This is a genomic window from Actinosynnema sp. NPDC053489 (assembly GCF_044544865.1).
GTDB lineage: Bacteria > Actinomycetota > Actinomycetes > Mycobacteriales > Pseudonocardiaceae > Actinosynnema.
Window position 1 is genome coordinate 57,525 of record NZ_JBITXT010000008.1, and the last position, 56,401, is coordinate 113,925.

Genomic DNA, 56,401 nt, shown 5'->3' on the forward strand with positions numbered 1-56,401 from the left:
GAGCTGGACTACGTGCAGCCGAGGGCGGCGCTGATCGTCGGGAAGTCGTCCGAGCAGGTGGACGGGGTGCCGACGACGCGGTTCGACCTGGTGGTCGACGCGCTGAAGATGGCCAAGGTCGTCGAGGACCAGGACATCCAGTTGCAGCACACGCAGCTCGCGCAGTACGGGGTGCGCATCGCCGCGACGGTGTGGGTGGACGGCACGAGCGCGCCCGTGCGGGCCGAGTACCGGTTCGAGCTGGACGGCAAGGTCGTGAAGCAGTCCACGACCCGGTTCCGCGGGTGGGGCGAGCCGGTCACCGTCACGGTGCCGCAGCCCGCGGAGGTCGTGCCGGCCGACCAGCTGCCCCGGTAACTACTTCGCCTGCCTGCCCTTGGGGACCGGCAGCTGCGTGGTCGGCTGCTCGGAGGGGTCGACGTCCGTCGCCTTGGCGGCCTGCTTGGCGGTGGCCTGCTTGGCGGCGGGCTTGCTGTCGGGCTTGCTGTCGGCGGGCTTGGCGGCGGCGGTTTCGCGGTCGGCAGGCTCGACGTCGGCAGGCCCGGCGTCGGTGGTGTTCTGGGCGGTGGGGGCCTGGGTGGCGGTGTTCTGGGCGGCGGGCTGGTGCTCGGGGGTGGTGCCGGCCGGCTTGGCGGTCGCGGGCTTGGTGGGGGCGTCGGAGGTGGTGTCGGTGGTGGCCGTCGCCGCGGTGGGGGTGGTGTCGGGGCGTGCGGTGTCCGACCCTGCGGTGTCCGGGCCTGCGGTGTGGGGGCCGGCGGTGTCGGCTGCCTCGTCGTCCAGCGGCGTGAGGCTGGCGACCGCCCGGGACACCGCCTCCTGGGCCGCGGCGAACTGCTCGCTCAACGCCCGCTGCACGCGGTGCAGCTCGGAGAGCTTCGCGTCGGCCGCCGTGGTGCGGCGGTCGGCGTGCGCGTCGGCCTCGGTGACGGTCCGCTCGGCCCGCGCGTTCGCCTCGGTAATCGTCTGCTCGGCCTTGGCCAGCGCCTCGGACTCCAGCTCGGCGACCTGCTTCTCGGTCTCCGCGCGCAGTTCGGCCGCCTCGGCGCGGGCCGCTTCGAGGAGCTTCGCGGCCTCGGCCTTGGCCTCCACGACGTGCACCTCGTGCTCCTTGCGGAGCGTGGTGCGCAGCTCGTCGTACTCCTTGTCCAGGTCGTCGTGGTAGCCCTGGTACTTCTGCTCCAGCTCGACCCGCTTGGCCTCCAGCTCCGCGGTCCTGGCCTCGAAGTCCGCGGTCAGCCTCTCCCGGTCGGCACGGGCCTCGGCCACCAGGGCCTCGTGCTCGGCCGTCAGCTTCGCCCGCAGCTCCTCGTGCTGCCGCTCCAGTTCGGCGCGCCGCTCCTCGTGCTGCCGCTCCAGCTCGGTGGTCCGCTGCTGGTGGGCCGCCTCGAGCTGCCGCCGCCGCTCCTCCAGCTCACCCATCGCGCGCTGGTGGGCGGCCTGGCCCTCGGCCGCCGCCCGCTCGGCCTCGGCGCGGGTCGCGGCGGCCTGGTCCAGCGCCGCCTTGCGGATGTCGGCGATCTCCTCCTCGGCCAGCGTCATCATCACGCGCACGCGCTCGGTGACGTTGGACGCGCTGGCCGGGCTGGTGGCCAGCTTGCTGAGCTGGGACTTCACCTTGTCCAGCTCGGTGCGGGTCGAGTCGAGCAGCTTGGTCAGCTCCGACACCTGGGCCGACGCGGCGTCGCGGGCGCGGTTGGAGTTCTTGAGGTCGAACTCCAGCCGTGTGACCCGCTCGTTCACCTGACGCTGGTTGTACCCGCGCAGTACGACGTCGAAATGGGTGCGGGCAGCAGGCTGCCCAGTCCCTTCAGCCCCGGCCATGACGGCAACCCTACCGAGACGGCCCGGACCGCGGTCACCCGATGCGGCGAACGCACCGTAACGAGTCGGTGATCCACCGTGTGTGGTCACGGCCCGTGGCCGGTTCGTCGGGTATGCGCCGCGCCGTGCCGCCGTCAAGCCGCCGCCCGCGTTCCGGGCCGGTCGGGGGCTGCGCGGAGCGACCGCGCAAGGGAGAATCCCGGGGCGTGGTCCCAGGTCGCGCCCGCCTTGACCGGATGAGTGAACGATCACGATGACGTCCGTCACGTGAGATGGAACTCCCGAGGGGCGGGAAGCGCACGGTAACGTGCCTTGATTCATCGAGTCCCGCCCTGCTCGGCGGGGCCCGCCGAGTAACCGGGAGGGAACGCCGCATGTTCCGCAAGGTTCTTGTCGCCAACCGCGGCGAGATCGCGATCCGGGCCTTTCGCGCCGCCTACGAGCTGGGCGCGGGCACGGTTGCCGTCTTCCCCCACGAGGACCGCAACTCCCTGCACCGCCTGAAGGCCGACGAGGCGTACGAGATCGGCGAGCCCGGCCACCCCGTCCGGGCCTACCTGTCCGTCGAGGAGATCATCAAGGCGGCCCGCAAGGCGGGTGCCGACGCGGTCTACCCCGGCTACGGCTTCCTGTCGGAGAACCCCGAGCTGGCCAAGGCGTGCGCCGACGCCGGCATCACGTTCGTCGGGCCGCCCTCGGACGTGCTGGAGCTGACCGGAAACAAGGCGCGCGCCATCGCCGCGGCCCGCGAGGCCGGCCTGCCCGTGCTCAAGTCCAGTGAGCCGTCCAGCGACATCGACGCCCTGGTGCGCGCCGCCGAGGACATCGCGTTCCCGGTGTTCGTGAAGGCCGTCGCGGGCGGTGGCGGGCGCGGCATGCGGCGCGTCGAGGAGCCGGGCGCGCTGCGGGAGTCGCTGGAGGCCGCGTCCCGCGAGGCGGAGTCGGCGTTCGGCGACCCGACCGTGTTCCTGGAGCAGGCCGTGGTCGAGCCGCGGCACATCGAGGTGCAGATCCTCGCCGACGGCGAGGGCAACGTGATGCACCTGTTCGAGCGCGACTGCTCGGTGCAGCGCCGCCACCAGAAGGTCATCGAGATCGCGCCCGCGCCCAACCTCGACCCGGAGCTGCGCGACCGGATCTGCACCGACGCGGTCAAGTTCGCCCGGCACATCGGCTACCGCAACGCCGGCACCGTCGAGTTCCTGCTCGACCCGCACGGCAACTACGTCTTCATCGAGATGAACCCCCGCATCCAGGTCGAGCACACGGTCACCGAGGAGGTCACCGACGTCGACCTGGTGCAGTCGCAGATGCGGATCGCCAGCGGCGAGAACCTGGACGACCTGGGCCTGAGCCAGGAGACGGTGCAGCTGCGCGGCGCGGCCCTGCAGTGCCGCATCACCACGGAGGACCCGGCCAACGGCTTCCGCCCCGACACCGGCATGATCAGCGCCTACCGCTCGCCGGGCGGCTCCGGCATCCGGCTGGACGGCGGCACGACCGGCGCGGGCACCGTCATCGGCGCGCACTTCGACTCCATGCTGGTCAAGCTGACCTGCCGCGGCCGGACGTTCGCCGCCGCCGTGGCCCGCGCCCGGCGCGCCGTGGCCGAGTTCCGCATCCGGGGCGTGTCGACCAACATCCCGTTCATCCAGGCGGTGCTGGACGACCCGGACTTCTACGAGGGCCGCGTCACGACGTCGTTCATCGAGAAGCGCCCGCACCTGCTGACCGCGCGGCACTCGGCCGACCGCGGCACGCGGCTGCTGACCTACCTGGCGGACGTGACGGTCAACAAGCCCAACGGCCCGCGTCCGTCCGCTGTGGACCCGCGGGTGAAGCTGCCGGTGGTGGACCTCAACGCCGAGCCGCCCGCCGGGTCGAAGCAGCGGCTGGACGAGCTGGGCCCCGAGGGCTTCGCCCGCTGGCTGCGCGACGCCAAGGCGCTCGCGGTGACCGACACCACGTTCCGCGACGCGCACCAGTCGCTGCTGGCCACCCGCGTGCGGACGAAGGACATGCTGGCCGTCGCACCCCACGTGGCGCGGATGACGCCCGAGCTGCTGTCGCTGGAGGCGTGGGGCGGCGCGACCTACGACGTGGCGCTGAGGTTCCTCGCCGAGGACCCGTGGGAGCGGCTCGCCGCGCTGCGCGAGGCCGTGCCGAACATCACCCTCCAGATGCTGCTGCGCGGTCGGAACACGGTGGGCTACACGCCGTACCCGGAGGCCGTGACCAGCGCGTTCGTCGAGGAGGCGACGAAGACCGGCATCGACATCTTCCGGATCTTCGACGCGCTGAACGACGTCGAGCAGATGCGGCCGGCGATCGAGGCCGTGCGCGGGACCGGCAGCGCCGTGGCCGAGGTGTGCCTGTGCTACACCGCCGACCTGTCGAACCCCGACGAGCGGCTCTACACGCTCGACTACTACCTCAAGCTCGCCGAGCAGATCGTCGGCGCGGGCGCGCACGTGCTGGCGATCAAGGACATGGCGGGCCTGCTGCGCCCGCCGGCGGCGTCGCGGCTGGTCACGGCGTTGCGCAAGGAGTTCGACCTGCCCGTCCACCTGCACACGCACGACACGGCGGGTGGCCAGCTGGCGACCTACCTGGCCGCCATCCAGGCCGGTGTGGACGCCGTCGACGGCGCGGTGGCGTCCATGGCGGGCACGACGTCCCAGCCGCCCCTGTCGGCGATCGTGGCCGCCACCGACTACACGGACCGGGCGACCGGGCTGGACCTGCGGGCGGTGTGCGACCTGGAGCCGTACTGGGAGTCGGTGCGCAAGGTCTACGCGCCGTTCGAGTCGGGCATCCCCGGGCCGACCGGGCGGGTCTACTCGCACGAGATCCCCGGCGGGCAGCTGTCCAACCTGCGCACGCAGGCCGTCGCGCTCGGGCTCGGGGAGAAGTTCGAGGAGATCGAGGCCATGTACGCGGCGGCCGACCGGATGCTCGGGCGCCTGGTGAAGGTCACGCCGTCGTCCAAGGTCGTCGGCGACCTGGCGCTGCACCTCGTCGGCGCGGGGGTGTCGCCGGCGGAGTTCGAGGCCGACCCCGGGCGGTACGACATCCCGGCCTCGGTGATCGGGTTCCTGCACGGCGAGCTGGGCGACCCGCCCGGCGGCTGGCCGGAGCCGTTCCGGACCAAGGCGCTGCAGGGGCGTGCCGCGCCCAAGGGCGTGGCGGAGCTGACCGACGAGGACGTGAAGGGGCTCGAGGACGACCGGCGCACCACGCTGAACCGGCTGCTGTTCCCCGCTCCGACCAAGGAGTTCCTGGCGCACCGCGAGGCGTACGGGGACACCAGCGTGCTCGGCAGCAAGGACTTCTTCTACGGGTTGAAGCCGGGGGAGGAGTACTCGGTCGACCTGGAGCCCGGCGTGCGGCTGCTGATCGGGCTGGAGGCCATCGGCGAGGCCGACGAGCGCGGCATCCGCACGGTGATGGCCACGCTGAACGGGCAGTTGCGGCCGATCCAGGTGCGCGACCGGTCGATCGCGGCGGAGGTGCCCGCGGCGGAGAAGGCGGACCGGAGCAACCCCGGTCACGTCGCCGCGCCGTTCGCCGGTGTCGTCACGCCGAACGTGGGCGAGGACGACGAGGTCGAGGCCGGGCAGACGATCGCGACCATCGAGGCGATGAAGATGGAGGCGGCGATCACCGCGCCCAGGGGCGGTCGGGTGAAGCGGTTGGCCGTGCGCGGGGTGCAGCAGGTCGAGGGCGGGGACCTGTTGATCGTGATCGGCTAGGGGTTCGCGGGTCGGTGGTGCTGTCCGGCTCGATGTGACATGGGGCACCCCGGGCAGGCCGAAGCCGGGCAGGCATGGCGGGAAGGGCGTCCGCCACGCCTGCCCGGCTTCGTGCGGTCCACGGCACCCGAACCCATGTCACATCGAGCCCCGGTGGGGTGGCGGCGGGTCCGATGTGGGTGGGTCGGCGGGCGCGGTGGGGGAGGAGCGGGGTGGTGGGTGCCACATCCGGCGTTCGGGGGAACCGGCGGTGCGGTGGTGGCGTTGGGGTGGCATGAAGAAGGTGACCGGGGCGTTGTTCGCCCTTGCGGCCGGGGCTGTCGCCTGGGCGGCGCGGGACGTGCCGTTGGCGTTGGGTGGTCGGCCGGGTGGGGAGCGGGTGCTGCGGTCGCCCCGGTACCGGGACGGGAAGTTCCACAACGAGCAGGCGACGCGGACCATGCCCGACGGCGCCGCGGGGACGTTGCGGGAGATGTTCTTCGGCGGGCAGCAGCGGCGGCCCGTGGGCGAGGTGCCGTTGGTGCCGCCGGCCGGTGACGCCGGTGACGGGTTGCACATCACCTGGTACGGGCACGCTTCGACGTTGGTGGAGATCGACGGCGCCCGGGTGTTGATCGACCCCGTGTGGAGCGACCGGTGCTCGCCGTCGCCCGCGGTCGGGCCCCGGCGGTTGCACCCGGTCCCCCACGCGTTGCACGAGGTCGGGGCGGTGGACGCGGTGGTGATCTCGCACGACCACTACGACCACCTCGACCTGCCCACGGTGCGGGCGCTGGAACGGGACACCGACGCGGTGTTCGTGGTGCCGCTGGGGGTCGGGGCGCACCTGCGGCGGTGGCACGTGCCCGAGCGCCGGATCGTGGAGCTGGACTGGGACGAGTCGCACGAGGTGGCCGGGGTCGCGCTGGTGGCGACGGCGGCGCAGCACTTCTCCGGCCGCGGCTTCCGGCGCGACACGACGCTGTGGGCGTCGTGGGTGATCAAGGGCCCCCGGCACCGGGTCTACTACAGCGGTGACACCGGGTACTTCGACGGGTACAAGAGGATCGGCGAGGAGCACGGGCCGTTCGACGCCTCGCTGATCCAGATCGGCGCCTACGGTCCCGGCTGGCCGGACATCCACATGACGCCCGAGGAGGGCGTGGCGGCGCACCGGGACGTGCGCGGCGGGCTGCTGATCCCCGTGCACTGGGCGACCTTCAACCTGGCGTTCCACGACTGGTCCGAGCCCGTGGACCGGGTGTGGCGGGAGGCGGGGGCGCACGAGGTGCCGCTGGCCGTGCCGCGGCCCGGCGAGCGGGTCGACGTGGCCGCGCCGCCGGCGGTGGACGGGTGGTGGCGCTCGCTGGTGGCACGATGACCCGGTGACCAGGATTGTCGCGGGTGTCGCCGGTGGCCGTCGCTTGCAGGTGCCGCCGCGCGTCACCCGCCCCACCTCCGACCGGGTCCGCGAGGCGTTGTTCAGCTCGCTGGAGGCGTTGGTCGACCTCGACGGCTGCGTGGTGCTGGACCTGTACGCGGGGTCCGGGGCGCTGGGGTTCGAGGCGTTGTCGCGGGGCGCGGCGCGGGCGACGTTCGTGGAGGCGGACAAGCGGGCTGCCGAAGTCTTGAAGAGCAACGCCAAGGTGGTCGCCCTGCCCGGCGCGACCGTGCTCAACCGCACGGCGGAGGCCGTGGCGGGCACCGCGGCGGACGCGCCGTGCGACGTGGTGTTCGCCGATCCGCCCTACGCGGTGACCGACGAGCAGCTCAACCGGCTCCTCGCGGCCCTGGTCACCAACGGTTGGACGCGGCCGGGGTCGCTGATCATCGTGGAGCGCGGCGCGCGCAGCCCGGAGCCGGTGTGGCCGGGTGCCGTGGAATCCTTGCGCAGCAAGCGATACGGCGACACGGCGCTGCACTGGGGCGAACAGGTTGGCGCCTCCGGGTGATGCCGACCACGCACCTGAGTGGATGCGTCCGATCGGGTGCTACCGTCCGAAACCATGACGCGTGCCGTGTGCCCCGGCTCCTACGACCCGGCCACCAACGGACACCTGGACATCATCGGCAGAGCGGCGAAGCTCTTCGACGAGGTCGTCGTCGCCGTGCTCATCAACAAGAACAAGAAGACCCTGTTCTCGGTCGAGGAGCGGACGGAGATGCTGCGCGAGGTCACCGCGCAGTGGCCCAACGTCCGCGTGGACGCCTGGCACGGCCTGCTGGTCGACTACTGCCGGGAGAACGACATCAAGGCCATCGTCAAGGGCCTGCGCGCGGTCAGCGACTACGACTACGAGCTGCAGATGGCGCAGATGAACCACCAGCTCTCCGGGGTGGACACGCTGTTCATGCCCACCAACCCGATCTACAGCTTCCTGGCCAGCTCCCTGGTCAAGGACGTGGCCACCTACGGCGGCGACGTGTCGAGCCTGCTGCCGCCGAGCATCAAGGACCGGCTGGCCGCCCGGCTCGCCGAGGGTCGCTGACCGGTCACGCCGGGTCAACTTCGCGACCGCTTCCCCGTCGTCCGGTGTGATTACCGTTCACCGGCATGAGCGAGATCACATCGCGCACCGCGAAGGTGCCTTCCCTCGCTGCTGCTGGTCCTCGCGGGCTCGGTCACGACGTCGCCCCGGGCGGTCGCGGCCGGGACCGTCCCGGCGGCGCGGGCCGCCTGCGGCGCCACGTCCGGCTTCCGGACCGTCGCCCTCTCCGCCCGCCGGGCCGGGCCACCGACACCGTCCGCCTGGTCCGGCGCGGCGGGCCCTGCCCGTACTCGCAGGACAACCGGGTGTTCGCCAACCGGGAGGCCGTCCTGCCCGAGCGGGTGCTACCGCGAGTGCACCGTCAGGACGCCGGGCGTTCCCACCCGCGGCGCGCGGCGCACCGTGACCGGCGACGCGACCCCGAAGTCGTACTCCTGCACGGCCGACCGCTGCGCGACCTCCGCCCTGGTGGACATCACCCGGTAGCCGGACACGCCCTGCCGATCTCCCGGCGGCGGCGAGATCGGCAGGGCACACTAGGACGGGTACTGCTGTGGGCGCGAGGAGTGTGACGTGTACCGGGTGTTCGAGGCCCTCGACGAGCTGGTCACGATCGTCGAGGAAGCGCGTGGCGTGCCGATGACCTCCGGGTGCGTCGTGCCGCGCGGCGACGTGCTCGAACTGCTCGACGACGTGCGCGACGCCATCCCCGCGGAGCTGGACGACGCCCAGGACGTGCTCGACCACCGCGACGAGCTGGTCGGCAAGGCGCAGCACGACGCGGACCAGGCGCTGAGCAAGGCCAGGTCCGACGCCGAGCGGATGGTCGCCGAGGCGCAGCACGAGGCGGAGCGGATGCTGTCCGAGGCGCGGGCCCGCGCCGAGCGGGTGGTGGCCGAGGCCGAGGACCAGGCGCAGCGGACCGTCGCCGCGGGCCGGCAGGAGTACGAGGAGCTGGTGGGCCGGGCGCACGCCGAGGCCGACCGCATGGTCCAGGCGGGCCGGGCGAACTACGAGCGGGCGATCGAGGAGGGCCGGGCGGAGCAGGCGCGCCTGGTCGACGGCACCGAGGTCGTGCAGGCCGCGCACGTCGAGGCCGCGCGCGTGCTCGACGCCGCCCAGACCGAGGCGATCCGGCTGCGCAACGAGTGCGACGCGTACGTGGACGGCAAGCTGGCCGACTTCGAGGACCTGCTCGCGCACACGCTGCGCAGCGTCGGCAAGGGCCGCTCGCACCTGCGCGGCCCGGCCGTGGCGAGCGCCGCCGCGCCGTTCGACTACCACGAATGACCCGACCGGGCGACGTCCCGACCAGCCGATTTCACGTCGACGCCCGTTGTCCCGTACCCTTGTACGGCTGGTCGTGGTAAGTCCCCGGCAGCACACCAAACATCATGTCTGAGCACCGTCACGCCTCCGCGCGTCCCACAGCGACCGGGCCCTGGGTCATCGACACCAGGGACCTCGGGCGTCGTGCGGGCTCCAGCCGCGGGGTGCGCAGGACGGTGCCCGCGGCGGGCCTCGGCCTGGCGGGCGTGATCGAGGTGCCTGCGGGGGGCAACGTCGAACTCGACCTCCTGCTGGAGTCGGTGGTCGAAGGCGTGCTCGTGACGGGCACGGCCGCGACGGTGGTCGAGGGCGAGTGCTCGCGCTGCCTCGAACCGCTGTCCGCGGAGGTCGAGGTGGAGCTGACGGAGCTGTACGCGTACCCGGACAGCACCACCGACGAGACCACCGAAGAGGACGAGGTCAGCCGTCTGCACGACGACCTGATCGACCTCGAACCCGTGGTGCGCGACGCCATCGTGCTCGCGCTGCCACAGGTGCCGCTGTGCTCGCCGGACTGCCTCGGGCTGTGCGTCGACTGCGGCGGCAAGCTGGCTGATCTCGGCCCCGACCACGGGCATGAGACGATTGACCCCCGGTGGGCTGCTCTCCAGGAGCGGTTCGACGGGAATCGTGACAATCCAGAGGAGAACTAGTCGTGGCCGTCCCGAAGCGGAAGATGTCGCGCTCGAACACGCGCTCGCGCCGCGCTCAGTGGAAGACCGCTGCCGTGCACCTGGTGGCCTGCCAGAACAAGGCCTGCCGCCAGCCGAAGCCGCAGCACGTCGCCTGCCCGGCCTGCGGTCAGTACGACGGCCGCCAGGTCGTCCAGCCGGCCTGATCACCCCTCTGGCGAAGGTAGCGACGAATCGTGGGGGGTAGGTCGTCGCGCGGTCGGTCCGCCGACCGCGCCCCGTTGCTCGAAGCGCTCGGCGTCCCCTTGGACGCCGAGCTGCTGACGCTCGCGCTGACACACCGGTCGTACGCGTACGAGAACGGCGGCCTGCCGCCGAACGAGCGGCTGGAGTTCCTCGGTGACGCGGTGCTCGGCCTCGTCGTCACCGACCACCTGTACCGCACCCACCCCGACCTGCCCGAGGGGCAGCTCGCGAAGCTCCGCGCGAGCGTGGTCAACATGCACGCCCTGGCGGGCGTGGCCCGTGGTCTCGGCGACGACGGGTTGGGCGGGCACCTGCTGCTCGGTCGCGGCGAGGAGCTGACCGGCGGCAGGGACAAGGCGAGCATCCTCGCGGACGGCCTGGAGGCCGTCATCGGCGCGGTGTACCTGCAGTTCGGCATCGACACCGCGCGGCAACTCGTTCACCACCTGTTCGACCCGTTGTTGGCCGAAGCGCCACTGCGAGGTGCTGGACTGGACTGGAAGACCAGTCTGCAGGAACTGACCGCGTCAGCGGGCCTGGGCGTGCCCGAGTACCGGGTGGACGACCAGGGCCCGGACCACCGCAAGGAGTTCACCGCCACGGTGCTCGTCGGTGGTCAGGCGCACGGTACCGGCGACGGGCGCACGAAGAAGGAAGCCGAGCAGAAGGCGGCCGAGGCCGCCTACCGCGTGCTGCACGAACGGGTCCGCGCCGAGCAGGAGACCGGCGCGTCCGGCAACGGCCACGCACCCGGCTCGGCGACGCAAGCCCCATCCCAGGCTTCACCTCAGGCTGCACCTACCCAGGAAGACTGACGCCGAAATGTATGCCACGAACGTCCGGACGAACCGGCGCGCGCGCCACGCGCGTCCTTCCCGCCCGCTGAACGCCGGCCGCAACGGCGGCATCCAGGGCCTGGTCCTCGTGCGCGACACCGCCCAGGCCGGTGGCTGGATGCTCAAGCCGACCAAGCCGCAGGCCGCCGCCTACGAGCTGCTCGAAGAGCTCGAGCAGGCCGAGGCCGCCGCACGCGAGTCCCAGGACTGATCACCCGACCGTGCCCGAGCTGCCCGAGGTAGAGGTCGTCCGCCGGGGCCTGCACGAGCACGTCGCCGGGAGGACCGTCGCCGCGGTCGAGGTCCTCCACCCACGCGCGATCCGCCGCCACCTGCCCGGTGCGGCGGATTTCGCCGTGCGCCTGACCGGTCAGCGCCTGGAGGCCGCGCGCCGCCGCGGCAAGTACCTGTGGGTCGACCTGTCGGGTGGCGACGCCGTGCTCGCGCACCTCGGGATGAGCGGCCAGATGCTGGTGCAGCCGGTCGGCGCGCCCGACGAGAAGCACCTGCGGGTGCGGGTCCGGTTCGACGACGACGGCCCGGAGCTGCGCTTCGTCGACCAGCGCACGTTCGGCGGCCTGGCGCTCGCGGACCTCGTGGAGGTCGACGGGACCCTGCTGCCGCGGCCGGTGGCGCACATCGCCCGCGACCCGATGGACCCGGCGTTCGACCCGGACGCGGCCGTCGCGGCGCTGCGGGGGCGGCGGACCGGGGTCAAGCGCGCCCTGCTCGACCAGACGCTGGTCTCCGGCGTGGGCAACATCTACGCCGACGAGGCGCTGTGGCGGGCCCGGCTGCACGGGCTGCGGCCGGCGGACAAGCTGACCAGGGCCAAGGCCGCCGAGCTGCTCGCGCACGCCACGCAGGTGATGTACCAGGCGCTGGGCGAGGGCGGCACGTCGTTCGACGCGCTGTACGTCAACGTGAACGGCCAGTCGGGTTACTTCGACCGGTCCCTGGCCGCGTACGGGCGGGAGAACGAGCCGTGCCGCCGGTGCGGGACGCCGATCAGGCGCGAGCCGTTCATGAACCGCTCGTCGTTCTCCTGCCCCCGCTGCCAACCCCGCCCGCGGGGCTGACGGCTCACCTCGGCGGGTCGGCGAGCCGGCGCAGCAGCGGCGTGACCGACCTCAGCGCGTCGCGCTCCTCCGGGTCCAACCGGGAAATGCGTTCCGAGAGCAGTTCCGCCTCGCCGTGCGCCAGGGACAGGATGGTGTCCCGCCCGAGGCCGGTCAGCTCCACGATGGTGGCCCGCCCGTCGGCCGGGTCGGATTCCCGGCGCACCAGGCCGGCCGATTCCAGACCCGTCACGACCGTGGTCGCCGTGGGTTGCGAGCACAACGCCCGAACCGCGATCTCGCCGATCCTCATCGGGCCCTGCGACGCGAGTTCCGCGAGCACCAGCAACTGCGTGGGCTGGAGTCGGCGTACCGACGCGGACTGGCGCAGGCTGCGGATCAGCCGGTGCACGGCGACCACGAGTTGTAAGGCGTCCTGATTGGTCACGCTGGTGGTCATCAGACCTCCTCGTGGCTCACCGTGAGTGAGCAAGTGTCCGAATTCGGACAGGACATTCGCACTTTCGCAGTACGGCTGTCCAGCGAACTGTTTCATTCGCACCCGGATGTACTCACGCTTTCCGCACCGATGCGGAGAAGCTGCCGTCGAAACGGCACAAAGGCGCTCCCGGCCGCGTCAAGGAGGCATCAGGAACTTCGCCGAACGTAGTCGGTCGCCGTGGCGCGCGGCCGGACCCGGCGTAGGGTCCGGGCGTGACGAAGGTGCTGGTGGTCGATGACGAGCCGCAGATCGTGCGGGCGTTGCGGATCAACCTGTCGGCGCGCGGCTACTCGGTGCTGACCGCCCACGACGGCACGGCGGCGCTCAAGGCGGCGGCCGAGGGCAAGCCGGACGTGGTGGTGCTCGACCTCGGGCTGCCCGACGTCGACGGCACGGAGGTGATCGCCGGCCTGCGCGGCTGGACGACCGTGCCGATCATCGTGCTGTCCGCGCGGGTCGACTCGGCCGACAAGGTGCAGGCGCTCGACGCGGGCGCGGACGACTACGTCACCAAGCCGTTCGGGATGGACGAGCTGCTGGCCCGGCTGCGGGCGGCGGTGCGGCGCTCGGCGGTGGCCGAGGGCGAGGACGCGGTGGTGGAGACGGCGTCGTTCACCGTGGACCTGGCGGCGAAGAAGGTGCGCCGCGACGGCGTCGAGGTGCACCTGACGCCCACCGAGTGGGGCCTGCTGGAGATCCTGGCCCGCAACCGGGGCCGGCTGGTGGCGCAGAAGCAGCTGCTGCAGGAGGTGTGGGGTCCGGCGTACGCGAAGGAGACCCACTACCTGCGCGTGTACCTGGCCCAGCTGCGGCGCAAGCTGGAGCCCGAGCCGTCCCGTCCCCGGCACCTGGTGACGGAGCCGGGGATGGGGTACCGGTTCGAGCTCTAGCCGGCCGGCATCGTCGGGTGGCGCTGGAACAGGAACGCGATGCGGACGATCAGCTCCTTGTAGCGCGCCGCCGACCGACCGGTGAGCACGCGCTCCTTGGGGCGGTCGTCGGCGTCGACGAACTGGATCAGCCCGTCCCGCCGCCCGAGGCTGATGCACTGCTGGACGTACTTGAACCGGAGCCCGTCGGCCGGTTCCCCGCCGCCCAGCCGCTTCGCCAGCGCCCGCACGGCCTGCTGGGTGGTGGGCAGGCCGGTCGCGCACGCCATGCGCAGTTCGAGGCCGTCCTGCCGCTTGATCGCGGCGGCGTCGCCCACGGCCAGCACGTCCGGGTGCGACACCGACCGCAGCTCCTGGTCCACCACCACGCGCCCGCGGTCGTCCACCGCGAGGCCCGCCCGCGCGGCCAGGTCCGGCACGGTGAAACCGGCCGTCCAGACCACCACGTCGGCGGGCACGAGCTCGCCGGTGTCGAGCACCAGCCCGTCGGCGCGGACCTCGGCGACCCGCGCGTGGTCGCGCACCCGCGCGCCGAGCCGGTCGAACGCCCGGACCAGGTGCCGCCTGCCCTTCTCCGACAGCGCCTCGCCGAACCCGCCGCCGGTGACCAGCAGCACGTCCAGGTCCGGGCGCGACTCGGCCAGCTCGGCGGCGGCCTCGATGCCGGTCAGCCCGCCGCCCACCACGGCCACCGTGCGCGCGCTCCGGAGCGCGACCGCGAGCTCCTCGGCGTCCTCGCGGGTCGCGACGGTGTGCGCGTGCTCGGCCGCGCCGGGGACGCCGCTCACGTCCGCGCGGCTGCCGAGGGCGTAGATCAACCGGTCGTAGGCCAGCGCCCCGGTCGTGAGCCGGACCTTGCGGGCCTCCGGGTCGAGGTCGGTGACCCGGTCGACCACCAGCTCGACCCCGGTGCCCTTGAGGAGGTCGGCGAGCGGGACGTCGCCGCGCATCGGCTGCCCGACCGCGAGCTGGTGCAGCCGCACCCGCTCGACGAACCGGTCCCGCTCGTTGACGAGGGTGACGCGGGAGCCGGTCCACTTCGCCGCCAGCTTGGCCGCGGCCAGACCCGCGTAGCCCGCACCCACCACCACGATGTGCTCTGCCATGTCCGTGTCCTTTCGTCATGGGAGGAGCGAGGCAGGGGCCCGGGGTGTGACGGCCTAGGGTGTGAGGTGTGCCACCCGTGTCCGTGCTGCACACCTGGCAGGCCCCCGAAGCGGTGCTCGCCGCCGTCCGAGACCTGCTCGTCGGGGCGTTCGACGGCGATTTCGGCGACGAGGACTGGGAGCACGCGCTGGGCGGCGTGCACGCGCTCGCGCACGACGGCGACGAGCTGGTCGGCCACGGTGCGGTCGTGCAGCGGCGGCTGCTGCACGGCGGGCGGGCGCTGCGGGCCGGGTACGTGGAGGGCGTCGCGGTGCGGGCCGACCACCGCCGCCGGGGCGTCGGCAGCGCCGTCATGGCGGCTCTGGAGGACGTGGTGCGGCGCGCGTACCCCCTGGGCGCGCTGAGCGCCTCGGAGGACGCCCTGGCGTTCTACGCGGGGCGGGGGTGGCGGCGGTGGCGTGGCCGGACGTTCGCCCTGACGCCCGCCGGCGTCGTGCGCACCGAGGAGGAGGACGACGGGGTGTTCGTCCTGCCGGTCGCGCCGCTCGACCTGACCGGCGACCTCACCTGCGACTGGCGCGACGGCGACGTCTGGTAGCTACGGCGCCCCGTCCTCGGTCGGCGGAGGCGGAGGTGTCGTCGTCGTGGTGGTGGTCGACGACGACGTGGAGGAGGGCGACGGCGTCGGGTGGTAGGACGACGGCGGGTTGCTCGGCGACTGGGTGGTCGACCCCTGGTCGGACACCGGCTCCGCGGTGGACCCCTGGTCCGGGCCCGCCGGGTCGGCCGGCTTCGCACCCGGTGACGGGCCCGGCTGCGTGGTCACCGGCTTCGACACCGTGACCACGACCGTCGCCGTGCCGGCGCCCGGCACGCCGGTCAACGGCACGCCCGCCGTCGTGCCCACCTCGACCAGCGGCTCGGGCCGTGCCACCGGCGCGGACCCGTCGCCGGTCAGCACGGACGCCAGGGTGGCGATCACGGTGGCGACGACCGCGCCGCCCGCGGTCAGCAGCACCACCGAGGTGACCTTCTTCCTCGCCTTCTTCGGCTTCTTCTGCGACGCGGGCCGTTGTTCCTCGAACACACCATCTCCCTGCTGGGAACCCGGATTGATGGTCAGGTGCTCGGGTTATCGGCCGATCTTGTCGGGTGCCGCATCGTTCGCGCGGTCCTCCACCCGATGGTGTGGAGGACCGTCACCTCGCGCGGACGACCTCGTTACTGGCCGGTCGGCGGGTCGGCCTCCGTCGTCGTGGGCACGGTGGTGGTGACGACCGGCGGGGGCGTGGTGGTGGTGGTCGTCGTCTTCGTGGTGGTGGTCGTGGTGACGACCGGGGGCGGGGCGGCCGTCGGCTGGGGCTGCGGGTCGTCGACGACGGTGGTCGTGGTGGTGCCGTCCGGCCTGGTCACCGTGGTGATGCGGGTGCGGCGGGAGGTGGTCGTCGTGGTCGTCGCCTCGGTCGTCGTGGTGGTCGACTCCGCGGTGGTGGTCAGGCTGACCGAGGAGGGCGACGACGTGCGCGGCACCGTGGTGAGGGTGTTGCGGGAGACGACGTCCTCGCGCGGCACCGGGCCGGCCGGCGACGCGTCCGGGGTGGCACCGGCCAGGGACGCGATGGTGGCGAAGATCGTCGACACGGCGACGCCGGACGCGGCCAGCAGCACGTGGGGTGACACGCGGGGGCGGGAGCGCCCGGGCTCCGGGGTCTCGTACAACGGTTCTCCCAAGGGTCTGCCCTACCAGCCGAAGTTCTGGGTCCAGTACCAGCCGCGGGTGTCCAGTCCCACGCCGATCGTGGTGAACCCGCAGTTGAGGATGTTGCGGCGGTGCCCGTCGGAGTTCATCCAGGCCTTCATGACCTGCTCGGCCGAGCGCTGCCCCGTGGCGATGTTCTCCCCGCCCGGGTTCGGGTAGCCCTCCGCGCGCATGCGCTGGGCGAAGTCGACGCCGTCGGGCGTGGTGTGCGAGAAGTAGTCGCGCTCGGCCATGTCGGTGCTGTGGCCCTGCGCGGCCCGGACCACCCGTTCGTCGACCTCCAGCGGCTTGCAGCCGGCGAGGTCGCGCGCCTCGTTGACCAGGGCGACGACCTGCTGGGCCTGCGGCGGGTCGGCGGGCCTGGTGGTGGTCGTGGGTTCGGCGGACGACGTCGGCGGCGCGGACGTGGTGGTCGTCGTCTCCGTCGTCGTGGTGGTCTCGGAGGTCGTGGTCGTCGCCGTGGTCGTGCCCGTGGCCGGTGACGTCGCGGTGGTGACGGGCGGGAGCCCCGGCTCGCGGCCCTGCGCGGGCTCGCCCACGCCACCGACCCCGCCGACGCCCGTGTTGTCGGAACCGGCGCGCTGTGCTGCGCTGTGCCCGACGAGCGGGGCGAGCCGGTCCGGGTCGGCGACGGCGACGCCGGTCGCACCGGCCGCGCCGAGCAGCAGGCCGACGAGACCGCCGATCACGGATCGGTTACCACGCCGTGCTGTCACGGTCGCGCACCGTACCACTAATGGGTGAAATGACAGGATGGCTCTTGTGGCTGGAGCAGAACGGGCGGTGCGCCTGACCGCGTGGGTGCGAGGGCGCGTGCAGGGCGTCGGATTCCGGTGGTGGACCCGCGCCAGGGCCCTTGAGCTGGGCCTCGTCGGTTCGGCGGCCAACCTGCGTGACGGCCGGGTCGAGGTGAACGCGGAGGGGCCCGAGTCCGCGTGCCGGGACCTGCTGGCCGCGCTGCGTTCCGGTGACACCCCCGGTCGGGTGGACACGGTCGTGGAACGCTGGTCCGAGCCCCGCGGCGGCCTCACCGGTTTCGTGGAGCGTTGAACGCCGAGGGGCCCGGTGGCGTAGTACTTCGGTGTGGACCGTGGCGAAGATGTCGTCAGGCAGCTGTACGGCCGTTGGCGCGGCCCGCTGCACGGCTACGTCCTGCGTCTGGTCGGGGGCGACCACCAGCAGGCCGAGGACGTCGTGCAGGAGACGCTGCTGCGGGCCTGGCGGCACGTCGACGAGCTGACCCCGGCCGACGCGGGGCCGTGGCTCTACACGGTGGCCAGGAACCTGGTCATCTCCGGCTTCCGCAAGCGCGGCGGGCGCAACTCCGAGGTGCCGATCGAGCCGGGCGACCTGCCGCCGGTCGCGGACGAGGTGGAGCACGTGCTCCAGAGCTGGCAGGTGGCCGAGGCGCTGCGCGCGCTGAGCGCCGACCACCGCAACGTGGTGGTCGAGCTGTACTACCGGCGGCGTTCGGTGGCCGAGGCGGCGGCGGTGCTGGGCATCCCGCCCGGCACGGTGAAGTCGCGCTGCTTCTACGCCCTGCGGGCGTTGCGCGACGCGTTGGAGGAGCGGGGGGTGACGGAGTCGTGAGCTGCGACCGCACGGTGGCCCTCGGCGCGTACCTGCTCGGCGCGCTCGACCCGGCCGAGCGCTCGTCGTTCGAGCGGCACGTGCGCGGCTGCACCACCTGCCGGCGGGAGATGGTGCGGCTCGCGCCGCTGCCGGGGCTGCTCGGCCAGGTGCGGCCGGCGGACCTGGAGCTGCCGTTCGAGGACCCCGCGCCCGACCCCGACCTGCGCCCGCTGCCGCCGGAGCCCGAACCGGAGCCCGTGCCGCCGCCCGCGCGGCGACGGCGGTGGCCGGTGCTGGTCGGCGCGGCCGTGCTGGCCGTGCTCGTCGCGGTGGGCGCGGTGCTGGTGCCGAGGCTGGTCGGCGACGACCGCGCGGCCGTCACCTGGCACGCCGCCGACGCGGGGACCGGCGTGGTGGCCAGCGCGGACCTCGTCGCCAAGTCCTGGGGCACCGAGCTGTGGATGAGCCTGGAGAACGCGCCCCGGGGCGCGCGGTGCAAGCTGATCGTCCACGACCGCTCCGGGCGCACCGAGATCGGCGGCTGGTGGGGCACCGACCACGCGCCGGACGAGCGGATCCCGGGCTCCACGTCGTTCCGGGTGGCCGACATCGAACGCCTCGACGTCGTGGTCGACATGCGGGTCCTCGTGTCGGTGCGACCGTGATCGCGCTGGTCAACGTGCCGGCACCGGGTCACGGGCCCGCACGGGTACGCTGCCCCGCGTGCACCTCAAGAGCCTGACGCTGAAGGGCTTCAAGTCCTTCGCCTCGGCTACCACGCTGCGCTTCGAGCCCGGCATCACGTGCGTCGTCGGCCCGAACGGGTCCGGCAAGTCGAACGTGCTCGACGCGCTGCGCTGGGTGATGGGCACGCAGGGCGCGAAGGACCTGCGCGGCGGCAAGATGGAGGACGTCATCTTCGCCGGCACGTCCGGCCGCGCGCCGCTCGGCCGCGCCGAGGTGACGCTGACCATCGACAACTCCGACGGCGCGCTGCCGATCGACTACGTCGAGGTGTCGATCACCCGCCGGATGTTCCGCGAGGGCGCCACCGAGTACGAGATCAACGGCAACTCCTGCCGGCTGATGGACATCCAGGAGCTGCTCAGCGACTCCGGCATCGGCCGCGAGATGCACGTGATCGTCGGCCAGGGCCAGCTCGCCGCGATCCTGGAGTCCAAGCCCGAGGAGCGGCGGGCGTTCGTCGAGGAGGCCGCCGGCGTCCTCAAGCACCGCAAGCGCAAGGAGAAGGCGCTGCGGAAGCTGGAGGCGATGCAGGCGAACCTGACCCGCCTGACCGACCTCACCGCCGAGCTGCGCCGCCAGCTCAAGCCGCTGGGCAAGCAGGCCGAGATCGCCCGGCGCGCGCAGGTCGTGCAGTCGGAGCTGCGCGACGCCCGGATGCGCCTGCTCGCCGACGACCTGGTGACGCAGCGCGAGGCGCTGGCGCGCGAGGAGCGGGACGAGGCCGCCGCCCGCGCCCGCCGCACCGAGGTGGAGAAGTCGCTCCAGCAGGCCCAGCTCCAGCAGAACGAGCTGGAGGAGCAGGTCGCGGCCGACGCGCCGAAGCTCCAGCGGGCCCAGGACACCTGGTACCGCCTGTCGGCGCTGGAGGAGCGGCTGCGCGGCACCGTGCGGCTGGCCGTGGAGCGGGAACGGCACCTGTCGGCGGCGGTGGACGCCCCGCGCGGCGGGCGTGACCCGGACGAGCTGGAGGCCGAGGCCGAGCAGACGGCGTTGCTGGAGCAGGAGCTGCAGGACGGCGTGACGGAGGCCCGGGTGGGCCTGGCGGAGGCCGTGGAGACGCGGGCCGAGCTGGAGCGCCTGGTGTCGGCGGCGGAGAAGGCGCACCTGGCCGCGGTGCGGGCGATCGCCGACCGGCGCGAGGGGCTGGCCCGGCTGTCCGGTCAGGTCGAGGCGCTGCGGTCGAAGACGAGCGCGACCGCCGAGGAGATCGAGCGCATGTCGACCGCGCTGGCCGAGGCGGTCGAGCGGTCCGAGGTCGCGCAGCAGGAGCTGGCCGAGGCCCGCGAGGTGACCGGCACCGAGGACGAGGACGACGTCGGCCTGGCCGAGCGGCACCGGCTGGCCGCGGAGGCCGACGACGCCGCCCGCCGGCGGGTCGAGGAGCTGGTGAAGGCCGAGCGCGCGGCCGAGCGCGACATCGCGTCGTGGAAGGCGCGCGTGGACGCGCTGTCGCTGGGGCTGACCCGCAAGGACGGCGCGGGCGCGTTGCTGGCGTCCCGGCTGCCGGGCCTGCTGGGCTCGGTGGCGGCGTTGCTGACCGTGGAGCCGGGTGCGGAGGTCGCGCTGGCGGCGGCGCTCGGCCCGATCGCGGACGCGGTCGCGGTGGCGTCGGGCGCGGACGCGGTGGCGGCGTTGGAGCTGCTGAAGGAGCAGGACACCGGCCGGGCCGGCGTGCTGGTGGGCGGCGCTCCGTCGACGGTCGACCGGTCCGGGTGGCCCGCGCTGCCGTCGGGCGCGCGGTGGGCCGTGGAGCTGGTGCAGGCCCCGGAGCCGCTGCGGCCCGCGCTGCACCGGGCGCTGGACCGGGTCGCGGTGGTGGACGACCTGGGCACCGCGCGCGGGCTGGTCGACGCGCACGCGGCCGTGCGGGCGGTGACCCGGGACGGTGACGTGCTGGGCGCGGACTGGGCGGTCGGCGGGTCCGGGCGCAGCCAGAGCGTCATCGAGGTGCAGGCCGCCGTCGACGAGGCGTCGGAGAAGCTGGCGCTCGCCGAACGCGCCGCCGAGCAGTCCACGGCGGCCCTCGAAGGCGCGCGGGCCGAGCAGCAGGCGCGCCGGTCCGAGCTCGCCGCGATCAAGGAGCAGCTCAACGAGGCCAAGGTGCGGCGCGCCCGGTCGTCGGAGCGGCTGAACCGGTTGGCCGCGGCCGTGCGCTCGGCCGAGGCCGAGGTGGACCGCGTGCGGGTGCAGCGGGAGAAGGTCGAGGCGGCCCGCGAGGAGAACCTGCTCAAGCTCGGCGAGCTGGAGGAACGCCTGCTGGTGGCGCAGGAGCAGCCGCTGGACGACGAGCCGGACACCGCGCACCGCGACGAGATGGCCGCCGAGCTGGCCTCCGCCCGGCAGGGCGAGGTGGACGCCCGGCTGGCGCTGCGCACCGCCGAGGAGCGCGCCCGGGCGTTGCAGGGCAAGGCCGAAGGGCTGCGTCGGGCGGCTCGGGCCGAGCGGGAGGCGCGGGAACGGGCCCAGCGCGCGCACGCGGCCCGTGCGCGCGGCGCGGTCGTGGCGAAGGCCGTGGTGCGCGGCGGCGAGGTGGCGCTGGAGCGGATTGCCGCGTCGCTGGCCCGGGCGGCCCAGGAGCGCGACGCGGCGCAGGAGCGCAGGGCGCAGCGCGAGGCGTACCTGGCGCAGGTGCGCCACCTGGTGCGCGAGATGTCCGTCGAGCTGGAGAAGCTGACCGACGCCGTGCACCGCGACGAGGTGCTGCGGGCCGAGCAGCGGATGCGGATCGAGCAGCTGGAGACCAAGGTCGCCGACGAGTTCGGCATCGGCCTGGAGGACCTGGTCGCCGAGTACGGCCCGGACGTGTTCATCCCGCCGTCGCCGCAGGAGGTCGCCGAGTACGAGGCGGCGAAGGAGCGCGGCGAGCTGGTGACCGCGCCGCAGCCCATCCCCTACGACCGGGACACGCAGGCGCGGCGCGCCAAGCGGGCGGAGCGTGACCTGTCGCTGCTGGGCAAGGTCAACCCGCTGGCGCTGGAGGAGTTCGCGGCGCTGGAGGAGCGGTACAAGTTCCTGTCCAACCAGCTGGAGGACATCAAGGCGACCCGGCGGGACCTGCTGACCGTGGTGAAGGAGGTCGACGACAAGATCCTGGAGGTCTTCACGTCGGCCTACGAGGACGTCGCCCGGGAGTTCGAGGTCGTGTTCAAGGTGCTGTTCCCCGGCGGCGAGGGACGGCTGGTGCTGACCGAGCCGGACGACATGCTGACCACCGGCATCGAGCTGGAGGCCCGGCCGCCGGGCAAGAAGGTCAAGCGGCTGTCGCTGCTGTCGGGTGGGGAGAAGTCCCTGGCCGCGGTGGCGATGCTGGTGGCGATCTTCCGCGCCCGCCCGTCGCCGTTCTACGTGATGGACGAGGTCGAGGCGGCGCTGGACGACACCAACCTGCACCGGCTGATCGGCCTGTTCGAGCAGCTGCGCGAGCACTCCCAGCTGCTGATCATCACGCACCAGAAGCCGACGATGGAGATCGCCGACGCCCTGTACGGCGTGTCGATGCGCGGTGACGGCATCAGCCAGGTGATCTCCCAGCGCCTGCGCGGCGAGGACAAGCCGAAGCGCGCCAAGCCCGCCACCGCCACGCCTGCCGCCGCCGCGCCGACGGAGGTGTCCGGGCCGGACCCGTCCGGACCTGATCCGTCCGGACCTGATTCGTCTGGACCGGACGCGTCCGCCTAGGACTCAGCGGCCGTCGAGGCGCTTCGCCTCTTCCGGGGTCGGTGCGGTGCCGCCGAGGTGCGCCGGTTGCCACCACTGGCCCTCGCCCGACTCGGGGTAGCGGGCCTGGGCGTCGTCCAGCAGCGCCTGCATCCGCTCGCGCAGGTCCGCGTCCGTGGTCGGTTCGACCGGCTCGCCCACGATGATCGTGATCGGCACGTGCCGCCGGGTCAGGGACTTGGGCCTGCCCTTGGTCCACAGCCGCTGCGTGCCCCACACGGCGGTCGGCAGCAGCGGAACGCCCGCCTCGGCCGCCATCCGCACCGCGCCGCTCTTGACGTCCTTGACGGTGAACGACCGGCTGATCGTGGCCTCGGGGAAGATCCCGACGACCTCACCGGACCGCAGCGCGTCGAGCGCCTGCTGGTAGGACGCCTGGCCGGCGGTCCGGTCCACCGGGATGTGGTGCATCCCACGCATGAGCGGGCCCGACACGGGGTGCTGGAACACCTCGTGCTTGGCCATGAACCGGACCAGCCTGCGCGCCGGGTGCGCGCCGTAGCCGGCGAAGATGAAGTCGAGGTAGGAGACGTGGTTCGAGGCCAGCACGGCCCCGCCGGTGGTCGGCACGTGCTCCGCGCCCTCCACGGTGATCCGCATGTCGAGCACGCGGAACATCAGTTTGGCCGCGGCGATCACCGGCGGGTACACGCGATCTGGCATGGACCCAGCGTACGTTACTCGCCAGTAGTGCGATCGTGCTCGCGCACCACGCGAGGGACGCCCGCCAGGTCCTCCTCATTGCACAGCAACTTCAGGGCGTAGTACGGCGAACCCTTGGTGTCGTCGTAGTCCAGGTGGACCGCGATCACGTCGACCGCTTCACCGAGCCAGTCCTGCGTCTGCCGCAGCCAGGACGCTGCGCGCTCCAACGCGTTGGGCAGGTCGTCGTCACGGAACTCGACCGGCCGATAGGGGACCTCTTGCACCTGGTCCCGCTGGTTGGCAGGCATCGGCAGGTCTACCGCCACCCCGCTGTCGTTGAGTTCGAGTTGGATCGTTTCCTCGCTCACCCTCCCAGGGTTCCCCAACGCGAAACGCGCGGCAAGAGATGTCGGTCATCCGAGGCTTACCGGCAACCCGCCGAGCCGCGCCGCCGGCGCCCGCCCCCTCGCCCCCGCAGGGCGCGACCGGCCGTCCCCCGCGGCCCGTTCGCCCAGGGCGGACGCGCCTGACCAGGGGTTCCGGCAGGCGGGCCGACCTGGAAAACTCCCTCGCGTTCGCCGACCCCGCGGGCGACCATTCCAGACATGTACGACATCCGTCCCGCCGCCCAGGACGACCTGGACGCCGTGCTCGCGCTGGTGCTGCGGTTGCAGGCCGACGACGCGCACCACATCGGCTACCTCGGCGAGACGCTCGGCGACATCTCCGCGGAGCTGGCCGAGTTCGAGCCCGACTGGGCCTCGTGCACGCTGGTCGCGACCGACGACTCCGGTGGGGTCCGCGGCGCGCTCAGCGTCGAGGTCGACCCCGACGCCGGCCGCGCCTACCTGCACGGGCCGTTCGTCGACGTGCCCGTGAACCACCCGGCGGGCAGCCGGATCTGGGACCAGACCGCCGACGCCCTGTACGCCGCCGCCGAGCCGCTGCTCGCCGGGGTCGCGGACCGCGAGCTGCTCGGCCACACCGGGCACCGGCGGCTGGCCGCGTTCGCCGAGCGGCACCGCTTCGCCGCCGCGCGGCCGTGCGGCATCCACGTCCTGGAGGGCGACGGCCTGCGCGGCCTGCTGCTGCGCGAGGCGAGCTGCCCGCGCACCGGGCCGGCCCGCGAGATGCGGTTGCTGCCGACCGACCCGGCCGTGCACGAGGCGGTGGCCGTGCTGCACGAGCGGTGCTTCCCCAGGACCCACCTGTCCGGCCGCGAGCTCGTCGACGGCAGCCGACCGCACACCGTGGTCGTCGCCGTCGACGGGGACCGGGTCCTCGGCTACGCGTCGGGCAAGGCCGAGCCGGGCGAGTTCTACCTGGACTTCGTGGCCGTGGAACCCGAGGTGCGGGGGCAGGGCGTCGGCGCGGCGCTGGTCACCGAGCTGGTCTGGAAGCTCGCCGAGAAGTCCGGCGCACGACCGCAGGCCACCGCCGCGATACTGGCGGGCAACCGCTCGTCCCTGCGGATGTTCGACCGGCTCGGCTTCCGCCTCCACCTCGAACTCGTCGCCTACCGCGCCAACGCCGCCTGACCGCTCACGCGGCCTTGGCCGACACCGCGTCACCGGAGACGCCCGGCGGGCGGGAACCCCGGTGCCGCAACGACATCAGCCCGCCCACGACCAACGTCACCAGCACCCCGAGCACGGTGTACCAGGGGTAGGCCAGGGCCACGACCTTCTGCGCCGGCGCGGCCGGTGAGAAGTCGATCGCCAGGCGCGCGTCCGGTCCGACGAACTTCACGCCCAGGATCACGAACGCCATCACCACCACCGTCACCGCGAAGGCCACCACCGCGTCCAGCTCCCGGGCCGCGCGGAACACCAACCCGAGCAGGAACGCGCCGAGCAGCGCGCCGTAGGTGAACCCGGCGATCGACAGGCCCTGCTCCACGATCGGGTTGCCGCGCCGCGTGAGCGAGGCGAACAACCCGGCGCACACGATCAGCAGCGCCGCCCACACCACGGTCCAGACCCGGCCCTGGCGGAACACCTCCGCCTCGGTCAGCGGCCGCCGCTTCAGGCGCTGCACGACGTCGGTGACGGTCGAGGACGCCAGCGCGCCCAGCGACGACGACAGGGCCGCCGCCAGGATGCCCGCGATCACGAACCCGGACAGCCCGCTCGGCATGTCGTTGACGATGAAGTTGGCGAACAGCTCGTCGTTGTTGTTGAGCCCGAGGTCCTTGACCGGGTTGGCCGCCTTGTAGAACGCCCACAGCATCACGCCGATGAAGAGGAACAACGCGAACTGGAGGAACACCACCACACCGCTGGCGATCAACGCCTTCTGCGCCGCGCGGACGTCCTTGGTCGCCATCAGGCGCTGCACGATCAGCTGGTCCGCGCCGTGCGAGGCCATGGACAGCACCGCGCCGCCGATGAACGCGGTGGCGATCGCGTACGGCGAGGTGAAGTTGCTGGCGCCGAAGTCGAGGACCTGGAACTTGCCCGCGTCGGCGGCGGCGGCGAACCACCCGTCGGGCAGCTTGCCGTTCAGCACCAGGATCACCGCGAACGCGCCGACGACGTACCAGAGCATCTGGATCGCGTCGACCCACACGACGGCGCGCACACCGCCGAGGAAGCTGTAGACGACCATCGCCACGCCGAGCACCGCCACGATCAGCCAGTACGAGGCGTCCACGCCGTACGCGACGAGGACCACCTTGATCGGGATGGCGGTGGCGAACAGCCGCAGGCCGTCCGCCAGGAGGCGGGTGACGAGGAACGTCACCGACGCCGTGCTCTGGATGTTGCGGCCGAACCGCTTGCCGAGGAAGCCGTAGGCGGTGATCAGCTCGCCCGCCACGTACCTGGGCAGCAGCACGAACGACACCACGATCCGGCCGAGGAGGTAGCCGATGGACAGCGACAGGAACGTCATCGTGCCCAGGTAGGCGACGGTCGGCACGCTCAGCACGGTCAACGTGGACGTCTCGGCCGACACCACCGAGACGCACACCACCCACCAGGAGATGCGGCGCTCGCTGACGAAGTAGTCGGTGGCGGAGCGCTGGCGGCCGGCGATCCACACGCCCAGCAGCGGCATGCCGACCAGGAACAGCACGATGATGCCGACGTCAAGTGCGCGCACGGTCTCCTCCATCTCCCCGGCGCCGGTGGCCGGCCGGCCACCGGTGGCCGCTGATCGTCAGCCCGGTCACGGCGGTGACCGCGGGCTCGGGCAGGCGCAGCGGGTAGCGGCCGGGGGTGATCGACCCCAGCGGGCGCGGACCGGCGGCGCCGGTGGCGGACGGCACGTTCGCGGGCAGGCCGTGCCAGGTCAGGAAGCCCAGCAGGGCGGCGAGGTACGCCTCCTTGCCCGCGGCGGGCAGTCCCAGTTCGTCGCTCGTGCGCAGGTCGACGCGCCGGCGCAGCGCCGCGACCAGCGCGGGGTTGCGCATGCCGCCGCCGGAGCCGATGACGGTGCCCGCGCACTCGGCGGCGATCGTGCGCGCGGTGAGCTCGGTGAGGGTGGCCAGCAGGTCCTCGGCCTGGATGGTCAGGCCCTCGGCGACGCGGTCGAGGTAGGCGCGGTTGAAGTGCTCCTTGCCGGTCGACTTCGGCGCGGGCCGGGCGTAGTAGGGGTCGGCCAGCAGGCGGTCGAGCAGGTCGGCGCGGACCGTGCCGCGCAGGGCGAACTCGCCGTCGGTGTCCCGGGTGCGCCGGCCCCCGGTCATGACGGTCATCGCCACGTCCATGAGCGCGTTGCCCGGTCCGGTGTCGTAGGCGGTGACACCTTCGGGCGAAATCTTCGTGACGTTGGCGATGCCGCCGATGTTCAGCGCGGTGGCCGGCCCGTCGAAGTCGGCGAGCCACAGGGCGTCCAGAGTGCTCGCCAGCGGCGCGCCGTGGCCGCCCGCCGCGACGTCGCGGACCCTCAGGTCGGCGACCACGGGCAGGCCCGTGGCTTCGGCTATCCACGCCGGCTGGCCGAGTTGGAGCGTGCCCAGGCAGCGGCCGTCCTCGACCCAGTGGTGCAGGGTCTGGCCCAGCGACGCGACGAGGTCGCCCCGGTACCGGGCGGCCACCTCGGCGAACGCCTGGCCGAGCCGGGTGTCGAGGACGCAGAGGTCGGCGGCGCTGGTCGGCGGCGTGCGCAGCTCCTCGGGGAACGGGTGCTCGGCGTGCTCCACGGGGGTCAGCACGACCCGCGGCCCGTCCAGGACCAGGTCGGCGACGGCCACGTCGATGGCGTCCATCGACGTGCCCGAGATGAGCCCGATCACCCTCACGCCCTGTGGTCTATTCCACACTGCGCGCGAGCGCAAGGGTGCTTGTGGGAAAGTTGCCGGAAATCAATCTGATTCGTCGATCGTCCACATAGGGTGGCGTGCGAGGATTGCGCCGTGTCCACCACGTCCCTGATCTGGATCATCGTCGTCGTCGTGGCGCTGCTCGCGGTCGCCCTCGTGGCGGGCGTCGTGCTGGCGCGGCGCCGGCGGATCAGCCTCACCGAGCCCGAGCAGGACAAGGCCGCCAAGGGCGGCTACCAGGCCGGCGGCGCGATCACGTTCAACGCGACTGCGCCACCGGTGGCCGAACCGACCGCGCCGGCCGAACCGACCGCGCCGACCCCGCCGACCGCCGAGGCGCCGCCGCCCGCGGAGGTGGTCGAGCCCGTCGAGCACCCGGTCGCCGACCGCACCGAGGTCGACGGGCAGCCGGGGGTCGGTGACGACGCCGCCGTGCCGCGCGACTCCGTGAAGCGCGGGTTCGTCGAGGTCGACCTGCCCGTGCAGGCGTCCGAGGTCGAGGAGATCGAGCCGACCGCCGGCCGGTTGGAGCGGCTGCGCGGGCGGCTGTCGCGGTCGCGGTCGACGTTCGGGCAGGGCCTGCTGGGGCTGCTCGGCGCGGGCGACCTGGACGAGGACTCGTGGACCGACGTCGAGGACACGCTGCTGCTGGCGGACCTGGGTGCGGCGATCACCGACGAGGTGGTGACCTCGCTGCGCGAGCAGATCGTGGCGCGGGGCGTGCGGACGTCGGACGACGCGCGGGCGCTGCTGCGCGACGTGCTGGTGAAGGCGCTGCACCCGGAGATGGCGCGTGCGGTGAACGCGCTGCCGCACGTCGACGGCTCCGGCGGCGTGAAGCCCGCCGTCGTCCTGGTGGTCGGCGTGAACGGCGTCGGCAAGACCACGACCACGGGCAAGCTGGCCCGGGTGCTGGTGGCGGACGGCCGGACCGTGCTGCTGGGTGCGGCGGACACGTTCCGCGCGGCGGCGGCCGACCAGTTGGAGACGTGGGGCTCGCGGGTCGGCGCGGCGACCGTGCGCGGCGCGGAGGGCGCGGACCCGGCGTCGGTGGCGTTCGAGGCGGTCAAGCGCGGCGTGCAGGACGGCGTGGACACCGTGCTGATCGACACCGCGGGCCGGCTGCACACCAAGACCGGCCTGATGGACGAGCTGGGCAAGGTCAAGCGCGTCGTGGAGAAGCAGGCGGAGGTGGACGAGGTGCTCCTCGTGCTCGACGCCACCACCGGGCAGAACGGCCTGACCCAGGCGCGGGTGTTCGCCGACGTGGTCGACGTGACCGGCATCGCGCTGACCAAGCTGGACGGCACCGCCAAGGGCGGCATCGTGTTCCAGGTGCAGCGCGAGCTGGGAGTGCCCGTGAAGCTGGTGGGCCTGGGCGAGGGCGCGGACCACCTGGCCCCGTTCGAACCCGCCGCCTTCGTCGACGCCCTCCTGACCTGACTCGAGAGTCCTACGTCCAGGCTTCGAGAGTCCAACGCTCAGGCACCCCGAGTTGAACATTCGACCGACCACCCGGTCGGTCGAATGTTCAACTCACGTGCTCTGGACGTTGGACTCTCGCGCGTTGGACGTAGGACTCTCGGTGGTGAGGAGGGTGGCGGTGGTGAGGAGGGTCGGGAGGATCCGGGTGACGGAGTCCTTGGTCAGGCGGCTGTCCGGGCCCGAGACGGAGACGGCGGCCAGGGTCGGCGCGCCCCGCAGCGGCACGGCGACGCACCGCACGCCCAGCTCCTGCTCGCTCTCGTCCAGCGCGTAGCCCTGCTCGGCGACCCGGTCCAGCGACGCCAGCAGCTCGTCCACGTCGGTGATCGTGTTCGGCGTGTACGCGGGCAGACCCGTGCGCGCCAGCAACGCCCGCACCTCGTCGCGCGGCAGCTGCGACAGCATCGCCTTGCCCACGCCCGTGGCGTGCGGCAGCAGCCGTCGCCCCACCTCGGTGAACATCCGCATCGAGTGCCGCGACGGCACCTGCGCCACGTACACGACCTCGTCGCCGTCCAGCACGGCCAGGTTCGCCGTCTCCTCCACCTGGTCCACCAACCGCGCCAGCACCGGCCGCGCCCACGTGCCGAACTGCCGCGACGCGCCCTCCCCGAGCCGGATCAGCCGCGACCCGAGCGCGTACCGCCGGTTGCTGTTCTGCCGCACGTACCCCAGCGTGACGAGGGTGCGGATCAGCCGGTGGATGGTCGGCAGCGGCAGGCCGGAGCTGCCGGCCAGCTCGGACAGGCTCGCCTCGCCACCGGCGTCGGCCAGGCGTTCGAGCAGGTCGAAGGCGCGTTGGAGCGACTGGACGCCGCCCGTGGACTCCCGTGCCACCGACACCACTCCTTCGTTGCCGTTCCGCTTCGCGAAAACTATAGTCCGCGAAGTAGAAACCGACTCGGAATCGAGGTGGGCTCCCATGTCCGGTGTTCGCGTCCTCGGGGGCGAGGTGGAGCGCGGGGACGAGATCCTCACGCCGGACGCGCTGGAGTTCGTGGCCGGGTTGCACCGCGACTTCGCCGCCACCCGCGACGAGCTGATCGCCCGCCGCGCGCACCGCCGCCCGCTCGGGTTCCTGCCCGAGACGCGGGCGGTGCGCGACGGTGACTGGCGCGTCGCGGAGGCGCCCGAGCCGCTGCGGGACCGACGCGTGGAGATCACCGGCCCGACCGAGCGGAAGATGACCGTCAACGCGCTGAACTCCGGCGCGAAGGTGTGGCTGGCCGACCTGGAGGACGCCAACACCCCGCACTGGCACAACGTGGTCTCCGGCCAGGTCAACCTCTACGACGCGGCCCGCGGCACGGTCGAGCACACCTCGCCGGAGGGCAAGCACTACGCCCTGCGCGACGACGTGGCCCGGCCGACGATCGTGGTCCGCCCCCGCGGCTGGCACCTGCCCGAGCGGCACCTGGAAGTCGACGGCAGGCCCGCGGTGGGCGCGCTGGTCGACTTCGGCCTGCACTTCTTCCACAACGCCGGGCTGGGCCGCCCGTACTACTACCTGCCGAAGATGGAGGGCCACCTCGAAGCCCGGCTGTGGAACGACGTGTTCACCGCCGCGCAGCAACGGCTCGGCGTGCCGCACGGCACGGTCCGCGCGACCGTGCTGATCGAGACGATCCCCGCCGCGTTCGAGATGGAGGAGATCCTCTACGAGCTGCGCGACCACGCGTCCGGTCTGAACGCGGGCCGCTGGGACTACCTGTTCAGCGTCATCAAGTACTTCCGCGACGCCGGGCCGGACGCCGTGCTGCCCGACCGCAACAGCATCACGATGACCGTGCCGTTCATGCGCGCCTACACCGAGCTGCTCGTGCGCACGTGCCACAAGCGGGGCGCGTTCGCGATGGGCGGCATGGCCGCGTTCATCCCGAACCGGCGCGACCCGGAGGTCACCGCGCGGGCGTTGGCGAAGGTGCGGGCGGACAAGACCCGGGAGGCCGACGACGGGTTCGACGGCTCCTGGGTGGCGCACCCGGACCTCGTGCCGGTGTGCGCCGAGATCTTCGACGCGAAGCTGGGCGACCGCCCGAACCAGCTCGACGTGCTGCGGCCGGAGGTGTCGGTGACCGCCGAGCAGCTCCTGGACTTCGCGTCGGCGGGCGGCGGCGCGACCCGCGCGGGCGTGGAGTCCGCGGTGGACGTCGGCGTGCGGTACCTGCTGTCGTGGTTGGGCGGCAACGGCGCGGCGGCGATCCACAACCTGATGGAGGACGCGGCCACCGCCGAGATCTCCCGCTCGCAGCTGTGGCAGTGGGTGCACAACGGCGTCGTGCTGGACGACGGCACGCCCGTCACCGCCGAGCTGGTGCGCTCCGTGCTCGCGGAGGTCCGGCGGGAGCTGGGCGGAGAGCACGTCGACCTGGCCGTGGAGCTGTTCGAGCAGGTCGCGCTGTCCGACGAGTTCGTGGACTTCCTGACCCTGCCCGCCTACGAGCGGATCGCCTGACGTGCCGCGGACGTCGCTGCAGGCCGAGGCGGTGCGGGCGGTCACCGCGCGGTTGTCCGATGTGGAGCCGCGCTCGCCCGCGGGGCGGCAGCCGGTGCACACGTGTTACGTGCCCGCCGACCGGGTGACTCCGGCCACGATCGCGGACTGGGGTGCGCAAGCGCTTGCGGCCCTGGACGAGCACGCCCCGGACGGACTGGCCGACGTGCTCGACCTCGCGCCCGACGTGGCCGGGGCGGTGGACGCGCGCGTGCGGGCCAAGCTGGAGCGCGAGCCGGTGGAGGACCTGCGCGTCGACTTCGAGGACGGCTACGGAGCCCGTCCGGACGACGAGGAGGACGCCGACGCCGAACGCACCGCGCACGTCGTGCGGGACTGGCTGCGGGACGGCGCGGCGCCACCGCGGTTCGGGCTGCGGATGAAGTCGTTCGACACGGAGGTGTCGCGCGAGCGCGGCATCCGCACGCTCGACGTGTTCCTCACCGCGCTCGGCGGCGCGCCCGAGGGCTTCGTGATCACCTTCCCGAAGGTCACCTCGGTCGCGCAGGTGGAGGTGTTCGGCGACGTCCTGGACCTGTTCGGGCTGCCGCTGCGGTTCGAGGTCCAGGTCGAGACGACCCGGTCGATCGTGGACCCGCAGGGCCGGCTCGCCATCCCGCGGTTCCTGGAGGCGGGTCGCGGCCGCGTCACCGGGCTGCACTTCGGCACCTACGACTACACGGCCGGTTGCGGGCTCGGCGCGGCGCACCAGCACCTGGCGCACGGCGCGTGCGACTTCGCCCGCAACGTCATGCAGGTGTCCGCCGCGGGCACCGGCGTCGAGCTGTCGGACGGCTCCACGAACGTCCTGCCGGTGGGCGACGACGTGCACGAGGGCTGGCGCACGCACTACCGGTTGGCGCGCCGGTCGTTGGCCCACGGCTTCTACCAGGGCTGGGACCTGCACCCGGCGCAGCTGGTGACGAGGTACGCGGCGGTGCACGCGTTCCACCTCGAGGGCGTGGAGGCCGACGCACGGCGGCTCCGGGCGTACGTGGCGCGGGCGGGCGGTTCGGTGCTGGACGAGCCCGCGACCGCCCAGGCGCTGTCCACGTCGTTCCTGCGCGCCCTGGACTGCGGTGCCCTGGACGAGGACGAGATCCACCGGACGACGGGACTCACCGTGACCGAATTGCGGGCCCTAGCTAGAAGAGAGTGATCACGGCATCGCTGGATGGGGTGATTCTCGAACCAGTGATCTGCCGGGCCGTGCGACACCGGTCAGGGTGTGTGTCATGACCATGAGGGCCGGCTTGTGGACCGGGCTGCCGAACCTGGAGCGGGCGGAGTTCCGCTACCAGGTGGTGGCGTGCGCGGCGGACGTGGACGTGCTCATCGCCGCCCTGGCGCGGCCCGAGTGCAACGACGGGATGCTGGAGCACTTCGGCCGGCCGCCCGACGCCGAGGGGGAGTGCGACCACAACCTGGTGCTCGCCGTGCGCGGCCGGTGGGGCTACCTGAACTACGTCGACGACGAGTTCACCGGTTGGCCGAAGGGCGAGCCGCACGCGCCGTACGTCGACGAGACCTACACGGACTTCCCGCCGGGCGTGGGCGTGCCGCTGTCGACGTACCGCGACGTGCTGCTGGAGTTCATGGTCACGGCCCGCCGGCCGACGGTCGTGGACTGGTACGAGGAGGCCGACCTGTTCCACGCGTGGCGGCTGCAACGCATGGCGCTGCGCCGGAAGTGACCCCGCCGGAAGTGACCCCGCCGGAAGTGACCGCGCCGGCGTCAGAACGACGGCAGCGCGTACCAGGCGGAGCCGGCGTCCTCCGCGTCGTCGCGCAGCACGACGCCCTCGATCAGCCCGTACGGCCGGTCGGCCGCGTGGAACACCTCGTTGTCGTTCTCCAGCCCGAACGGCGACAGGTCCACCGCGAAGTGGTGCTTGTTCGGCATGGACAGCCGCACCTCCGCCACCTCGGGCCGACCTTCCAGCACCGCTTCCCCCATCGCGTACAGGGTTTGCTGCAACGACAGGCTGTGCTTGCCCGCGAACGCCGCCAGCAGCAGCCGCCGGACCTGGGCGAAGCTGTCCGCCCAGTCGATCCCGTCGCCCTGGTAGCGCCACCGCGCGGTCACCGACGTGGCCAGGATGCGGTCGTGGGTCTCCCGCAACGTCGTGTACTCGTCGCGCGGGAAGCCGTGGAACTCCGACCCGGTCGACTTGAGCACCACCAGGTCCCGCAGCCCCGACACCACCCAGGCCCGCTCGCCCTCGACGGTCACGGCGGTCGTGCGCTTCTCGTTGCCCGCCTGGACGAACGAGTGGTCGTTGCCCTCGATGCGCTGCCACGCGTGCTCGTCGATCAGCACGCGGGCGCCGGTGATCGCCTCCTGCGAGGTGACGAAGTGCCGGCCCAGGCGCAGCGCGAAGTCCTCGATCTCGCCGACCGGCGCCCGCTTGGCGAAGGCGTAGACGGTGTTCTTCTGCGTGTCGGTCGCCAGCACCTTGGAGTTGTCGCCGGTCAGGTGGGTGTCGGCCAGGTCGCCGCGCAGGGAGGTGCTGACCGTGAGGTCCCTGATCGTGTGCACGGCACCGTCGCGGGTGACCGTGACGAGGCGGTTCTCCGCCTTCCCGTACTGGTTGGGCCCCAGGACGATGGCCATCGGTCAGCTCCCTCGGTAGGTCGTGTAGGCGAACGGGCTGAGCAGGACCGGCACGTGCAGGTGCGGCCGGTCCGCGGTGACCCGGAACGCGACGGTGATCTCCGGGTAGAACGGCGTGTCGACCTCGAAGACCAGCCGGTGCACGCCGGGGGTCAGCCCGTGCGCGAAGCGCAGCCTGCCGTCGTCGTCGGTGACCCCTTCGGCCAGCACCTCGCCGCCGCGCTCCAGCCGGACCGGCACGCCGACGCGCGGCCGGCCCGCCTCGGCGTCGAGCACGTGGGTGGACAGCGTGCTCATGCCAGCACCTTCTCCAGCCGCAGGGCCGCGATCTTCGCCAGTTCCCGGTTCACCACGCGCAGCTCGGCGTCCGGCGGGTTCGCCATCCGGGCGGTGAGGTCGGCCAGCACCCGTTCGCCGGTCAAGCCGGTGGCGCACACCAGGTAGATGTGCCCGAACCGGTCCTCGTAGGCGGCGTTGGCGGCGCGCAGCCGGTCGGCGAGCGACGAGGCGACGCCGGACTGCTCGTCGGCCGACCACCTCGCGGCCACCCCGTCGCCCCCGGCCCGCTCCCCGATGCGGGGGTGGCCCGCGATGGCCGCGCGGACCTCGTCATCGCTCAGGTCCGCGTGCCGGTCGGCGGCGGCGAGCAGCGCGTCCACGTCGGCGTAGGGGCGGCCCGCCAGCAGCGCGTCGACCCAGCGCGGCACGGCGAGGCAGTCGGCGAGCACGGGGCGGAGCCGGTCCGCGGGTGCGGAGTTGAACGCTTCCAGACCGGGCACGGACGCTCCCCGTTTCTGTATCGCGGAATCGCCTTTCCGCGAAGGGCGACGGTACGAGCGCCCCCATCACGTGTCAACAGTCTCGCGCCGCCACCGAAGGACCGCCGGTCCTCCCGCCGCCCGAAACGCGGATTTCACGAACCGGACCCTTCGCACCGCCGCCGATCGGCTGGGAGAGTGACCGGCATGGACCTGGTGCTGCGCGCTGCCCGAGTCGTCACCCCCGACGGTGAACGCCGCGCCGACGTCGGCGTGGCGGGCGGTCGCGTCGTCGCCGTGGCCGACCACCTCGACGCCGACACCGTCGTGGCGCTGGCCGACGACGAAGTCCTCCTGCCCGGCCTGGTCGACACGCACGTCCACGTGAACGACCCGGGCCGCGGCGACTGGGAGGGCTTCGCGACGGCCACCCGGGCCGCGGCGGCGGGCGGCGTCACCACGATCGTGGACATGCCGCTCAACAGCCTGCCCCCGACGACCTCCGCGGCCGCGCTGGAGGCCAAGCGGGACGCGGCGCGCGGCGAGGTCAACGTCGACGTCGGCTTCTGGGGCGGCATCGTGCCGACCAACCTCGACGACCTCGACGAGCTGCACGAGGCCGGGGTGTTCGGCTTCAAGTGCTTCCTGATCCACTCCGGCGTGGACGAGTTCCCGCACGTCAGCGAGGACGAGCTGCGGGCCGCCCTGCTGCGGCTGCGCCCGCGCGACGCCCTCGTCGTCGTCCACGCCGAGGACCCGCACCAGGTCACCGAGCCGGGGCCGGACTACCGGGCCTTCCTCGACTCCCGGCCGCACCGGGCCGAGTCGCACGCCGTCACCACCGTGGTGGACCTGGCCAACGAGACCGGGGCGCGGCTGCACGTGCTGCACCTGTCCAGCGGCGAGGCGGTGCGGCAGGTGCGCACGGCCAAGGAGCTGGGGCTGCGGCTGACCGCCGAGACCTGCCCGCACTACCTCACGTTCGTGGCCGAGGAGATCGCCGACACCGCGACGGAGTTCAAGTGCTGCCCGCCGATCCGCGACGCGGCCAACCGCGAGCAGCTGTGGCGGGCGCTGGGCGAGGACCTGATCGACCTCGTGGTCACGGACCACTCGCCGTGCACGCCGGAGTTGAAGCAAGGTGACTTCGCCACGGCGTGGGGCGGCATCGCGAGCCTGCAACTGGGCCTGCCGGCGGTGTGGACCCAGGCCAGGCAGCGCGGGTACGCGCTGACCGACGTGGCCCGGTGGATGGCGACCCGGCCCGCCGACCTGGTCGGCCTGACCACCAAGGGCCGCATCGAACCCGGCGCGGACGCGGACTTCTGCGTCTTCGCCCCGGATGAGGCGTTCGTGGTGGACCGCGCCGCGCTGCGCCACCGCAACCCCGTGACGCCCTACCACGGCCGCCCGCTGGCGGGCGTGGTGCGGCAGACGTGGCTGCGCGGGCGGCCGATCGACGACCGGCCGCGCGGCAGGTTGCTCGAACGCCCCCGGCCGGACCGGGGACCGGACCGAGGAGGCGCATGACGGGAACCCCCGACTGGACCCGGCTGCCCGACCTGGCCTGCCGCTCGGTGGGCGGCAGCGTCGTGTGGGCCAACGACGAGTCCTTCGCCGAGCGCGAGAACCTCATCCTCAAGCCCGAGCCGCGGTACGCGACCTACACGTTCGGGCACAAGGGCCAGGTCTACGACGGGTGGGAGACGCGCCGCAGGCGCGAGCCCGGCGAGGACCGGGCGATCGTCCGGCTCGGCCTGCCCGGCGTGATCCGGGGCGTGGTGGTCGACACCGCGTTCTTCAAGGGCAACTACCCGCCGTTCGCGTCGGTCGAGGCGACCTCCGCCCGGGGCTACCCGGCGCCCGGCGAGCTGACCGGCTGGGAGGCGGTGGTGCCGAAGTCGCCACTGGGCGGCGACCGCAAGCACTACTTCGAGGTGACCGCGCGCCGCCGGTACACGCACGTGCGGCTGACCGTGTACCCGGACGGCGGCGTGGCCAGGCTGCGCGTGTTCGGCAGCCCGGTGGTCGACCCGGAGCTCGTCGTGCCGGAGGCGTTCGACCTGGCCGCGGCGGAGAACGGCGCGTCGGTCACGGGGTGCAGCAACATGTTCTACGGCGATCCCGGCAACCTCATCGCGCCCGACCGGGCGACCGTCATGGGCGAGGGCTGGGAGACCGCGCGCCGCCGTGACGACGGCAACGACTGGGTGGAGGTGGAACTGGCCGCGCCGGGCGTGATCCGGCTCGCGGAACTGGACACCAGCCACTTCAAGGGCAACGCGCCCGGCTGGGCGTCGGTCCGGGGGCGCGACGCGCGCACCGGCGCGGAGTTCGACGTGCTGCCCCGCACCCGGTTGCAGCCCGACACCCGGCACCGCTTCCGCGTCGACGGCGTGCCCGAGGCGACCCACGTGCGGCTCGACATCTACCCGGACGGCGGAATGGCCCGGCTGCGCCTGATCGGCGGCTTGACCGCCGAGGGGCTCGACGTGATCACCCGCCGCTACCGGGAGTTGCTGTGACGGCGCGGGAGGTTGTCAGCCTTCGGGCTGATCACAGGTGAGACTTCCGTCGGTTGTGGTGCCTCCGAACGCCCTGGGAGCCTGCGAACTCCCGATTGGGTGAACAGGAACCAGGGAGGAACCTGTGCGACCGATCACGAGGGCGCTGGGCGGTGTCGCGGCCGCGCCGGCGCTCGCCGCGGGCACCGCGTCACCGGCGTCGGCCGAGCCGGGGGACCGGGGCGCCGCGACGATCGACTGGCACCCGTGCCCCGAACCGGCCGAGGTCGAGTGCGGCACGCTGAGCCTGCCGATCGACTGGGCGCGACCGCGCGGGGAGCGGTTCGACCTCGCCGTGGCCCGCCGCAAGGCCACCGACCCCGCGCGGCGCATCGGCGCCCTGGTGGTCAACCCCGGTGGTCCCGGCGGCTCGGGGGTGAACTTCGCCCTGCGCGCCGACGGCTACTTCAGCCCCGAGGTCCGGCAGCGCTTCGACATCGTCGGCTTCGACCCGCGCGGTGTCGGCCGCAGCCAACCCGTCCGGTGCTCGGTCGAGGTGCTCGGCCGGCAGCCGTCGGTCCACCCCGCCGACCAGCGCGCGTTCGACGCCCTGGCCGCCTACAACCGGGAGTTGGCCGCCGACTGCCGCGCGCACAGCGGTCCCGTCCACGACCACGCCGACACCGGCTCCGTGGTCAAGGACGTCGACGCGCTGCGCAAGGCCCTCGGCGAGCGCCGGATCAACTACTACGGCCTGTCCTACGGCACGCTCATCGGCCGGCAGTACGCCGAGGAGTTCGGCCGGGACGTGCGGGCCATGGTGATCGACTCGAACATGGACCACAGCCTCGGCACGTGGCGGTTCAACGAGACCGAGGCGCGGACGGCCGAGGACTCGTTCCGCGAGTTCGTGGCGTGGTGCGACCGCGCCGAGTCGTGCGCCCTGCACGGCCGGGACGTCACCGCGGCCTGGGACGACCTGCTGGCCCGCGCCGACCGGGGCGAGGTGGTCGACCCGTTCGAACCGACCCGGACCCTCGGTGCCGACGACATCATCGGCATCGCGTTCAGCGCGTTCTACGGCCCCGACTGGCAGCCGCTGTCGGAGTCGCTGGTGGAACTCGGCGCGGGCACGCCCGCCAGGGCCGCCTTCGCGGCCGAGGAGACCGCGCTCAACCCGTTCGCGGCCGTGTTCTGCCAGGACTGGGCGATCCGGGTCGCCGACCACCGGCAGTTCTCCGCGCTGGTCGACCGCGCCCGGCAGGTCGCGCCGCACATGCGCGGCTCGTCGCTCGGGCACGCGGCGATGGCCGGGTGCGTGGGGCTGCCGGGGCGGGTGAACAACCCGCAGCACCGGTTGGACCTCGACCACGCGCCGAAGATCCTGATGCTCAACGCGCTGCACGACCCCGCCACCGGGTACGAGTGGGCGGTCGACGCGCACCGGCAGAGCCGCGACACCACCGTCCTGCTCACCTACGAGGGCTGGGGCCACGGCGTGTACGACCGCAGCGACTGCACCCGCGGCGCGACGGACGACTACTTGATCAACCTGAGGACCCCGCGGCCGGGCGCCCGGTGCGCGGCGGTGGAGCCCGCCCCGGTGTCGGCCGCGACGCCGGGCGCCAGGCCGGTGCCCGAGGGCCCGACCCAGGCCGTCCCCGGCTGGTAGCCGGACGCCGGTGGCCGCCCCCGCACGACGGCGGGGGCGGCCTCGCCCGGTGCGGACCGGGCACGACCGGCGGTGACCCAGCGTCGCCGGGGCGTTCGGCGGGGTCACACGAATCACCGCCGCGGTGCGCCCGCGCTCGCACCGTCCGTCACCGGGAGGCCGACCTCACCGGTGCGGATCGCGGTCGCGCGGGCGTGCTTCAACCCCGTGAAACGCGCCCGTAACACCGGGGCGGGGACAGTTCACCTCTGCGAAACCTGTGGCGCGGCCGCGCGAAACAGGACATACCGATGCTCCCTGCAACCGACGTGCAGTGGAGGTCGACGTGGATACAGGGGACACCGCCTGGGTGCTCACCAGTGCCGCACTGGTGCTGTTGATGACGCCGGGACTTGCCTTCTTCTACGGGGGCATGGTCCGGTCCAAGAGTGTGCTCAACATGATGATGATGAGCCTGGGCGCAATCGCCGTGGTCGGTGTGCTCTGGGTGTTGGTCGGCTACTCCACGGCGTTCGGCACCGACGTCGGCGCCGGCCTGCTCGGCAAGCCGTTCGAGTTCTTCGGCCTGGACGGCCTGCTCGGCAAGGAGTCGGCGTTCGGGACCATCCCGACCACCGTCTTCGTCGCGTTCCAGGCGATGTTCGCCATCATCACGGTGGCGCTGATCTCCGGCGCGATCGCCGACCGCGCCCGGTTCGGGCCGTGGCTGCTGTTCGCCGGCCTGTGGTCGCTGCTGGTGTACTTCCCGGTCGCGCACTGGGTGTTCGACTTCGACGGCAAGGACGCCGACGGCAACGTCGTCGACCCGGGCGGCTGGATCGCCAACAAGCTGCTCGCCATCGACTTCGCGGGCGGCACGGCGGTCCACATCAACGCGGGCGCCGCGGGCCTCGCCCTGGCGCTGGTCCTCGGCAAGCGCGTCGGTTGGCCGAAGGACCGGATGAAGCCGCACAGCCTGCCGCTGGTCGTGCTCGGCGCGGGCCTGCTGTGGTTCGGCTGGTTCGGCTTCAACGCGGGCTCCGCCGTCGCCGCGAACGGCACCGCCGGCGTCACGTTCGTCAACACCCTGGTCGCCACCTGCGCCGCGATGCTCGGCTGGCTGCTCGTGGAACGCGTCCGCGACGGCAACGCCACCACCCTGGGCGCCGCCTCCGGCATCGTCGCGGGCCTGGTCGCCATCACCCCGGCCTGCTCCTCGGTCACCCCGCTCGGCGCGATCGCGGTCGGCGCGATCACCGGCGCCCTGTGCGCCCTGGCGGTCAGCCTGAAGTACCGCTTCGGCTTCGACGACTCGCTCGACGTGGTCGGCGTGCACCTGGTCGGCGGCCTGTCCGGCACGATCCTGATCGGCTTCTTCGCCAGCTCCTCCGCCCCGGCGGGTGTCGACGGCCTCTTCTACGGTGGCGGCCTGGACCAGCTGTGGCGGCAGGTCGTCGGCGCGCTGGCCGTGCTCGCCTACTCGTTCGTGCTGAGCCTCGTGCTGGGCTACCTGGTCAAGCTCACCGTCGGCTTCCGCGCCGACCAGGAGGCCGAGGTCGCCGGCATCGACGAGGCCGAGCACGCCGAGACGGCCTACGAGTTCGGCGGCGGCATCGGCACCCGCGGCGGCAGCAAGCCCAGTGTCGCCGCCGGCGCCACTGCTGTCCTTGAGGGGAGCACCAAGTCATGAAGTTGGTCACCGCGATCATCAAGCCCTTCACGCTGGACGACGTGAAGGCGTCCCTGGAGCAGCTGGGCGTGCTGGGCATGACCGTCAGCGAGGTCCAGGGGTACGGCAGGCAGAAGGGCCACACCGAGGTCTACCGCGGCGCCGAGTACGCCGTGGACTTCGTGCCCAAGCTGCGCATCGAGGTCCTGGTGGACGACACCGCCGTGGAGAAGGTCCTCGACGCCGTCGTGGAGGCCGCGCGCACCGGCAAGATCGGCGACGGGAAGGTCTGGGTGACCCCGGTCGACACGGTCATCCGGGTCCGCACCGGGGAACGCGGCTCGGATGCCCTTTAGGGGACCGCGGTAGGGATGGGAGACGGCCGTATGGATGACGAGAAGACGGCCGTCGTCACGGCTGACGACCTGGTGCGGGCACGCGATCAACTGCTCGCGCCAGGTCGGCGCCGTCTGACGGGGGAGCCGCTGCGCGAGGCGCTGGTGGACCTGCACGAGTTCTGGCTGACGGCCCACGCCTCGCAGTCGGGCGTCGGCGGGTCGGGCGGCGGGGTCGCGCTGGTCGCCGTGGGGGGACTGGGCAGGCGCGAGCTGGTGCCCTACTCGGACCTCGACCTGCTGCTGGTGCACAACGGGCACAAGGGCGTGGACGAGATCGCCGGGAAGCTGTGGTACCCGCTGTGGAACTCCGGCATCGGCCTGGACCACTCGGTGCGCACGGTCGGCGAGGCGCTGCGCGTCGCGGCGGGCGACCTGCGCACCGCGCTGGGGCTGCTGGACCTGCGCCACATCGCGGGCGACCAGGAGATCGGGCAGCGGCTGGCCGACAGCGCCCGGCAGGCGTGGCGGACCGGCGTGCGCACCCGGTTGGACGAGATGGCCGAGTCGGCGTCGCGGCGCTGGGCGCGCAGCGGCGAGATCGCGCACCGCGTGGAACCGGACCTCAAGCACGGCCGGGGCGGGCTGCGGGACGTGACGCTGCTGGACGCGCTGAGCGCGGCGCAGCTGACCGACCGGCCCTCCGCCGAGGTGGACGAGGCCCGCAGGCTGCTGCTGGACGTGCGCACCGAGCTGCGCCGGGTGGCGCGCAAGCCGCGTGACGTGCTGCGGGCGCAGGACGGCGACGAGGTGGCCGCCGCGCTGGGCCTGCCCGACCGCTTCGCGCTGGCCCGCTCGATGTCGTCGGCCGCGCGCACGATCGTCTACGCCGTGGACGTGGCCATGCGCACGGCGCGCGCCGCGGTGCCCAAGCGCGGGCTGGGCGTGTTCGCGCGGTCCCCGCTGCGCCGCACGCCCGCCCGGCGCCCGCTGGACGAGGGCGTCGTGCTGCACGGCTCGGAGGTGGCGCTGGCCCGCGACGCCGTGCCCAGCCGCGACCCGGCGCTGCTGCTGCGCGTGGCCACGGCCGCCGCCCGCAGCAGGCACCCGATCGCCGCGGGCACCCTGGCCAAGCTCGCCGACTCCGCGCCGGAGCTGCGCCAACCGTGGCCGCGCGAGGCCCGCGAGGAGCTGCTGGCGCTGCTGGGCAGCGGCACGGGCCTGATCGACGTGGTGGAGGCGCTGGACCGCACCGGCCTGTGGGGCAGGCTGTTCCCCGAGTGGGGCGCGGTGCGCGACCTGCCGCCGCGCGACGCCGCCCACACCTGGACCGTGGACCGCCACCTGGTGCAGACCACCGCGCACGCGGCCCGCCTGGTCACCACGGTGTCCCGGCCGGACCTGCTGCTGCTCGGCGCGCTGGTGCACGACATCGGCAAGGGCAGGCAGGCCGACCACTCGGAGGTCGGCGCGGCGCTGACGACGCAGATCGCCGAACGCCTCGGGCTGTGGCCGCAGGACGTCCTCACGCTGACCGCCCTGGTGCGCCACCACCTCCTGCTCCCGCACACCGCGACCCGCCGTGACGTGGAGGACGAGGCCACCGTGCGCCGCGTGGTGGACACGCTCGGCGGCGACCCCGTGCTGCTGGAGCTGCTGGCCGCGCTGGCCGAGGCCGACGCCGTGGCCACCGGGCCGGGCGCGTGGTCGGACTGGAAGGCGTCGCTGGTCAACGACCTGGTCGCGCGCTGCCGCACGGCGATGGCCGGCGACCCGCTGCCCGAGCCGGAGCCGCTGGAGCGGCGCCAGCAGGACCTCGCGCAGGCCGTGCTGGCGAGCGGCCGGCCCGACGTCCTGATCGACCCGGGCGACCACGCGGCCACCGTCACCGTGATCGCGCCCGACCGGCCCGGCACGTTGTCGCGGGCCGCGGGCGTGCTCGCGCTGAACTCCCTGGAAGTGCACGCGGCGACCCTGCGCTCCCACGTCGACCCCGCCCTCGGCGCGGCAGCGGTCGACGTGTTCACCGTGTCGCCCAGGTTCGGCTCCCTCCCGGACGTGACCCTGCTGCGCGAGCAGCTCACCAGGGCGTTGGACGGCTCCCTCGCGCTGGCCGACAAGCTCGCCGCCAAGGAGCGCGACTACGGCGGCCCGCCGCAGGACCCGCCGCCGCCGAAGGTGCTGTGGTTCGACGACGAGTCGACCGGCGCGGTGGTGCTGGAGCTGCGGGCGGCCGACCGGATCGGGCTGCTGCACCGCGTCGCGGACGCGCTGGAGCGGTCCGGTGTGGACATCGTGTGGGCGCGGGTGTCCACGTTGGGCTCCACGGTCGTCGACTCGTTCGCCGTCACGGTGCCGGAGGGCGCCGCGGACGCCGACCGGCGGCGGATCGAGCGGGCCGTCCTCCAGGCCGCGCGCTGAGGGTTGCGTAGGTCTACGCACGACCGACCGGGGGTGCTCACGCTGCCGACGCCACCCGTTCGGGGGCAGGCTTCCACCCGTGGCACGGGGGAGTCCCGGCCGGACCGGGGGGCTCCGGCGGGCACGGCGCCACGTGGTCGGGAGCGGCCCGTCGAGGGGTCGGGCCGCCCCCGGCCGCTCCGGAACGCGCCCGCGCCCGAAACGTCTCTTTAGTATGGATGCGATGACCGCTGTCGCCGTGAGGCCGCGCTCGCTGGTCGTGCTGGCCGGACTGCCGGGAGCGGGCAAGTCGACGCTGCTCGCCGCGGCCGACGCGGGCGGCGCGCCCGCCGTCGTGCTGGACTCCGACCAGGTGCGGGCCCGGCTGCGCGCGGTCTTCCCCGAAGCGCTGCCGTACCGGCTCTACCGACCGCTGGTGCACTTGGTCCACCGCCTGCGGATCGCGTGGTTCGCGTTCGCCGCCACCGGCCTGCTGCTCGTGCACGAGCCGTCCACCCGGCCCACCACGCGTGCCGGCCTGGTCGCCGTCGGCGCGCTCGCGGGCAGGCCGCGGCACTTCCTGTGGCTGGACGCGAGCCCCGAGGAGGCGCTGTCCGGCCAGGTGGAGCGGGGCAGGCTGATCCGGTCGCGGTCGTTCGCCCGGCACGTGCGCCGCGCGGCCCGGCTGCGGACCCGGTTCGCCGCGGGCGTGCCGCCGCGGGGCTGGCACGGCCTGACCCTGCTGACCCGGCGTGACCACCTGCGCCTGTCGGTGACGCCGGCGTGAGCGGCTACCCTGGGCGGGAGGAACCCACCGACGACGTGCGAGGTCTGGCGGCACCGTGTTCAACACCCTTTCCGACCGGCTCACCTCGGTCCTGCAGAACCTGCGGGGCAAGGGGCGGCTGTCCGAGGCCGACATCGACGCGACCGCGCGCGAGATCCGGGTCGCGCTGCTGGAGGCCGACGTCGCGCTGCCCGTCGTGCGCACGTTCATCGCGAAGGTCAAGGAGCGCGCCAAGGGCGCCGAGGTCAGCCAGGCCCTGAACCCGGCCCAGCAGGTCGTCAAGATCGTCAACGAGGAGCTGGTCGGCATCCTCGGCGGGGAGACCCGCAGGCTGAACCTGGCCAAGAACCCGCCGAGCGTGATCATGCTCGCCGGCCTCCAGGGCGCGGGCAAGACGACCCTGGCGGGCAAGCTCGCCAGGTGGCTCAAGGGCCAGGGCCACACCCCGATCCTGGTGGCGTGCGACCTCCAGCGCCCCAACGCGGTCACGCAGTTGCAGGTGGTCGGCGAGCGGGCGGGCGTCCCCGTGTTCGCGCCCGAGCCCGGCAACGGCGTCGGCGACCCGGTCGACGTGGCCCGCAAGGGCATCGAGGAGGCCAAGCGGGCGCAGCACGACATCGTCGTGGTCGACACCGCGGGCCGCCTCGGCGTGGACGAGGAGATGATGCGCCAGGCCGTCGACATCCGCGCCGCCGTGCAGCCCGACGAGGTGCTGTTCGTGGTCGACGCGATGATCGGCCAGGACGCGGTGAACACCGCCACGGCGTTCCGCGACGGCGTCGGCTTCACCGGCGTGGTGCTCACCAAGCTCGACGGCGACGCCCGCGGTGGCGCGGCGCTCAGCGTCCGCGAGGTCACCGGCCAGCCGATCCTGTTCGCGTCGAACGGCGAGAAGCTCGAGGACTTCGACGTCTTCCACCCGGACCGGATGGCGAGCCGCATCCTGGGCATGGGTGACATGCTCACCCTGATCGAGCAGGCCGAGCAGGCGTTCGACGCCGAGCAGGCCGAGGCCGCCGCGGTCAAGATGGGGTCCGGCCAGCTCACGCTGGAGGACTTCCTGGAGCAGATGCTGGCCCTGCGCAAGATGGGGCCGATCGCGAACCTGCTCGGCATGCTCCCCGGCGCCGGCCAGATGAAGGACCAGCTGGCCAACCTGGACGAGAAGCACCTGGACCGGGTGCAGGCGATCATCCGCGGCATGACCCCGGCCGAGCGCGACGACCCCAAGATCATCAACGCGTCGCGCCGGCTGCGCATCGCCAACGGCTCGGGCGTCCGCGTCAGCGACGTGAACGACCTGGTCAACCGGTTCTTCGAAGCGCGCAAGATGATGAGCCAGATGGCCGGCCGCTTCGGCCTGCCCGGCGGTGGCGGCAAGAACAACCGCAAGGGCAAGGGGAAGAAGGGCAAGAAGGGCAAGGGCCGCGGCCCGACGCCGCCGAAGGTGCGCGGCGGGTTCCCCGGCATGCCCGGCATGGTGCCCGGGATGCCGACCCAGGGCGGCGGCCCCGCGCTGCCGCCCGGGCTGGGCGGCTTCGACCAGCTCCCGCCCGGCTTCGACCCGTCGAAGCTGAAGTTCGACAAGTGAGCGGCCTGCACCTGCGGGGCGTGGTCCTCCCCGACGGCGGCGAGCCCAGGGACCTCTGGGTGGTCAACGGGCGCATCCGCACCAACCCGGTGCCGGGCGCGACCACGGTCAGCGACGGCGGCTACCTCGTGCCCGGCCTGGTCGACGCGCACTGCCACGTCGGCCTGGGCCCGCGGGGCGTGGTCGACCTGCCCGAGGCGGTCGACCAGGCGCTGACCGACCGCCGCGCGGGCACGCTGCTCATCCGCGACTGCGGCTCGCCGCTGGACACGCGCCCGCTGCAGGAGCGCCTGGACCTGCCCCGGATCATCCGCGCGGGCAGGCACCTGGCCCGGCCCAAGCGGTACATCAAGTACCTGGGCGTCGAGATCGAGGACCCGGCCGACCTGCCCTCCGCCGTGGCCGAGCAGGTCGCCGCCGGCGACGGCTGGGTGAAGCTGGTCGGCGACTGGATCGACCGCGGCACCGGCGACCTCGCGCCGCTGTGGACCGCCGACGCGCTGACCGAGGCGATCAAGGTCGCCCACGAGAACAAGGCCAGGGTCACCGCGCACGTCTTCGGCGAGGACGCCCTGCCGGCGCTGCTGGACGCCGGGATCGACTGCATCGAGCACGGCACGGGCCTGACCGACGACACGATCGACCGGATGGCCCGCGCCGGTACCGCGCTCGTGCCGACGCTGATCAACATCGAGAACTTCCCGTCGATCGCGGCCGGCGCGGACAAGTACCCGGCCTACCAGAGCCACATGCGGCACCTGCACGCCCGCAACGCCGAGACCATCGCCAAGGCGGTCGAGGCGGGGGTGCCGGTGTACGCGGGCACGGACGCCGGCGGCGGCATCGAGCACGGCCGGATCGTGGACGAGGTCAAGGCGCTGCACGGCGTCGGCATGACCCCGGTCCAGGCCCTGGGCGCCGCGTCGTGGGCCGCGCGCGAGTGGCTGGGGTTCCCGTCGCTCACCGAGGGCGCGGCGGCCGACGTGGTGGTCTACGACGCCGACCCGCGCGAGGACCTCGACGCCCTGCGCCACCCGAAGCTGGTGATGTTGCGCGGGCGGATCCACTCCTGACCGGCGTGGGAATTCCGTGACAACGCCCTCTGACGTGGAGTTCTTCCGCCACCCGAGGTGAGTTCTGCGGCCGTCAGGGTGATCTTGAACCGCCTCGGTCGGCACACCGCCCCACCGGACCACTACGTTCGGACGAGTGGCGGAACAGCAGGACCGGGACACCGGCCGGGCGCACTGGGGCTTCCTGGCGTTCTTCGCGGGCCTGGGCGGCTACCACCTCGCGGTCCTGGTCTTCACCGCGGCCACGGCCGACCGCTTCGCCGAGGTCGACGTCACCGACCCGCCCGTCCTCGGGCCGCTCCTGCTGCTCGTCTTCCTGCCCAACGTGCTGCTGGGCCTCGGTCCCGTCGTCGTGTCGTGGCGCCGGGGCGACGGGCCGGACAAGGACTTCGGCCTGGTGCCCACGGCCCGCGACGTCAAGGTCGGCCTGGCCGCGGGCGGGGCGGCGCTGCTGGCGGCGTGGCTCCTCGGGGCGTTGCTGCTGCGCATCAACCCGGACCGCACCAGCTCGCTCAACCGGATCGGGGAGCTGGCCGGCGGCCGCACGGTCTGGCTGGCCGCCGCGGCGCTGTTCGTCTTCCTCGGCGCGCCGCTGACCGAGGAGCTGCTCACCAGGGGCGCGCTGTGGCAGGCGCTGGCCCACTACCGGGTGCCCAAGGTGGCGATCCTGGCCCTCACCGCCGTCGTCTTCGCGTTCCTGCACGAGGAGAGCTGGCGCGTGCTCAGCCTGTTCGCCCAGGGGCTCGCCATCGGCGCCGCGCGCATGACCACCGGCCGGGTGGCCGCCAGCGTGGTGGCCCACGCCACCAACAACCTGCTGCCCGCCGTGTACCTGTACACCGGCTGACTAGGGTGGATGGCTGTGACACGACCGGATGAACCACCGCCGAGCCTGATCGCCAGCGTCCGGGCGGTCGGTCGCGAGCCGGAACCGGTGCACGCGGGCCAGCGGTGGGGCTTCGGCGCGTTCCTGCTGGTCGAGGCGGTCTTCATCCTCAGCGCGGTGTTCATCACCGCCGTGGCCCGCACGTCGGGCACGGACATCGGCTCCTCGGTGAGCTTCGTGCTGGTCGGCTCGATGGTGCCGACGGTGCTGGCCGCGGCGGTCGCCGTCACCATCACCTGCGTGCGCGGCAACGGGCCGTTCCGCGACCTGCGGCTGGCCTGGAACTGGGCGGACGTCAAGGTCGGCCTCAAGCTCGGCGCGCTCGGGCTCGTGCTCACCTACGTGGCCGCGGTGATCTGGGCGCGGGTCGTCGGCGACAAGAACGCCACCTCGGCGATCGGCGAGCTGGTCGACGGCTCGGCGCTGCCCCCGGGCGCGGCCGTGGCGATGTTCCTCTACGTGTGCTTCCTCGGCCCGGTGTGCGAGGAGGTGATCTACCGCGGGCTGCTGTGGGGCGCGATCGAGCGGCAGCGCTGGAGCCGGTGGGCGGCCTTCGTGCTCACCACGCTGATCTTCGCGGCCGGCCACCTGGAACCGCTGCGGACCTCGCTGCTGATCGTCATCGCCCTGCCCATCGGCATCGCCCGCCTGATCACCCGCAGGCTCACCGCCAGCGTGGTCGCCCACGTGGTCAACAACTTCCTGCCCGGCCTGACCCTCCTCCTCGTCTCGATCGGGGTGATGCCCGCGTGACCGACCGCGCGATGGACCTCAACAGCGACCTCGGCGAGGGCTTCGGCATCTGGCGCCTGGGCGACGACGAAGCCCTGCTCGACGTGGTGACCAGCGCGAACGTGGCGTGCGGCTTCCACGCGGGCGACCCCTCGACCATGCGGCGGGTCTGCCTGCGGGCGGCCGGCGCGGGCGTCGCCGTCGGCGCCCAGGTGTCCTACCGCGACCTGGCGGGCTTCGGCCGCCGGTTCATCGACGCCGACCCGGCCGAGCTGGCCGACGAGGTGCTCTACCAGATCGGTGCGCTGGACGCGTGCGCCAAGGCGGCCGGGACGTCCGTCGAGTACGTGAAGCCGCACGGCGCGCTCTACAACGCCACCGTGCACCACGACCGGCAGGCGCGCGCCGTGGTGGAGGGCGTCAAGGCGTTCGGCGACCTGCCCGTGCTCGGGCTGCCCGGCTCGCGCCTGCTGCACCACGCCGAGCGCGCGGGCCTGCGCCCGGTCCGGGAGGCGTTCGCCGACCGGGCGTACACGCCCGAGGCGACCCTGGTGCCGCGCACCGAGCCGAACGCCGTGCTGACCGGCGCCGACGCGGTCGTCGCGCAGGTGCTGCGGCTCGCCGAGCGGGGCGAGCTGGTCGCCGTGGACGGCTCGGTCGTCGCGGCGGAGGTCGACTCGATCTGCCTGCACGGCGACACGCCCGGCGCGGTCGAGCACGCGAGGCGGGTCCGGGCGGCGCTGGAGGACGCCGGCGTCACCGTGGCCCGATTCGTGGTCCGGTAGACCGGTCTGGCAGAATGGTTGGTTGTTCGCCGAGGTCGGTCCCTCTCACCGTGCCATGGCGCCCCAGACACCTGGGCTTTCACCACCCGTGCCCCACTCGGGTGAGGACTGCCCGCACCTGAGCACACGAGAGCACGAGGAGCACCCACACCCGTGGCCGTCAAGATCAAGCTTCAGCGGCTTGGCAAGATCCGTCAGCCGTACTACCGGATCGTCGTCGCCGACGCCCGCACCCGCCGCAACGGCAAGGCCATCGAGACGATCGGCAAGTACCACCCGAAGGAAGAGCCGTCGTTCATCGCGGTGGACAGCGACCGCGCGCAGTACTGGCTGGGCGTCGGCGCGCAGCCGACCGAGTCGGTCCAGCGCCTGCTGGAGATCACCGGTGACTGGCAGAAGTTCAAGGGCCTCCCGGGCGCCGAGGGCACGCTGAAGGTCAAGGAGCAGAAGCCGAGCAAGGCGGACCTGTTCGCCGCCGCGCTGGCCGCCGCGGGCGACGCCCCGACGACCGAGGCGACGACCCCGAAGAAGAAGTCGGCCAAGAAGGACGACGCCAAGAAGGCCGACGCCGACGCCGCTCCCGAGGCTGCCAAGGACGAGGCGTGAGCTTGTTGGCTGACGCCCTCGAACACCTCGTTCGGGGCATCGTCGACCACCCGGACGACGTCCGGGTGAACCTGGTCACGACCCGCCGCGGTCGCACGCTCGAGGTGCACGTCCACCCGGACGACCTCGGCAAGGTGATCGGCCGCAGCGGTCGCACCGCGACCGCCCTGCGCACCGTGATGGCCGGTATCGGTGGTCGTGGCGTGCGCGTCGACGTGGTCGACACCGACCGCTGAACGCGCGCATGGACGTCGTCGTCGGCCGCGTGGCCAAGGTGCACGGGATCAGCGGCGAGCTGGCCGTCGACGTGCGCACGGACTCGCCCGAGGCCCGCTTCGCCACGGGCTCGGTGCTGTCGGCCAAGCTGCGCGACGGCACGTCGCGCAACCTCACCGTCGCAGCCGCCCGGAACCACTCCGGGCGGCTGCTGGTGCGTTTCGAGGAAGTGCTCACCCGCGACGTCGCCGAGACGCTGCGGGGCACGTTGCTGCTGGGCAGCACCGAGGACCTGCCGCCGACCGACGACCCGGACGAGTTCTACGACCACGAGCTGGAGGGGCTGACCGCCGAGCTGGCGGACGGCACGGTGGTCGGGACGGTGCTGGAGGTCGTCCACGGCCCCGGCGGCGACCTGCTGGTGGTCGCGCGCGAGGGCCGCGACGAGGTGCTGGTGCCGTTCGTGCGGGAGATCGTGCCCACCGTGGACGTGCCCGGCAGGCGCGTGGTGCTGGACCCGCCCGAGGGCCTGCTCGATGCGGATTGACGTCGTCACGATCTTCCCGGAGTACCTGGACCCGCTCCGCGCGGCCCTGCTGGGCAAGGCGATCGACAAGGGCCTGATCGGCATCGGCGTGCACGACCTGCGGGACTGGACGCACGACGTGCACAAGGCCGTGGACGACAGCCCGTACGGCGGCGGTCCCGGCATGGTGATGAAGCCGCAGGTGTGGGGCGAGGCGCTGGACGAGGTCTGCACGCCGAAGACCCGCCTGATCGTGCCCACGCCGGCCGGTCGGCCGTTCACCCAGGCGGTGGCGCACGACCTGGCCGCCGAGGAGCACCTGGTCTTCGCGTGCGGCCGGTACGAGGGCATCGACCAGCGGGTCGTGGACGACGCGTCGCGCCGCATGCGCGTGGACGAGGTCTCCATCGGCGACTACGTGCTGGTCGGGGGCGAGGTGGCGGTGCTGGTCGTGGTCGAGGCCGTGGTCCGCCTGCTGCCCGGCGTGCTGGGCAACCCGAAGTCGGCCGCCGAGGACTCGTTCTCCGACGGGCTGCTGGAGGGCCCCAGCTACACCCGGCCCGAGGTGTGGCGCGACCTGGCCGTGCCGGAGGTCCTGCGCTCGGGCAACCACCGCGCGATCGACCGCTGGCGGCGCGACCAGTCGCTGCGTCGCACCCGCGAGCGCCGCCCCGAGCTGCTCGACGCGCTGCCCGAGGGCGCGCTCGACAAGCACGACCGCGCGCTGCTCGCCGAGCTCGACCAGGAGCGCTAGCCAGGGTCGATTTCGTCCCGCCGCCCCTCGTCTGGCACACTGGACAGGTTGCTGCACCCGGTTCTACTCATCCGGCGTGCGCTAGGCCCGCCCCCGCGCGTGTGTGACATGAGTTCGGCCGCGCCCCGGGGGAGTACGCAATACACGTGAGGACGAGGACGGACCACCGATGAACACCCTGGACGCTCTTGACGCCCAGTCGCTGCGCTCCGACATCCCCAGCTTCCGGCCGGGCGACACGCTGAAGGTCCACGTCCGCGTCATCGAGGGCTCCCGCGAGCGGGTCCAGGTGTTCCAGGGCGTCGTGATCCGCCGCCAGGGCGGCGGCATCCGCGAGACCTTCACCGTCCGCAAGGTCTCGTTCGGCGTGGGCGTCGAGCGCACCTTCCCGGTGCACTCCCCGAACATCGCCGAGATCGAGGTCGCCTCCCGCGGTGACGTCCGCCGGGCGAAGCTGTACTACCTCCGCGACCTGCGCGGCAAGGCCGCCAAGATCAAGGAGAAGCGCGAGGCGAAGCCGGCCTCCTGACGCCGGGCACACGCGGACGCAGTAGCCTGCGTCACGTGGCAGATCCCGTGCACCGCTCCGCTGACGAAGACGGTCAGGATCCCGCAGTCGAGTCCACTCCGGACTCGGCTGCGGGCGGCAAGTCGAAGAAGGACAAGAAGAAGCCCCCGCTCTGGCGCGAGCTGCTCGTGCTCGGCGCGACGGCCCTCGTCCTCACCGTGCTGATCCAGACGTTCCTCGCGCGGGTGTACGTCATCCCGTCGCAGTCGATGGAGCAGACGCTGCACGGCTGCCCCGGGTGCAACAACGACCGGGTGCTGGTCGACAAGCTCGTCTACGACTTCACCGACATCGAGCCCGGCGAGGTCGTCGTCTTCCGCGGCCCCGAGACCTGGGGCAACAACGACTTCACCTCCAGCCGCTCGGACAACCCGGTCGTGGCGGGCATCCAGTCGGTCGCCTCGCTGATCGGGCTCGCGCCGCCGGACGAGCGCGACTTCGTCAAGCGCGTGATCGCGGTCGGCGGCCAGACCGTCGAGTGCTGCGACGAGCAGCACCGGGTGAAGGTCGACGGCAAGCCGCTGGACGAGCCGTACATCTACTGGCAGCCCGGCACGTCGCCGGAGAACCACGACCCGTTCGAGCCGGTCAAGGTCCCTGAGGGCTCCCTCTGGGTGATGGGTGACAACCGCACGAACTCCACCGACTCCCGCAAGCAGGGGGGCGGCGGCCTGGCGGGCACCGTGCCGGAGGAGAACGTCATCGGCAAGGCGCGGGTCATCGTGCTGCCGCCGTCCCGCTGGCAGGGCATCGGCGACCACAACCCGCAGGCCGTGGCGCTCGGCGCGCCCGCGTGGCAGAGCGCCGTCCCGGCGGGCGCCGGGCTGGCCGCCGCGTGGCCGCTGGTCTTCTTCGGCCGCCGGTTGCGCAGGCGGTTGACCAGGGCCTCACAGGTCTGATCGGTACGCTGACGAGGTGGTAGACGTCGCATCGTCGCGCGGGTCCTCCGACGAGGGGGAACCGGAGCACGAGGAGAAGGTCCGGCGCTGGCGTGCCCGCACGCGCAAGACGACCAAGCGCAAGGGCTCGTTCTGGAAAGAGCTGCCGATCCTGATCGGGGTCGCGGTGGTGCTCGCGGTGCTGATCCAGTCGTTCCTGGCGAAGGTCTACATGATCCCGTCGGAGTCGATGGAGCAGACGCTGCACGGCTGCTCCGGCGGCTGCTTCGGCGACCGGGTGCTGGTCGACAAGCTGACCTACGACTTCACCGACCCCTCGCCCGGTGACGTGGTCGTCTTCCACGGCCCCGACACGTGGATCAACCAGGACTTCGTGGCGGCCGAGCCGACGAACCCGGTGGCCAAGGCGCTGCGGGGGCTCGGGTCGCTGATGGGGTTCCCCGCGCCGAACGAGGAGGACTTCGTCAAGCGGGTGATCGCGGTGGGCGGGCAGACCGTCCGGTGCTGCGACGACCGCAACCGGGTCGAGGTCGACGGCAAGCCGCTGGACGAGCCGTACGTGTACTGGGCCCCGGGCCGCAGCACGGTGCAGGAGTCGTTCGCCGAGCTGAAGATCCCCGAGGGCTACCTGTTCGTGCTGGGTGACAACCGCAACGACTCGTGCGACTCGCGGTGCCAGGGCGACGGCCGCGAGGGCGGTCTCGTGCCGGTGGGCAACGTGGTCGGCAAGGCCCGGGTCGTCGTGCTGCCGCCGTCCCGCTGGCAGGGGGTGGGCGACCACAACCCGCAGGTCGTGGCCATCGGGGCACCCGCCTGGCAGGACGCCCTGCCCGCCGGGGTCGGCTTCGCGGCCGCGTGGCCGTTGCTGCTGGTGGGCAGGCGGGTGAGGGCCCGGTTCCGTGGCTCGCGGCTGAGATAGGGTCGAGGGGTGATCCGCAAGCCGCCCCGCGTCCAGGTTCGGCAGACCGCGGGCATCTGGGCCTTCGAGGCCGCGCTGGACCGGCGCGGCTTCGGCCCGGTGGCCGGCGTGGACGAGGCCGGTCGCGGCGCCTGCGCGGGACCGCTGGTCGTGGCGTCGTGCGTGCTCAAGCCGGGTGACGCGGCGAAGTTCGACGGGCTCACCGACTCGAAGCTGCTCACGGCCGCGGCGCGGGACCGGATGTACGACCTGGTGCTCAAGCGCGCGCTGGACTACTCGGTGGTCGTCATCCCGAGCGCCGAGGTCGACCTGATCGGCGTGCACGTGGCGAACATCGAGGGCATGCGGCGCGCTGTCGCCCAATTGGGTGCACATCCGGGCTACGTGCTCACCGACGGCTTCCCCGTGCCCGGCCTGACCGCGCCGAACACGCCGGTGGTCAAGGGCGACCGGGTCGCGGCGTGCGTCGCGGCGGCGTCCGTGCTGGCCAAGGTCACCCGGGACCGGATCATGACCGGCCTGCACGAGGAGCTGCCCGTCTACGGGTTCGACGTCCACAAGGGCTACAGCACGCCCGAGCACACCGCGGCGCTCGCGGAGCACGGCCCGAGTGCGCAACACCGCTGGTCGTATGCGAACGTGGCCGCCGCGGCGCGACGGCACGGGCTGGAACCGCCGCACCGGGTGGCGCGCGGCGTGGTCGCCGCCGCCGTGGTCCAGAATGGGACAACCCCGCAGACCAGCGGTGGCAGGCTCGCGACGAGGAGGGGCGCGGATTCGATGATTACCCGCGCGGAGGCGTAATGAGTGCAGAGGATCTCGAGAAGTACGAGACCGAGATGGAGTTGTCGCTGTACAAGGAGTACCGCGACATCGTCAGCCAGTTCTCGTTCGTCGTGGAGACCGAGCGGCGGTTCTACCTGGCCAACTCGGTGGACGTGCAGGTCCGCAACGCGGACGGCGAGGTCTACTTCGAGGTGCGGATGTCGGACGCGTGGGTGTGGGACATGTACCGCCCGGCCCGGTTCGTGAAGAACGTCCGCGTCATCACGTTCAAGGACGTCAACGTCGAAGAACTGGACAAACCGGACCTCAGGCTGCCCGAGGACGGTCCGTTCAACTCCTGACACCCGCAAAGTCGCAGGGGCTCGCCCGAGGGGGCGGGCCCCTTTGCGCGTGCCGGGCCATACCACGCGGCACCGACATCTCCCCGCGCTCCGTCCACAGCGCCTGAAGTTGTCCACATTCGGCGAACCGCCCCTCGCCGGCCCCGCGCCACCTCGGCAAGGTCGAACCGAAGACCGGACGCGGAGGAGCGGGACATGAGCACGGCAACCGACCTGGGCAGGCGTGGCGAGGACGCGGCGTGCCGCTACCTGGAGCACCGGGGTTTGTCGATCCTGGCGCGCAACTGGCGGTGCGACGACGGCGAGCTGGACGTGGTGGCCACCGACGGCACGCGGCTCGTGGTGGTCGAGGTGAAGTGCCGCTCGGGCACGTCCAGGGGCACGCCGCTGGAGGCCGTGACGCCGGAGAAGCTGGAGCGGGTCCGCAGGTCGGCCCTGCGGTGGCTGAGCGCCAACCGGATCGGCCGGGTGGAGGTCCGCTTCGACGTGATCGCGATCGAGTGGCCGGCCGGGGGCAGGGTCCGGCTGCACCACCTGCGGGGTGTGTGATGGCGCTCGCGCGGACGTGGTCGGTGGCGTTGTTCGGCGTGGACGGCGTGCCGGTGGAGATCGAGGCCGACGTCGGGGTCGGCGCGGTGAGGACGCAGCTCCTCGGGCTGCCGGACGCGGCCCTGCACGAGTCGAAGGACCGCGTGAAGGCGGCGGTGCGCAACAGCGGGCACGACTGGCCGTCCCAGCGGGTGACCCTGGGCCTGTCGCCGGCCACGCTGCCGAAGAACGGCTCGGGCTACGACCTGGCGATCGCGTGCGTCGTGCTGGCCGCCGCCAGGAGCGTCCCGGGTGATCGCCTGGCGGGCACCGTGCTGCTGGGGGAGCTGGCGCTGGACGGCCGGGTGCGCGCGGTGCGCGGCGTGCTGCCGGCGTTGCTGGCGGCGAAGCGGGCGGGGTTGCGGGAGGCGGTCGTCCCGGTGGACGTGCTGCCCGAGGCGGCGCTGGTCGAGGGCATGGCGGTGCGGGGCGCGACCACGCTCGCCGACGTCCTGTCGTGGCTGACGGGCGAGGGTGCGCTCCAGCAGGCCGTGCCGCCGCCGATCGCGCCGCCGCCGGGCGGACCGGACCTGGCGGACGTCCTCGGCCAGCCGGAGGCGAGGTGGGCGCTGGAGGTGGCGGCGGCGGGCGGCCACCACCTCCTGCTGACCGGGCCGCCCGGCACGGGCAAGACCATGCTGGCGCAACGCCTGGCCGGCCTCCTGCCGCCGTTGTCGCCGGAGGAGGCGCTGGGCGTCACGGCGGTGCACTCGATCGCGGGCCTGCTGACCCCGGGCTCGCCGCTGGTGTCCACGCCGCCGTTCGTCTCGCTGCACCACTCGACGTCGGCGGTGGCGTTGATCGGAGGGGGCACCGGCACGGCGAAGCCGGGCGCGATGAGCCGCGCCCACCGGGGCGTGCTGTTCCTCGACGAGGCGCGGGAGTTCGGCGCGGCGAAGCTGGAGGCCCTGCGCACCGCGTTGGAGGAGGGGGAGGTGCGCCTGGCGAGGCGTGACGGCATCGCCCGGTATCCGGCGCGGTTCCAGCTGGTCCTGGCCACCAACCCGTGCCCGTGCGCCCCGCCGAAGGACATCGACTGCGTGTGCCTGCCGGCGGCGCGCAGGCGTTACGAGAGCAAGCTGTCGGGTC

Annotated in this window: 60 protein-coding genes (2 of these 60 only partly in view); 46 read left to right on the forward strand and 14 right to left on the reverse strand. The window is 73.0% G+C overall.

Going from position 1 to position 56,401, the window contains the following annotated elements:
* Positions 1–357 carry the final stretch of a hypothetical protein gene (locus tag ACIGNX_RS19815; RefSeq protein WP_396542043.1) on the forward strand. It extends 456 nt beyond the left edge of the window, so only the last 357 of its 813 coding nucleotides appear in the window; its start codon lies beyond the left edge, outside the window; it ends in the stop codon at positions 355–357.
* Here ACIGNX_RS19815 and ACIGNX_RS19820 read toward each other — a convergent pair whose 3' ends face one another.
* On the reverse strand, positions 358–1,740 hold the full coding sequence (locus tag ACIGNX_RS19820; RefSeq protein WP_396542045.1) for a hypothetical protein: 1,383 nt from the start codon (positions 1,738–1,740) through the stop codon (positions 358–360). It lies immediately after the preceding gene.
* Between the two features lie 455 nt (positions 1,741–2,195).
* On the opposite strand from ACIGNX_RS19820, the gene ACIGNX_RS19825 reads away from it, so the two are divergent.
* The 11 genes from ACIGNX_RS19825 to mutM all read left to right on the forward strand — a co-directional run bounded on the left by ACIGNX_RS19825 (position 2,196) and on the right by mutM (position 12,163).
* On the forward strand, positions 2,196–5,573 hold the full coding sequence (locus tag ACIGNX_RS19825; protein ID WP_396542047.1) for a pyruvate carboxylase: 3,378 nt from the start codon (positions 2,196–2,198) through the stop codon (positions 5,571–5,573).
* A 274-nt stretch (positions 5,574–5,847) separates the two neighbouring features.
* Entirely contained in the window at positions 5,848–6,933 is a 1,086-nt protein-coding gene (locus ACIGNX_RS19830) for an MBL fold metallo-hydrolase (protein ID WP_396542049.1), read from the forward strand.
* Between the two features lie 4 nt (positions 6,934–6,937).
* Entirely contained in the window at positions 6,938–7,504 is a 567-nt protein-coding gene (gene rsmD, locus ACIGNX_RS19835) for a 16S rRNA (guanine(966)-N(2))-methyltransferase RsmD (protein WP_396542051.1), read from the forward strand.
* Between the two features lie 54 nt (positions 7,505–7,558).
* On the forward strand, positions 7,559–8,041 hold the full coding sequence (gene coaD, locus ACIGNX_RS19840) for a pantetheine-phosphate adenylyltransferase (RefSeq protein WP_396542053.1): 483 nt from the start codon (positions 7,559–7,561) through the stop codon (positions 8,039–8,041).
* Between the two features lie 114 nt (positions 8,042–8,155).
* Positions 8,156–8,527 (forward strand): ribonuclease domain-containing protein, encoded by a 372-nt coding sequence (locus ACIGNX_RS19845; RefSeq protein WP_396542458.1) that lies wholly within the window; start codon positions 8,156–8,158, stop codon positions 8,525–8,527.
* An 87-nt stretch (positions 8,528–8,614) separates the two neighbouring features.
* On the forward strand, positions 8,615–9,331 hold the full coding sequence (locus tag ACIGNX_RS19850; protein ID WP_396542055.1) for a DivIVA domain-containing protein: 717 nt from the start codon (positions 8,615–8,617) through the stop codon (positions 9,329–9,331).
* A 104-nt stretch (positions 9,332–9,435) separates the two neighbouring features.
* Positions 9,436–10,023: a YceD family protein gene (locus ACIGNX_RS19855; protein WP_396542057.1), complete on the forward strand. Its 588-nt coding sequence runs from the start codon at positions 9,436–9,438 to the stop codon at positions 10,021–10,023.
* Between the two features lie 2 nt (positions 10,024–10,025).
* Complete coding sequence (rpmF, locus tag ACIGNX_RS19860; protein ID WP_073896635.1) at positions 10,026–10,208, forward strand: 50S ribosomal protein L32; 183 nt, start codon at positions 10,026–10,028, stop codon at positions 10,206–10,208.
* 30 nt (positions 10,209–10,238) lie between these two features.
* Positions 10,239–11,063, forward strand: a complete 825-nt coding sequence (rnc, locus tag ACIGNX_RS19865; protein ID WP_396542059.1) for a ribonuclease III — start codon at positions 10,239–10,241, stop codon at positions 11,061–11,063.
* A gap of 7 nt (positions 11,064–11,070) precedes the next feature.
* A complete protein-coding gene (locus tag ACIGNX_RS19870; protein WP_396542061.1) occupies positions 11,071–11,295 on the forward strand; it encodes a hypothetical protein in 225 nt (74 codons plus the stop codon).
* Between the two features lie 10 nt (positions 11,296–11,305).
* Positions 11,306–12,163, forward strand: coding sequence for a bifunctional DNA-formamidopyrimidine glycosylase/DNA-(apurinic or apyrimidinic site) lyase (mutM, locus tag ACIGNX_RS19875; RefSeq protein ID WP_396542063.1), 858 nt, complete (start codon positions 11,306–11,308; stop codon positions 12,161–12,163).
* A 4-nt stretch (positions 12,164–12,167) separates the two neighbouring features.
* On the opposite strand, the gene ACIGNX_RS19880 is transcribed toward mutM, so the two are convergent.
* Positions 12,168–12,602 (reverse strand): MarR family winged helix-turn-helix transcriptional regulator, encoded by a 435-nt coding sequence (locus ACIGNX_RS19880; protein WP_396542065.1) that lies wholly within the window; start codon positions 12,600–12,602, stop codon positions 12,168–12,170.
* Between the two features lie 254 nt (positions 12,603–12,856).
* On the opposite strand from ACIGNX_RS19880, the gene ACIGNX_RS19885 reads away from it, so the two are divergent.
* Positions 12,857–13,534 (forward strand): response regulator, encoded by a 678-nt coding sequence (locus tag ACIGNX_RS19885; RefSeq protein WP_396542067.1) that lies wholly within the window; start codon positions 12,857–12,859, stop codon positions 13,532–13,534.
* Here the strand turns inward: ACIGNX_RS19885 and ACIGNX_RS19890 are convergent.
* Positions 13,531–14,640, reverse strand: a complete 1,110-nt coding sequence (locus tag ACIGNX_RS19890; RefSeq protein WP_396542069.1) for an NAD(P)/FAD-dependent oxidoreductase — start codon at positions 14,638–14,640, stop codon at positions 13,531–13,533. The genes ACIGNX_RS19885 and ACIGNX_RS19890 overlap by 4 nt on opposite strands.
* 68 nt (positions 14,641–14,708) lie before the next feature.
* Between ACIGNX_RS19890 and ACIGNX_RS19895 the strand changes: the two genes are divergently transcribed.
* Entirely contained in the window at positions 14,709–15,239 is a 531-nt protein-coding gene (locus tag ACIGNX_RS19895; protein ID WP_396542071.1) for a GNAT family N-acetyltransferase, read from the forward strand.
* Here ACIGNX_RS19895 and ACIGNX_RS19900 read toward each other — a convergent pair whose 3' ends face one another.
* The 3 genes from ACIGNX_RS19900 to ACIGNX_RS19910 form a co-directional block, all read right to left on the reverse strand.
* On the reverse strand, positions 15,240–15,728 hold the full coding sequence (locus tag ACIGNX_RS19900) for a hypothetical protein (RefSeq protein WP_396542073.1): 489 nt from the start codon (positions 15,726–15,728) through the stop codon (positions 15,240–15,242).
* Between the two features lie 134 nt (positions 15,729–15,862).
* On the reverse strand, positions 15,863–16,360 hold the full coding sequence (locus ACIGNX_RS19905; protein WP_396542075.1) for a hypothetical protein: 498 nt from the start codon (positions 16,358–16,360) through the stop codon (positions 15,863–15,865).
* Positions 16,361–16,381: 21 nt separating this feature from the next.
* The gene (locus ACIGNX_RS19910; protein WP_396542077.1) at positions 16,382–17,089 is read right to left on the reverse strand and encodes a CAP domain-containing protein; all 708 of its coding nucleotides are present in this window, start codon (positions 17,087–17,089) and stop codon (positions 16,382–16,384) included.
* 64 nt (positions 17,090–17,153) lie between these two features.
* Here ACIGNX_RS19910 and ACIGNX_RS19915 point away from each other — a divergent pair, with 64 nt between their 5' ends.
* Genes ACIGNX_RS19915 through smc form a run of 4 tightly spaced genes read left to right on the forward strand, consistent with a single transcriptional unit; the run spans position 17,154 to position 22,397 of the window.
* Positions 17,154–17,450 carry an acylphosphatase gene (locus ACIGNX_RS19915; protein WP_396542079.1) on the forward strand — a complete coding sequence of 99 codons (297 nt, stop codon included), beginning with the start codon at positions 17,154–17,156 and terminating at the stop codon, positions 17,448–17,450.
* 33 nt (positions 17,451–17,483) lie between these two features.
* Complete coding sequence (locus tag ACIGNX_RS19920) at positions 17,484–17,990, forward strand: sigma-70 family RNA polymerase sigma factor (RefSeq protein WP_396542081.1); 507 nt, start codon at positions 17,484–17,486, stop codon at positions 17,988–17,990.
* Positions 17,987–18,637, forward strand: a complete 651-nt coding sequence (locus tag ACIGNX_RS19925; protein ID WP_396542083.1) for an anti-sigma factor family protein — start codon at positions 17,987–17,989, stop codon at positions 18,635–18,637. Before ACIGNX_RS19920 ends, ACIGNX_RS19925 begins: the two co-directional genes overlap by 4 nt.
* 58 nt (positions 18,638–18,695) lie before the next feature.
* Entirely contained in the window at positions 18,696–22,397 is a 3,702-nt protein-coding gene (gene smc / locus ACIGNX_RS19930; RefSeq protein WP_396542085.1) for a chromosome segregation protein SMC, read from the forward strand.
* A 3-nt stretch (positions 22,398–22,400) separates the two neighbouring features.
* Here smc and ACIGNX_RS19935 read toward each other — a convergent pair whose 3' ends face one another.
* Positions 22,401–23,099 (reverse strand): lysophospholipid acyltransferase family protein, encoded by a 699-nt coding sequence (locus ACIGNX_RS19935; RefSeq protein WP_396542087.1) that lies wholly within the window; start codon positions 23,097–23,099, stop codon positions 22,401–22,403.
* A gap of 14 nt (positions 23,100–23,113) precedes the next feature.
* Positions 23,114–23,449, reverse strand: a complete 336-nt coding sequence (locus ACIGNX_RS19940; protein ID WP_396542089.1) for a hypothetical protein — start codon at positions 23,447–23,449, stop codon at positions 23,114–23,116.
* Between the two features lie 237 nt (positions 23,450–23,686).
* Here ACIGNX_RS19940 and ACIGNX_RS19945 point away from each other — a divergent pair, with 237 nt between their 5' ends.
* Positions 23,687–24,619: a GNAT family N-acetyltransferase gene (locus ACIGNX_RS19945; protein WP_396542091.1), complete on the forward strand. Its 933-nt coding sequence runs from the start codon at positions 23,687–23,689 to the stop codon at positions 24,617–24,619.
* Between the two features lie 4 nt (positions 24,620–24,623).
* Here ACIGNX_RS19945 and ACIGNX_RS19950 read toward each other — a convergent pair whose 3' ends face one another.
* Both ACIGNX_RS19950 and ACIGNX_RS19955 read right to left on the reverse strand, forming a co-directional pair.
* Positions 24,624–26,183 carry a sodium:solute symporter gene (locus ACIGNX_RS19950; RefSeq protein WP_396542093.1) on the reverse strand — a complete coding sequence of 520 codons (1,560 nt, stop codon included), beginning with the start codon at positions 26,181–26,183 and terminating at the stop codon, positions 24,624–24,626.
* The gene (locus ACIGNX_RS19955) at positions 26,170–27,324 is read right to left on the reverse strand and encodes an anhydro-N-acetylmuramic acid kinase (protein WP_396542095.1); all 1,155 of its coding nucleotides are present in this window, start codon (positions 27,322–27,324) and stop codon (positions 26,170–26,172) included. The genes ACIGNX_RS19950 and ACIGNX_RS19955 overlap by 14 nt, the downstream gene beginning before the upstream one ends.
* 114 nt (positions 27,325–27,438) lie before the next feature.
* Here ACIGNX_RS19955 and ftsY point away from each other — a divergent pair, with 114 nt between their 5' ends.
* Positions 27,439–28,788, forward strand: a complete 1,350-nt coding sequence (ftsY, locus tag ACIGNX_RS19960; protein WP_396542097.1) for a signal recognition particle-docking protein FtsY — start codon at positions 27,439–27,441, stop codon at positions 28,786–28,788.
* Positions 28,789–28,881: 93 nt separating this feature from the next.
* Here ftsY and ACIGNX_RS19965 read toward each other — a convergent pair whose 3' ends face one another.
* A complete protein-coding gene (locus ACIGNX_RS19965; RefSeq protein WP_396542099.1) occupies positions 28,882–29,673 on the reverse strand; it encodes an IclR family transcriptional regulator in 792 nt (263 codons plus the stop codon).
* Positions 29,674–29,752: 79 nt separating this feature from the next.
* Here ACIGNX_RS19965 and aceB point away from each other — a divergent pair, with 79 nt between their 5' ends.
* The 3 genes from aceB (at position 29,753) to ACIGNX_RS19980 (ending at position 33,018) form a co-directional block, all read left to right on the forward strand.
* Positions 29,753–31,285, forward strand: a complete 1,533-nt coding sequence (aceB, locus tag ACIGNX_RS19970) for a malate synthase A (protein ID WP_396542101.1) — start codon at positions 29,753–29,755, stop codon at positions 31,283–31,285.
* Position 31,286: 1 nt separating this feature from the next.
* Complete coding sequence (locus ACIGNX_RS19975) at positions 31,287–32,483, forward strand: DUF6986 family protein (RefSeq protein ID WP_396542103.1); 1,197 nt, start codon at positions 31,287–31,289, stop codon at positions 32,481–32,483.
* Positions 32,484–32,559: 76 nt separating this feature from the next.
* Positions 32,560–33,018, forward strand: coding sequence for an Imm1 family immunity protein (locus ACIGNX_RS19980; protein WP_396542105.1), 459 nt, complete (start codon positions 32,560–32,562; stop codon positions 33,016–33,018).
* 41 nt (positions 33,019–33,059) lie between these two features.
* On the opposite strand, the gene pucL is transcribed toward ACIGNX_RS19980, so the two are convergent.
* The 3 genes from pucL to uraD are packed head-to-tail and all read right to left on the reverse strand — an operon-like array spanning position 33,060 to position 34,717.
* Complete coding sequence (gene pucL / locus ACIGNX_RS19985) at positions 33,060–33,938, reverse strand: factor-independent urate hydroxylase (RefSeq protein WP_396542107.1); 879 nt, start codon at positions 33,936–33,938, stop codon at positions 33,060–33,062.
* A 3-nt stretch (positions 33,939–33,941) separates the two neighbouring features.
* Complete coding sequence (locus ACIGNX_RS19990) at positions 33,942–34,235, reverse strand: hydroxyisourate hydrolase (RefSeq protein WP_396542109.1); 294 nt, start codon at positions 34,233–34,235, stop codon at positions 33,942–33,944.
* Positions 34,232–34,717 carry a 2-oxo-4-hydroxy-4-carboxy-5-ureidoimidazoline decarboxylase gene (uraD, locus tag ACIGNX_RS19995; protein ID WP_396542111.1) on the reverse strand — a complete coding sequence of 162 codons (486 nt, stop codon included), beginning with the start codon at positions 34,715–34,717 and terminating at the stop codon, positions 34,232–34,234. Before uraD ends, ACIGNX_RS19990 begins: the two co-directional genes overlap by 4 nt.
* Before the next feature lie 186 nt (positions 34,718–34,903).
* Between uraD and allB the strand changes: the two genes are divergently transcribed.
* The 23 genes from allB to ACIGNX_RS20110 all read left to right on the forward strand — a co-directional run.
* Positions 34,904–36,226 (forward strand): allantoinase AllB, encoded by a 1,323-nt coding sequence (allB, locus tag ACIGNX_RS20000; RefSeq protein WP_396542113.1) that lies wholly within the window; start codon positions 34,904–34,906, stop codon positions 36,224–36,226.
* Positions 36,223–37,221, forward strand: a complete 999-nt coding sequence (gene alc / locus ACIGNX_RS20005) for an allantoicase (RefSeq protein ID WP_396542115.1) — start codon at positions 36,223–36,225, stop codon at positions 37,219–37,221. The genes allB and alc overlap by 4 nt, the downstream gene beginning before the upstream one ends.
* A gap of 124 nt (positions 37,222–37,345) precedes the next feature.
* Positions 37,346–38,872 (forward strand): alpha/beta hydrolase, encoded by a 1,527-nt coding sequence (locus tag ACIGNX_RS20010; RefSeq protein WP_396542117.1) that lies wholly within the window; start codon positions 37,346–37,348, stop codon positions 38,870–38,872.
* A gap of 325 nt (positions 38,873–39,197) precedes the next feature.
* A complete protein-coding gene (locus ACIGNX_RS20015) occupies positions 39,198–40,541 on the forward strand; it encodes an ammonium transporter (RefSeq protein ID WP_396542119.1) in 1,344 nt (447 codons plus the stop codon).
* Positions 40,538–40,876, forward strand: a complete 339-nt coding sequence (locus ACIGNX_RS20020) for a P-II family nitrogen regulator (protein WP_230567690.1) — start codon at positions 40,538–40,540, stop codon at positions 40,874–40,876. Before ACIGNX_RS20015 ends, ACIGNX_RS20020 begins: the two co-directional genes overlap by 4 nt.
* Positions 40,877–40,906: 30 nt before the next feature.
* Positions 40,907–43,276 (forward strand): [protein-PII] uridylyltransferase, encoded by a 2,370-nt coding sequence (locus ACIGNX_RS20025; protein ID WP_396542121.1) that lies wholly within the window; start codon positions 40,907–40,909, stop codon positions 43,274–43,276.
* A 223-nt stretch (positions 43,277–43,499) separates the two neighbouring features.
* The gene (locus ACIGNX_RS20030) at positions 43,500–44,042 is read left to right on the forward strand and encodes an AAA family ATPase (protein ID WP_396542123.1); all 543 of its coding nucleotides are present in this window, start codon (positions 43,500–43,502) and stop codon (positions 44,040–44,042) included.
* A 55-nt stretch (positions 44,043–44,097) separates the two neighbouring features.
* Positions 44,098–45,633 (forward strand): signal recognition particle protein, encoded by a 1,536-nt coding sequence (gene ffh, locus ACIGNX_RS20035; protein ID WP_396542125.1) that lies wholly within the window; start codon positions 44,098–44,100, stop codon positions 45,631–45,633.
* A complete protein-coding gene (locus ACIGNX_RS20040) occupies positions 45,630–46,706 on the forward strand; it encodes an amidohydrolase family protein (protein WP_396542127.1) in 1,077 nt (358 codons plus the stop codon). The genes ffh and ACIGNX_RS20040 overlap by 4 nt, the downstream gene beginning before the upstream one ends.
* 136 nt (positions 46,707–46,842) lie before the next feature.
* Entirely contained in the window at positions 46,843–47,553 is a 711-nt protein-coding gene (locus ACIGNX_RS20045; protein ID WP_396542129.1) for a lysostaphin resistance A-like protein, read from the forward strand.
* 9 nt (positions 47,554–47,562) lie between these two features.
* On the forward strand, positions 47,563–48,345 hold the full coding sequence (locus tag ACIGNX_RS20050) for a lysostaphin resistance A-like protein (RefSeq protein WP_396542131.1): 783 nt from the start codon (positions 47,563–47,565) through the stop codon (positions 48,343–48,345).
* A gap of 11 nt (positions 48,346–48,356) precedes the next feature.
* Entirely contained in the window at positions 48,357–49,109 is a 753-nt protein-coding gene (locus tag ACIGNX_RS20055) for a LamB/YcsF family protein (protein WP_396542459.1), read from the forward strand.
* 153 nt (positions 49,110–49,262) lie between these two features.
* Positions 49,263–49,715 (forward strand): 30S ribosomal protein S16, encoded by a 453-nt coding sequence (gene rpsP / locus ACIGNX_RS20060; protein ID WP_396542133.1) that lies wholly within the window; start codon positions 49,263–49,265, stop codon positions 49,713–49,715.
* Positions 49,712–49,951, forward strand: a complete 240-nt coding sequence (locus tag ACIGNX_RS20065) for an RNA-binding protein (protein ID WP_015104447.1) — start codon at positions 49,712–49,714, stop codon at positions 49,949–49,951. Before rpsP ends, ACIGNX_RS20065 begins: the two co-directional genes overlap by 4 nt.
* Positions 49,952–49,959: 8 nt before the next feature.
* Positions 49,960–50,478 carry a ribosome maturation factor RimM gene (rimM, locus tag ACIGNX_RS20070; protein WP_396542135.1) on the forward strand — a complete coding sequence of 173 codons (519 nt, stop codon included), beginning with the start codon at positions 49,960–49,962 and terminating at the stop codon, positions 50,476–50,478.
* On the forward strand, positions 50,468–51,211 hold the full coding sequence (trmD, locus tag ACIGNX_RS20075; RefSeq protein ID WP_396542137.1) for a tRNA (guanosine(37)-N1)-methyltransferase TrmD: 744 nt from the start codon (positions 50,468–50,470) through the stop codon (positions 51,209–51,211). The genes rimM and trmD overlap by 11 nt, the downstream gene beginning before the upstream one ends.
* A gap of 169 nt (positions 51,212–51,380) precedes the next feature.
* Positions 51,381–51,740, forward strand: coding sequence for a 50S ribosomal protein L19 (gene rplS, locus ACIGNX_RS20080; RefSeq protein WP_073896548.1), 360 nt, complete (start codon positions 51,381–51,383; stop codon positions 51,738–51,740).
* A 35-nt stretch (positions 51,741–51,775) separates the two neighbouring features.
* Entirely contained in the window at positions 51,776–52,678 is a 903-nt protein-coding gene (gene lepB / locus ACIGNX_RS20085; RefSeq protein WP_396542139.1) for a signal peptidase I, read from the forward strand.
* A gap of 16 nt (positions 52,679–52,694) precedes the next feature.
* Positions 52,695–53,597, forward strand: coding sequence for a signal peptidase I (gene lepB / locus ACIGNX_RS20090; protein ID WP_396542141.1), 903 nt, complete (start codon positions 52,695–52,697; stop codon positions 53,595–53,597).
* A 9-nt stretch (positions 53,598–53,606) separates the two neighbouring features.
* Positions 53,607–54,401 (forward strand): ribonuclease HII, encoded by a 795-nt coding sequence (locus ACIGNX_RS20095; RefSeq protein ID WP_396542143.1) that lies wholly within the window; start codon positions 53,607–53,609, stop codon positions 54,399–54,401.
* Positions 54,401–54,724 (forward strand): DUF2469 domain-containing protein, encoded by a 324-nt coding sequence (locus ACIGNX_RS20100; protein ID WP_015104440.1) that lies wholly within the window; start codon positions 54,401–54,403, stop codon positions 54,722–54,724. Before ACIGNX_RS20095 ends, ACIGNX_RS20100 begins: the two co-directional genes overlap by 1 nt.
* A gap of 195 nt (positions 54,725–54,919) precedes the next feature.
* Positions 54,920–55,273 (forward strand): YraN family protein, encoded by a 354-nt coding sequence (locus tag ACIGNX_RS20105; RefSeq protein ID WP_396542145.1) that lies wholly within the window; start codon positions 54,920–54,922, stop codon positions 55,271–55,273.
* A protein-coding gene (locus tag ACIGNX_RS20110; protein WP_396542147.1) for a YifB family Mg chelatase-like AAA ATPase crosses the window boundary here: on the forward strand, positions 55,273–56,401 show its 5' portion. Its footprint extends 383 nt past the window's final position; 1,129 of the gene's 1,512 nt are visible here — the first part of the coding sequence; its start codon is at positions 55,273–55,275; its stop codon lies beyond the right edge, outside the window. The genes ACIGNX_RS20105 and ACIGNX_RS20110 overlap by 1 nt, the downstream gene beginning before the upstream one ends.

What these genes read in the sequence shown, in the direction of transcription:
- ACIGNX_RS19825 (WP_396542047.1), top strand. Translation starts at nt 2,196, where the DNA reads ATGTTCCGCAAGGTTCTTGTCGCCAACCGCGGCGAGATCGCGATCCGG.
- ACIGNX_RS19830 (WP_396542049.1), top strand. Translation starts at nt 5,848, where the DNA reads ATGAAGAAGGTGACCGGGGCGTTGTTCGCCCTTGCGGCCGGGGCTGTC.
- coaD (WP_396542053.1), top strand. Translation starts at nt 7,559, where the DNA reads ATGACGCGTGCCGTGTGCCCCGGCTCCTACGACCCGGCCACCAACGGA.
- ACIGNX_RS19855 (WP_396542057.1), top strand. Translation starts at nt 9,436, where the DNA reads ATGTCTGAGCACCGTCACGCCTCCGCGCGTCCCACAGCGACCGGGCCC.
- ACIGNX_RS19870 (WP_396542061.1), top strand. Translation starts at nt 11,071, where the DNA reads ATGTATGCCACGAACGTCCGGACGAACCGGCGCGCGCGCCACGCGCGT.
- ACIGNX_RS19880 (WP_396542065.1), bottom strand. Translation starts at nt 12,602, where the DNA reads ATGACCACCAGCGTGACCAATCAGGACGCCTTACAACTCGTGGTCGCC.
- ACIGNX_RS19890 (WP_396542069.1), bottom strand. Translation starts at nt 14,640, where the DNA reads ATGGCAGAGCACATCGTGGTGGTGGGTGCGGGCTACGCGGGTCTGGCC.
- ACIGNX_RS19915 (WP_396542079.1), top strand. Translation starts at nt 17,154, where the DNA reads ATGGCTCTTGTGGCTGGAGCAGAACGGGCGGTGCGCCTGACCGCGTGG.
- ACIGNX_RS19935 (WP_396542087.1), bottom strand. Translation starts at nt 23,099, where the DNA reads ATGCCAGATCGCGTGTACCCGCCGGTGATCGCCGCGGCCAAACTGATG.
- ACIGNX_RS19945 (WP_396542091.1), top strand. Translation starts at nt 23,687, where the DNA reads ATGTACGACATCCGTCCCGCCGCCCAGGACGACCTGGACGCCGTGCTC.
- aceB (WP_396542101.1), top strand. Translation starts at nt 29,753, where the DNA reads ATGTCCGGTGTTCGCGTCCTCGGGGGCGAGGTGGAGCGCGGGGACGAG.
- ACIGNX_RS19980 (WP_396542105.1), top strand. Translation starts at nt 32,560, where the DNA reads ATGACCATGAGGGCCGGCTTGTGGACCGGGCTGCCGAACCTGGAGCGG.
- pucL (WP_396542107.1), bottom strand. Translation starts at nt 33,938, where the DNA reads ATGGCCATCGTCCTGGGGCCCAACCAGTACGGGAAGGCGGAGAACCGC.
- ACIGNX_RS19990 (WP_396542109.1), bottom strand. Translation starts at nt 34,235, where the DNA reads ATGAGCACGCTGTCCACCCACGTGCTCGACGCCGAGGCGGGCCGGCCG.
- allB (WP_396542113.1), top strand. Translation starts at nt 34,904, where the DNA reads ATGGACCTGGTGCTGCGCGCTGCCCGAGTCGTCACCCCCGACGGTGAA.
- alc (WP_396542115.1), top strand. Translation starts at nt 36,223, where the DNA reads ATGACGGGAACCCCCGACTGGACCCGGCTGCCCGACCTGGCCTGCCGC.
- ACIGNX_RS20020 (WP_230567690.1), top strand. Translation starts at nt 40,538, where the DNA reads ATGAAGTTGGTCACCGCGATCATCAAGCCCTTCACGCTGGACGACGTG.
- ACIGNX_RS20025 (WP_396542121.1), top strand. Translation starts at nt 40,907, where the DNA reads ATGGATGACGAGAAGACGGCCGTCGTCACGGCTGACGACCTGGTGCGG.
- ACIGNX_RS20030 (WP_396542123.1), top strand. Translation starts at nt 43,500, where the DNA reads ATGACCGCTGTCGCCGTGAGGCCGCGCTCGCTGGTCGTGCTGGCCGGA.
- ACIGNX_RS20050 (WP_396542131.1), top strand. Translation starts at nt 47,563, where the DNA reads ATGGCTGTGACACGACCGGATGAACCACCGCCGAGCCTGATCGCCAGC.
- ACIGNX_RS20055 (WP_396542459.1), top strand. Translation starts at nt 48,357, where the DNA reads ATGGACCTCAACAGCGACCTCGGCGAGGGCTTCGGCATCTGGCGCCTG.
- rimM (WP_396542135.1), top strand. Translation starts at nt 49,960, where the DNA reads ATGGACGTCGTCGTCGGCCGCGTGGCCAAGGTGCACGGGATCAGCGGC.
- trmD (WP_396542137.1), top strand. Translation starts at nt 50,468, where the DNA reads ATGCGGATTGACGTCGTCACGATCTTCCCGGAGTACCTGGACCCGCTC.
- rplS (WP_073896548.1), top strand. Translation starts at nt 51,381, where the DNA reads ATGAACACCCTGGACGCTCTTGACGCCCAGTCGCTGCGCTCCGACATC.
- ACIGNX_RS20100 (WP_015104440.1), top strand. Translation starts at nt 54,401, where the DNA reads ATGAGTGCAGAGGATCTCGAGAAGTACGAGACCGAGATGGAGTTGTCG.
- ACIGNX_RS20105 (WP_396542145.1), top strand. Translation starts at nt 54,920, where the DNA reads ATGAGCACGGCAACCGACCTGGGCAGGCGTGGCGAGGACGCGGCGTGC.